Source organism: Streptosporangium sp. NPDC006930, from assembly GCF_040635605.1.
In the GTDB taxonomy this organism is placed as follows: Bacteria; Actinomycetota; Actinomycetes; order Streptosporangiales; family Streptosporangiaceae; genus Streptosporangium.
Genome location: NZ_JBEYID010000038.1, coordinates 1 through 46239 on the forward strand (window position 1 = coordinate 1; position 46239 = coordinate 46239).

Below are 46239 nucleotides of genomic sequence, written 5' to 3' on the forward strand. Positions count from 1 at the left end.
CGGTGAGGTCTCCACGCGCCATGACCATGGCCTACCAGGGCGGCAAACCACCGCGCAGGCGAATCCCACTGATCTCAACCCCGTACAGGCCCTAGTGGACGGAGCAGATCGCGGATCCGATCACCGCCGTCACCGCGTCCGGATGCGACACCAGGGTCAGGTGAGAGCCGCCGGGAAACTCGGTGACCTTCGAGTGTGCCCGGTGGGCCATGAACCGTTCCGAGGACGGGGTGATGATCCGGTCGCCGGTGCTGATGAAGTACCAGGAGGGGATCGTCTTCCAGGCCGCGGCCTGCGACGGTGTCGTGAACGCGCTGGTCGAGGCGGGCCGCTGAGAGGCCCACAGGCGCAGGGCCGTGTCCCGGGGCAGGTCCGAGGCGAACGAGCGGACAAAGGTGTCCCGCCTGAGATACAGGTCCTTCGCTCCCTGGGGCGCCGCAGGGTAGGACACCGTCTCGTAGAGAGAGGCGGGATCTCCGGACAGGGCGGAGTCGTGGCCGCTGAGATCGCCGGTGCTCTCCCCGATGTCGGGCGCCGCCGCGTCGACGTACACCAGGGCCCTGACGTTCGGAACGTCCGCGGCGGCGTTCGTGATCACCGAGCCTCCGTAGGAGTGTCCGACGAGCACGATCGGGCCGGAAATCGTTCTCAGGAAGCCGGCGACGGACGCGGCGTCGCCGGTGAGGCCGCGCAGCGGGTTGGCGATGGCCCGCACGGTGTAGCCCACTCGTTGCAGGGAGCTCACCTCGCCGCTCCAACTGGAGGCGTCGGCCCAGGCGCCGTGCACCAGGACGACCGTGGGCTTGGCGTGGCCCGGCGATCGGCGGCAGGGGGGCAACGGCTCACCCATGAGCGCCGACGGCGCGCGTACCGTCGTGGCCGCCCGGTCGCCGGTCGCCGGTGACGTCGTGATGGCTGCCGCGATTACGGCGAACGCCACCACAGGGGCGATCCCACCGAGCCGTAGGCGGACGCGGGCGGGTCTCATTGCTCTCTCCCTGATGCGAGGAATGACCTCCGGGTTCCGGTGAACGGTGACTCCGCCATCGGGCGGCGAGTGCTCGCCGCCCGGCTCTGGGTGACCGCCTTCGTGAGCGTCGGCGCCGCCCTCGGTCAAGGTCCTTGGGTCTGATACCTCGCGAAACAGAAGAGTTAACTCGAGTTACGTTAAAAGATCAGGGGTCGGTGCCGGTTCGGTGGCCTCCGATCCAAGGGCGGGAGCTCGCGGCCGAACGGCCCGGCACGAGGCCGCGCGGCCGGAGCAGCGTCACTCAGCGCGGTGGGATCCTGCCGAGGCCGGCGACGACCTCGAAGGCGTGCTCGGGGTACGGATCGCCGTCGGCGGGGCGCCAGTCCGCGGCCAGGACGAGTCCGGGGTCGAGGAGTTCGAACCCCTCGAACAGTTCGCCGACCTCGTGCATGGTGCGAAGCTGTACCGGGTTGCGGGTCTGCCCGTACACCGCGAGCCCGGCGGACGCCTCGTCCTCCGGCATCGTGTCGGAGCAGGCATGGGTCAGCCCCAGGTAGCTGCCCGGCGCGAGGGCGTCACGCAGTTGTGCCATGAGGTCGTGCGCGGCGTCTCCGACGACGAAGTGCCACACCGCGACCGTGAACACGCCGATCGGCCTGGTGAAGTCGAGCGTGGCCCGCACCCGGGGGTGGTCGAGGATCTCCTGCGGCCGGCGCAGGTCGCCGTGGATCGTCACCACGCCGGAGTGGTCCACCGTCGACTGGTTGTGCGTGACGACGGTCAGGTCGTTGTCGACGTACACGACGCGGGCGTCCGGATGGATCCCGCGCACGACCTGGTGGAGATTCGGGGGAGTGGGCAGGCCGCAGCCGATGTCCAGGAACTGATCGACGCCGGCTTCCGCCATCGCCCTGGCGGATCGCAGCAGGAAGCCGCGGTTGGCCCGGCAGGCGTCGGGGACCGTCGGGAAATGAGCCACCAGCATCCTGACGGCCTCCCGGTCCGCCGCGAAGTTCTCCTCGCCGCCGAGCATGACATCGTACATACGGGCCGCGCTCGCCTGCGACGCGTCACTGGGATGGGTCACCTGATGCCTTTCCAAAGGGGGGACGGTCGTCCGTTACGTGAATGCGGTCACAGATCCTCATGAGGAGCGCCGTCGTGTCGCCACGGTCGCGGGCCGCGAGCGAGAGCCGGTCGAAGGTGACGGCGTGCTCCTCCCGGAGGGACCGTTCGGCGACCTCGTCCCGCTGGCCGTGCATGGCGATCATCTGGGGCCGGCCGTGACCACTGCGAAAGATGGTGAAAGGCCCGTACCCGGGTATGAACCGCGAGCCCATCGGATTCACCTGGATGCTGATGCCCTTCATCTGGGCGGAGGCGGTCAGCGCGATGAGCTGGCGGATGTGCGCGTCGATCCCCGCGATCGGCCGCCACAGCACGGGCTCTTCGATCACGGCCCACAGCACGGGCCGGTCGTCGCCCGCGAGCACCTTCTGGCGGCGCAGCAGCTGTTCCACGTTCCTCTCGACGTGCGGGGCCGGGGCCGGGTATCGGCTCATCCGGTAGACCGCCGCCGCGTATTCCGGGGTCTGCAGGAGCGGTGGGATGACGAACGGCTGGTAGGTGCGGATGAGGTCCGCGGTCTGTTCCAGGCGCATCACCACCGCCGTGTCCAGCGGGAGTTCCTTGCTGTCCCACCAGCCGGGTTGACGCTCGCCGAACGCCACCGACAGCAGCATCTCCTGCTGGTACGGGTCGACGACCCCGTACAGGGTGAACAGATCACGTAGGTCGGCGCGGCGGAAGCCTCGCTGCCCGGTCTCCATCCGGCTGATCTTCGACTCGCTGGCGCGGATGGCCTTGCCGGCTTCGGCGGCGGTCAGGTTGCACTGGAGCCGTAGCTGCCGGAGCCGGGCGCCGACGATCTGGCGGGCTATGTCGCCTGCGTCTGTGTGAGCGTTCACATCACCTCCGAGCGTCTCCGCCTGCCGGACCTGGACCGTCAGTGGAAACCGATGTCTTTTCCGTAACCTGCCATGTTTCTTGACTTGCCATGGCAAGATCGTCCAGAAGGCGAAATTGAGGCTATTGCTTATTTTCTCTCACTGCCTATGGATTTCAGGTAGTGTTCCATGAAATTTCAAGATCACAAAACTTGCGGAAGGCACGTCCGGTCAAGGACCACTCCGCCGGACGGTCCCCGTTCCTGAGCACGTCCGCGACTGCCAGGCCCGCCGACGGCGTCCCCGCCCCCGTCTGGGCCGTCCACCCGCCCGGAAGACGACGTTCGGCCGCGGGCGAGACCGGCGCGCGGGACGGAAGTCCCTGCCGGATGGGCCGTTCGGCCGCTGTGCGAACACCGCTGTGGCGATGGGATGGAGACACCCCCCGAGGAGGTCGACATGGTTGCGTATGTGGTGGCGGGTACGGACTCGGCCCTCACCGACAGGGCTCTCGCCGACAGAGCCGTTGGCGCAGACAGAGCCGTCGGCGAGGCGTGGCGCGGCCTGAGGATCGTCCGCGTGTGCGAGCCGCGGACCCGCGACATCCCGCCGCCCGGGTCTCGCCGGGGCGACTGAGGAGGGGGCCGTCGTGCCGTTCTCATCGTTCGCCTCTTTCGACGTCTCCGCCCGGGAGGCGCCGTCACACCCGGACGGGTGGTCGCCGGCGAGGAGGGAGATCGTCGTCGGGTTCGACGGATCGCCGCAGAGCCGCGCCGCCGTCGAGTGGGCGGCGCGCGAGTGCCGGACACGGTGGATGGAGCTGACCGTCTGCCACGTCTGGGACGGCCCTCACGCCGAACGCGAGGCCGCCATCACCGGACAGCGCCGCACGCTCGCGGGCAGCATCCTGACCGACGGCGTGGAGCTGGCCGAACGGCTGCTGCCAGGCCGAAGGGTGCGGTCGATCCTGGCGCGCGGCGCCGCCGGACCGGAACTGGTCTCACTCAGCCGGACGGCGCGGATGCTCGTGGTCGGACGCCGGGGACTCGGCGGGGTCTCCGGTGTGCTGCTCGGCTCGGTGAGCGCCCATGTCGCCGCGTACGCGCCCTGTCCCGTGCTCGCCGTCCAGCGGCCAGACGTGACACCGCGGCCGGGTTCGGGGCAGGGGCCCGTCGTGGTGGGGGTGGACGGATCCGCCTGCTCGCTCGCGGCCCTGGGGTTCGCCCTCTCCCACGGCCGGGCCCACAGGCTGCCGGTGCACGTGATCCACGCGTGCGCGGACACCCCCCACCGGATGGGGAGATTCGCGCGATCAGAGGCCGGAGAGGACGTTCGGCGATGGGTGGAGGAGGTGACGAACTCGTTGGAAGACGACCGCCGCGGCATGATCGTCACGGCCACCGTCTCCGGTGAACCGCCGCTCGCGGCACTGCTGTCGCACGGCCATCGGGCGTCACTGCTGGTCGTCGGCTCTCGCGGGCTGGGGCCCCTCAGAGCGCGGCTCCTCGGCTCGGTGAGCCGAGGACTGCTGCATCACGCGTCGTGGCCGGTGGCCGTGGTGAGATCCCGCGGCCCGCACGGCCGTAGCCGAGAACTCTCCTTCCGGGGAGTTTGAGCCTCTCCCGCCTCTCCTGGTCGGCGACCTCCGCCACGGGACCTGGAGCCCGGCCAGATCGCGCGGGCTTGCGCGTCACCGCCTCCTCGCCGCCCTGGCACGCGCACGCACGATGGAGCGCACCGTCAGCAGGGCGGCGACGAGGACGATCTGACCACCGAGGATGATGCGGTTGACGTCCACCGCGGGTTGCCAGCGGACCTCGGAGTCCTTGACGACGAACACCCCGGCGGCGGTGACGTCGAAGCCGAACCCGCCCCCCGACCCTTCCGCGGCCTGCTCGCCCCCCTCCTTCCCGCCGCCCCCACCACCGCCACCGATCACCCTGGCCACGGGAATGATCGTCACACCGTCCCGGACGATGGGCTCGCCGAAGACCCGCCTGATCGAGACGGTGTCCTTCGCCTGGTCGAGAATTTCCGTGATTTTCACGGTGCTTTTTCCTTTCGACGGCCGGTGTCCCCTCCATGATCGTGCGGAACACGGTGCCGAGGAAAGAGGCGAAGGTCCGTCCCCGAGGGGAAGCCGCTCCCTGGACAGGACAAAAGCCCTTGTCCTCGGAGAGGACAAAAGACCCTGTCCTCGCGCACCGGAGTCGGGACCTGTGGCCCTGGGACCGGGCCGCCCGGCGCGGCTCTGATGGGAGGGAAGGGAGAACAGCCATGTCCGCTCTGATCATCGCCGGAACCGACGGCTCCATCGGCGCGACCGCCGCGGTCGAATGGGCCGCCGACGACGCCGCCCGTACGGGCCTGCCGCTGCGCATCGTCACCGCCGTGCACCGCTGGCCGAACGACATCTCCAGATTCGCCGTCCTCGAAGGGGAGGAGGACGCGATGACCCGGGGCGCACGCAAGGTGCTGGACGAGGCCGAGGCGACGGCACGCACCCGGCAGCCCACCGCGCAGGTGAGCACCACGTTGGTCGAGGGCCCGCCCTCGCTGGTCCTGCGCGATCTGGCACGGGACGCGGCGGAGATCGTCGTCGGAAGCCGTGGTCTCGGCGGCTTCGCCGGAGCCGTCATCGGTTCGGTCAGCATGCACGTCGCCGGGCACGCGCACTGCCCGGTCGTCGTGGTCCAACCCGGTCAGGTGCCGGCGTACGGCGAGATCACGGTCGGTGTCGACGACTCCGACGCCTGCGAGCCCGCCCTCGCCTACGCCTTCGAACAGGCCAGGCATCGCGAATGCACGCTGCGCGCCCTGTACGCCTGGCAACTGCCCGTGCACGCCTTCGCCCCGGAGATCGCCTACGACATGGACGAGGTCCGCATCGCCCAGTACGCCGTGATGGCCGACCGGCTCGCCTCCTGGCGGCAGAAGTATCCCGAGGTGAGCCTCATCGAGGAGGTTCGGTGCGCGCATCCGGTCGAGGCGCTCGCCGAGGCTTCCAAAGAGGGGGACCTGCTCATTGTCGGCTCCCACGGTCGTGGCACCCTGGGCTCGTTGCTGCTGGGGTCGGTCGGCCGGGGTGTCCTGCACCACGCGCACTGTGCCGTCGCGGTTGTCCGCTCATGACGATGTTCACGGCCGCCGCCGGCGACCGCGGGTCCGTGCGAGCGCTCGAAGCATCCGCGGGAACGACCTGAGCCCTCCCCGCCGCGAGTGCGGCCAGGAGCCGATCGGGATCCACCTCTCCTGGGAGGTCTCACTTCGGGAGGGCGCGGAGGAGGTCAGGCCCGTGCCGGGCGCTCGCATGGCGCGGCCCTCCGTTTGCCTCGCACGGAGGGGGTAGGGGAGACATCGCCGCAGCTCAGGCGATCCGGGAGGGGAAATGACCAAGTTCGGATATTTCTTGTCGAGCGAGGAACACGGTCCGGCGGAACTCGTACGGCAGGCCAAACTCGCCGAGCGGGCGGGCTTCGAAGGGCTGTGGATTTCCGACCACTTTCATCCATGGCTGGACGTGCAGGGGGAGAGCCCGTTCGTCTGGTCGGTGATCGGGGCGGTGGCCGAGGCGACCTCGCTGCCCATCACCACCGCCGTCACCTGCCCGCTGATCCGCACCCACCCGGCGATCATCGCGCAGGCCGCCGCCACCAGCGCGGCGCTGTCCGGCGGCCGGTTCCAGCTCGGTGTCGGCACCGGTGAGGCGCTCAACGAGCACATCCTCGACTCGCGCTGGCCCCCGGCCTCCGAGCGGCTGGAGATGCTGGAGGAGGCGGTGGAGCTCATGAGGGAGTTGTGGAGCGGGAAGCTGGTGACCCATCGGGGCACCCACTACAGGGTCGACACCGCCCGCCTGTACACCCTTCCCGACGAGCCGCCGCCCGTCTACATGTCCGCCTTCGGGGACAAGGCCGTGCAGCTGGCCGGGCGCATCGCCGACGGCTACATCTGCACCTCCCCGAGTGCCGAGCTGGTGGAGAAGTTCCACAAGGCCGGTGGCGCGGGCAAGCCCTCCCAGGGCGGACTGAAGGTCTGTTACGCCGCCGACGAGGCCACGGGCCGCAGGACCGCGCACCAGATCTGGCCGACCCAGGGCATCAAGGGTGAGGCCTCGCAGCTGCTGCCGCTGCCCCGCCACTTCGAGGATCTCGCCGAGGCGGTCACCGAGGACGAGATCTCCGCCCCCTGCGGCCCCGATCCCGAGGTGCACGTCAAGGCGATCAAGGAGTACGTGGACGCGGGCTTCGACGAGATCTACATCAGCCAGATCGGCAAGGAGCAGGACGCCTTCTTCGACTTCTACGCCAAAGAGGTCCTGCCCCGGCTGCGCTGACATCCATCCGAGGAGGAGAACATGAAAGCTCTCACCTGGCACGGCAGACGCGACGTACGGGTCGAGGAGGTTGCCGACCCGATACTCAAGGAGCCGAACGACGCGATCATCAAGGTGACCACCAGTGCGATCTGCGGATCGGACCTGCACCTGTACGAGGTCCTGGGCCCCTTCATGGGGGAGGGCGACATCCTGGGCCACGAGCCGATGGGCATCGTGGAGGAGGTCGGCTCCGAGGTCACCTCCATCAAGCCGGGAGACAGGGTGGTCATCCCGTTCAACATCTCCTGCGGCCACTGCCACATGTGCGGCCTGAACCTCTTCGCCCAGTGTGAGACCACCCAGGTCCGTGACCAGGGCATGGGCGCGGCCCTGTTCGGCTACACCAGGCTGTACGGCGAGGTCCCCGGGGGGCAGGCCGAGTACCTGCGGGTCCCGCAGGCGCAGTTCGGCCCGATCAAGGTTCCCGAGGGGCCGCCGGACGAGCGGTTCGTCTACCTGTCCGACGTGCTGCCCACCTCCTGGCAGGCGGTGGAGTACGCCGACATCCCCGACGGCGGGAGCGTCACCGTCTTCGGGCTCGGCCCGATCGGGCAGATGACCTGCAGGATCGCCAAACACCTGGGTTATCGGGTCATCGGCGTCGACGGGGTGTCCGAGCGGCTCGCGATGGCGCGCCGGCACGGCGCCGAGGTGCTCGACGCCTCCGCGACCGCCGACATTCCCGGCGCGGTCAGGGAGCTCACCGGAGGGCGCGGCACCGACTCGGTGATCGACGCGGTCGGCATGGAGGCGCACGGCTCCCCGGTCGCCAAGTTCGCCCAGACCGTCACCGGCCTGCTGCCCGACGCGATCGCCGCCCCGCTGATGTCCAGCGCGGGCGTCGACCGGCTGCGCGCGCTCAACCAGGCCGTCGACACGGTACGGCGCGGCGGCACGATCTCCGTCGTCGGCGTCTACGGCGGCATGGCCGACCCGATGCCGATGCTGAGGATGTTCGACAAGGGCGTCACCCTGCGGATGGGCCAGGCCCACGTCAAACGCTGGATCGACGACCTGATGCCGCTGGTGACCGACGACTCCGACCCTCTCGGGGTGATGGACCTGGCCACCCACAGGCTCCCCCTCGACCAGGCGCCGCACGGCTACGAGATCTTCCAGAAGAAGCGGGACGGGGCGATCAAGGTTCTTCTCAATCCCTGACGCACCGGACAGGTCGCGAGAAGCACCACGAAGAACGTCACCGGAAGAACACGAAGGGGAAAAGGAGAAGAATGGACGCGATCGTTCTGCTGAAGGACGACCACAAGACCGTCGAGAAGCTGTTCAAGGAGTTCGAGAGCGCGGGGGAGCGGGCGTACAAGAAGAAGCGGGAGCTCGTCGACCAGATCATCGAGGAGCTCACCGTCCACGCTCACATCGAGGAGCAGATCTTCTATCCGGCCGCCCGTGAGGGTGCTCCCGAGACCTCCGACCACATCCTGGAGAGCGTCGAGGAGCACCACGTGGTGGTCTGGATGCTCTCCGAGCTGGCCGGGCTCGACCCCAAGGACGAGCGGTTCGACGCCAAGGTCACGGTGTTGATCGAGAACGTCCGCCATCACGTCAAGGAAGAGGAAGAGGAGTGGTTCCCGGAGGTGCGGGAGGCGATGGGACGCAAGAGGCTCCAGGAGATCGGTGAGGAGATGGAGAAGGCCAAGGCCGGAGCCCCCAGAGACCCGCTCGCCCTGAGCAGCGCCCGCGCCTGACCCTCTTCACGCGCCCGTACGGCTCCCGTGGAGGCGTGCCCCCTCCGAACTTCGCAGGGGGCACGCCTCCACAAAGACGGGTCCCCAGGAGATACGGCGTCTCGGCGGGCAGGGGTCTTCTCACCGGCTCGGAAACGGCCTTCGGGAGACCGGTCCGGGCGGGAACCCCATGCCACGCACGGGCCCCGACCCCCCGATGGGGGGCCGGGGCCCGCGTGCGCCGGGGTCCGTTCCGGCTCAGGGAAGCTGTTCGGTGACGAGAAACGCGACGCCGCCCCCCTCGTCGACGTCGGCGTCCAGCGACTTGTCGTCGAGCATGTCCACGACCTGCGGGTCGAGGAAGATCCGTGCTCCTTCCGACTCCACCACCCTGTCGGCGGACTCGGGGTGTTCCGCGATCGAGAGCACGAGCGATCCGGTGCCGTCGCTCTGGGATGAGATGCGAACCCCGGTATCGGGGGAGTCTGTCATCTGCGAGCTGAGATCCCGGATTACCTGGGCTGCCGTGTCCGTCAATGTGAGCATTGCTACTCCTTGTCGGTATCGGGACTTGGATTCTTCGCCCTTGCCCGCTCTCATCCGCCCCAACCATCCCCCCGGATTTTCTCGCGACGGCCGCGATCGGCCGATCATGAGGAATGCCGGTCGAGGCGCTCGGCCGTCTTGCGCGCGGCGATCAGGACCGGGTCCCACACCGGGGCGAACGGGGGAGCGTACGACAGGTCGAGCCCCGTCATCTCCTCCACCGTCATCTCGTGCCACAGGGCGACGGCCAGGGCGTCGATGCGCTTGGCCGCGCCCTCCTGGCCGACGATCTGGGCTCCCAGCAGGCGGCCCGTGCCCCGGTCGGCGATTATCTTGATCTTCATCATGCGGGCGCCGGGAAAATATCCGGCGCGCGTGGTGGACTCCACGATCTCGCCGACCGGTTCGAACCCGGCCTCCAGGGCCTCCGCGGTCGTCAGGCCGGTGCGCGCCACCTCGTACTGGCAGATCTTGGAGACCGCGGTGCCCACGACACCGGGGAAGGAGGCGTACCCGCCACCGATGTTGATGCCCGCGACGCGCCCCTGCTTGTTGGCGTGGGTGCCCAGCGCGATCGCGACCGGCTGCCGGGAGACCCGGTGGAAGGTCTCGACGCAGTCACCGGCGGCCCAGACGCCCTCCACCGGGGTCCGCATCCGCCGGTTCGTCCTGATCCCCGAGGTCTCGCCGACCGGGATGCCCGCGGCCTCGGCCAGCGCGCTGTTCGGCCGGGTGCCCAGACCCAGGACGATCAGGTCCGCGGGCAGGGCCCGGCTGCCGGTGCGTGCCGCGCGGACCCGCCCCCCTGACTCCTCGAAGCACTCGATGCGCTCGCCGAGGTGCACCTGAACCCCCAGGTCGCGCAGGGCGTCGGTGATGAGGGCGCCCATGTCCGGGTCGAGCGTGCTCATCGGCTGCTCGCCGCCGTCGACGAGCGAGACCTCCAGCCCGCGCCGTACCATCGCCTCGGCCATCTCCAGGCCGATGTAGCCCGCGCCGACCACCACGGCCCTGCGCGGCCCGCGCTCCAGGGCCTCCAGCAGCGCGATGCCGTCGTCCAGGGTCTGCACCCCGTGCACCCCCCTGGCGCCGGCGCCGGGCAGGTCGGGCCTGGCCGGTACGGCACCGGGTGCGATCACGAGCTGGTCGAAGGGCTCCAGGCCGCGGCCGCCCTCCTCGTCGCGCACGGTCACCACGCGCCGGTCCAGGTCGATCTCGACGACCTCGCTGCGCAGCCGCAGGTCGATGGCGAACTCGTCGCGGAACACCTCGGGACGACGGCTGATCAGCGACTCCACGTCGGCGACCTCCCCGCCCACCAGGTAGGGGATGCCGCAGGCCGAGTAGGAGGCGTGCGAGCCCTTCTCGAAGGCGACGATCCGCAGGTCCTCGGGCCCGCGCCGACGCCTGGCCTGGGAGGCCGCGCTCATCCCCGCGGCGTCGCCGCCGATCACCACCAGTCGTTCCGTCATCGCCTCATCCCTCGTGTGGACCGCCGATGCTACGGCTTCCTCCCCGGAACACGCCCAAACGCGCACGCCGCCACGCCGTGTGCCCCCGGCGAGCCCGCAGACCACCTCGAAGTCGGCCGTCATCGCCATGTCCTCGTGTTCGAGATTGTGGCAGTGCAGCATTTTGACGCGCTCCCCGGCCTGAGGGCCGAGGATTCACTCCGTGCCGCCGTTCAGCGGCAGGGCGGCGGCGACGCTCCCGCACTGTGAGCACAGTTTGGAGGACATGCCGCGGACCTCCGCCGTCCCCGCCAGGTCCAGGCGGTCATCCACCCAGGCGGGTCCGGCTGGGCGGGCGGGGAAATCATGGACACCTCCGTCGGATTGATGGTGTCCAGGCTGTCGGCCACGGGCTCGGGCGTCGTCACCCCGAGGGCGGGGCCTGGCCGTACTCCCGGTGACGTAGGAGGGCGCGACCGCGCCCCGGGGTGTACGGCCAAGGGAGTATGCGGGGCCGCCGCGCCGGAGGCGGGAAGGGTGCGCCGGCCGGGAGGCGTCGGATCCGTTCACGGCGCGTCATCCCTGCGAACGGATGCCGCCTTTCTGGTAAGTGATGCAAATATTTGCGAAGAATGTCATGCAGTTTCATGTGTGGCGCGGATCGACGCCGAGGCTTTGTCGAGGGCGAGCCGTCGGTCGGTCCCGAATCGGCGGTCCGGTGCCTCCGTCGCTCTCCGGCGGAGGTCTGGGCCCATATCGGCCTGACCGTTCCGTGTCACCGATTCCTTCGCGCCGCCGTCGATCCCGCGGATGGGGAGGGGGTCTCTCTAGGGGGTGAAGAAGTTACGGGGGGATGACGGGCCGATCACTGTCACTTTTTTGCATCTGAATAGGCGGACTCTTGCTGCACCCTGCACGCCTCTATATGTTTCTCGTAACCGACCCGCCAAGGAGTGCCTCGGATGAAATCCCCCAAGCTCGCGATGCTGCTCGCCGCGGCCATCGCGCTCACCGCCGCCGGGTGCGGCAACGACGACAGCGGATCCCCGGCCGCGGACACCACGCCGGGTGCCGCCGGGGCCGAGGCTCCGGTCACGATTTCCGTCGGCTGTCAGCCGCCGAAGAGCAACCCGCTGGAGCGGACCGCCTGGGACGAGGACGTGGCGGCGTTCAAGAAGTTGCACCCGAACATCACCATCGAGAGCAAGGACGCCTTCCCCTGCATCAATCCTGACACCTTCCAGGCGAAGCTGGCAGGTGGGTCGATGGAGGACGTCTTCTACGTCTACTACACCGATGTCAAGAAGATCATCAGTGCGGGCCAGGCCGCCGACATCACCCCGTACGCCGGCGGCGTCACCAAGTTGAACGACCTGCGCCCCGACGTCCTCGGCATCTTCAAGGAGGGCGAGAAGCTCTACGGCCTGCCCAGGAACAACTACTCGATGGGCCTGGTCTACAACCGCAAACTCTTCACCCAGGCCGGCCTCGACCCCGACGCGCCGCCCAAGACCTGGGCCGAGGTGCGCGACGCCGCCAAGAAGATCAGCGACCTCGGCCCCGGATACGTCGGTTTCGGTGAGTACAGCGCCGGCAACACCGGCGGCTGGCACTTCGCGGCCTCCCTCTACGGGCGCGGTGGCGAGATGGTCACCCCCGACGGCAGGGCCGCGGCCTTCAACAGCCCCGAGGGCAAGGCCGTCCTGGAGAACCTCAAGACCATGCGCTGGACCGACAACAGCATGGGCGCCAAGCAGCTCCTGCAGTGGGAGGACCTGATGCGGATGATGGGCGGCGGCAAGCTCGGCATGATGATCGGCGCCCCCGACGTCGTCCAGGCGGTCAACAACGACTTCAAGGGCAAGTTCGAGGACTACGGGGTCACCGCGCTGCCCGAGGCCAAGGCCTCGCTCAACGGCGGCGACGGCTACATGATCCACCCCAAGGCCACCCCCGAGAAGATCAAGGCAGCCCTGCTGTGGCTGGAGTTCCACGAGCTCACCCCCGGCCAGGGCCAGTTCGACTACGCGCGCAGCAAGCAGCAGGGCCGCCCCGTCGGCCTGCCGATCCCCGACCTGTACGGCGACACCGCGCCAGGCAAGGAGATCACCGAGCTGCGCAAGGCGAACGCCACCGTGCCCGTGGAGAACTTCACCCCCTTCGTGGACGGTTCCGCGGCCATCCAGAACAAGCTTGAGCCGCCGAAGTCCCAGGAGCTCTACGCGATCCTCGACGTGCCCATGTCGGCGGTGCTGACCAGGCAGGACGCCGACATCGACAAGCTGTTGGCCGACGCCGAGGCCAAGGCGAACAAGGTGCTGGCGAAGTCGAGCTGACCCGCTGATGCCCGGGGTGCCGGCCCGTGGGCCGGCACCCCGGCACTCATGTCGATATCGGGAGTCAACCGATGACCACAATGACCGTGAAAGGTCCACGAAGGCGAAAGCCGGGAGCGTTCCGGCAAGGACTGCGGCGCAATCTGACCGCCTACGGGTTCCTGTGCGCGGCGCTGATCTGTTTCGCCTTCTTCTCCTGGTACCCCATGGTGAGGGAGGTCCTGCTCAGCTTCCAGCAGACGAACTTCGTCGACGAGCCCACCTGGGTCGGCCTGGAGAACTTCCGTACCGTGACGGAGGACTCGGCGTTCGCCCAGGCGTGGCTCAACACCCTTGCCTTCACCGGCCTGGCGCTCGTGTTCGGCTACCTCGTCCCGTTCGTGGCGGCGATCGTGTTGAACGAGCTGCGTCACGCGCAGGCCTACCTGAGGTTCGTCGTCTACCTGCCGGTGATGCTGCCGCCCGCCGTCGGGGTGCTGCTGTTCAAGTGGTTCTACGACCCGGGAGCGGGCCTGTTCAACCAGATCCTGGACCTGGCACGCCTGCCGGCCCTGAGCTGGCTCGACTCCACCGACACCGCGCTCATCTCCCTCGTCATCGTCTCCACCTGGATGAACCTGGGAACCGGCACGCTGATCTACCTCGCCGCGCTGCAGAGCATCCCCGGCGAGCTGTACGAGGCCGCGGAGCTGGACGGCGCGGGGCTCATTCGGCGGGTCTGGCACGTGACGATCCCGCAGACCAGGCTCATCCTGCTGGTGATGCTGCTGCTGCAGATCGTGGCGACCATGCAGGTCTTCATCGAGCCGTACCTGCTCACCGGCGGCGGCCCGGAGAACGCGACGCTCACCGTCGCCTACCTCATGTACCAGTACGCCTTCAACTTCGGTGACTTCGGCGCCGGAGGCGCGCTCGGGCTGATGCTCATGGTCGTGCTGATGGTGTTCTCCGCCTTCTACCTGCGCCTGTCGCGGGACAACCAGAGCTAAGGAGGCAGCGCCGATGTCGAACCTCACCGTTCAACCCAGTCGCCCGGCTCCGGTCCGGTCACCGGACCCTCACGGGGGAAAGAGGGCCGGGCGGCGCAGGCCCAGGGCAGCGGCGAGGGAGGTGCGCAGCCTGGTCTCCCCGCACACCCTCACCACCCCGCACGGGCGGCTGATCTACCGCCTCGTGCTGACCGCGGTGGTGCTCGTGTTCACCGCCGTGTTCGTCTTCCCGCTCTACTGGATGGTCACCGGCGCGCTCAAGACCCCGGAGGAGCTCGCCCAGATCCCGCCGAGCTTCTTCCCGACCTCCTTCGACTTCGGGGTGTACGCCGAGGCGTGGGACCAGCTGGACCTGGGAGTGTTCCTCACCAACACCGTCGTCTACGCCGGCGGCGCCTGGCTGTTCACGCTCGCCGTCGACGTCTCGGCCGCCTACGCGCTGTCGAAGCTGCGGCCGGTGCTGGGCAACGTGGTCCTGGGCATGATGCTCGCCACGCTCATGATCCCGCCGATGGTCATCCTGCTGCCCGCCTATCTGACGGTGAAGGACATGCCGATCTTCGGCTGGGACCTGCTGAACACCCCCTGGGTGATCTGGCTTCCCGCCGCGGCCAACGGGTTCTTCATCTTCCTGCTCAAGCGCTTCTTCGACTCGATTCCCAGGGAACTGCTGGAGGCCGCCCAGATCGACGGCGCCTCTCCGGTGCGCATCCTGTGGTCGATCGTGCTCCCCGTCTCCCGGCCGATCCTCGGGGTGGTGTCCATCCTCTCGGTGGTCAACGTCTGGAAGGACTTCGTCTGGCCTCTGCTGGTGCTGCCGGACGGGGAGAAGATGACGATCAGCGTGGGCATCGCCTCACTCTCGGCGCAGATGCCGCAGAACGTGCTGATCGCCTCGCTGGTGATCGCGAGCATCCCGACGATGATCGTCTTTTTCGTCTTCCAGCGCAGCATCATGGCCGGCCTCACCGCCGGCAGCCTCAAGGGCTGACCTCGTCACCCACCTACGACTTACTAAGGAGTTGTTCCAGCATGTCCGAAACGTGGTGGCGGGGAGCCGCGATCTACCAGGTCTATCTCCGGAGCTTCGCCGACGGCAACGGCGACGGCATCGGCGACCTCGCGGGACTGCGCGCGCGCCTGCCGTACCTCTCCGACCTGGGCGTCGGCGCGATCTGGCTCAACCCCTGGTACCCGTCGCCGATGGCCGACGGTGGGTACGACGTGGCCGACTACCGTGACATCGAGCCGTCGTTCGGCACGCTCGCCGAGGCGGAGGAGTTCATCGCCGAAGCGCATGCCCTGGGGATCAAGACGATCACCGACATCGTCCCCAACCACGGATCCGACCGGCAGCGGTGGTTCCTGCGGGCGCTGCAGGCCGGGCCGGGCTCACCCGAGCGCGAACGCTTCCACTTCCGCCGGGGACGGGGCGAGAGCGGCGAGTCACCGCCCAACGACTGGCAGTCGATCTTCGGTGGCCCCGCGTGGACCCGGATCGCCGACGGCGAGTGGTACCTGCACCTGTTCGCGCCGGAACAACCCGACTTCAACTGGGACAACCCAGAAGTCGTCGAGGAGTTCCACGACGTGCTGCGGTTCTGGTTCGACCGGGGCGTGGACGGCATCAGGATCGACTCGGCCGCCCTGCTGGTCAAGGACATGGACAGCCTGGGCGGAGAGGAGGCCTACACCGACCTCGACGGCGTCCACGAGATCTACCGCGGCTGGCGCCGGGTGGCCGAGGAGTACGACGACCGGATCCTGATCGGCGAGGTGTGGCTGCCCGACCAGGAGCGGTTCGCCCAGTATCTGCGCCCGGACGAGATGCACACCGCGTTCAACTTCGACTTCCTGGCGTGCGCCTGGGACGCGGCCGCGCTGCGCGGGTCGATCGACCTCACCCTGGCCACGCACGTCCCGCTGGGAGCACCCCCCACCTGGGTGCTGTCCAACCACGACGTGACCCGCCCGGTGACCAGGTACGGCAGGGCCGACACCTCCTTCAGCCACGCCGACCGCAAGCACGGCATGCCCGCCGACCCGGTGCTGGGTGAGCGCAGGGCCCGGGCGGCGGCGCTGCTGGCGATGGCGCTCCCCGGCGGGCTCTACGTCTACCAGGGTGAGGAGCTGGGACTGCCGGAGGTCGAGGACATCCCCGACGGGCTGCGCCAGGACCCGATCTGGGTGCGTTCGGGCCGCAGCGACCCGGGTCGCGACGGCTGCCGGGTGCCGCTGCCGTGGTCGGGTGACGAGCCGCCGTTCGGGTTCGGTGCCGGGCCTGCGTGGCTGCCGCAGCCGCTGGAGTGGAAGGCGCTGACGGCCGAGGCCCAGGCCGCCAACCCCACCTCCATGTTCACCCTCTACCGCGCCGGGCTGCACCTGCGCCGCGAGTTGCTCGGCGACGGCACGCTGACGTGGCTGGAGGCGCAGGAGGGGGTGCTGGCCTTCCGCCGGGAGTCGGGATTGGTCTGCGTGGTCAACCTCGGCGCGGAGCCGGTGGCCCTGCCCGCCCACGAGTCGGTCCTGCTCGCCAGCGGCCCGCTGGAGGAGAACCTCCTTCCTTCCGACACCGCCGTCTGGCTCCGAACGGCCTGACCTTTCGCTCCGGTCGGTCGCCGCCGGGATCCCCGTCTTCCGCTCAGAGGGGGATCTCGGCGAGGTCGAACGCCTTGGTGCCGTGTTCACCGTCCCAGATCATCAGATTGCCGTACGTGCGCGCCGTGGACACCGGCACCTCGGTGAGCTCCTCCACCTCCTGGAGAAGGCGCCGGAAGCGGAAGACGGCGGTGGGACCGAGCCTGTTCACGACGCCGGTCATCAGCCTCGTGAGGTTGAACCTGAACAGCGCCGAACAGGGCAGCACCCGATGGTTGTCGCGTAGGCGGGAGAAAACCTCCCTGTGCGCCGGATAGCGCTCCGAGTAGGTGTCGCACACCTGCTGGGAGAAATAACCGCGGTAGTGAACCCCTCGACGGTCGAAGCCGAGCCTTTCGTCGGAGACGGTGAACTCCCCGGTGCCGTAGGTGCTCGCCAGGAGCAGGTCCGCGCGGGGTTCGAGGAAGACGCTCTCGTGGTAGGCGGCCTTCTCCTCCAGGCGACGCAGGAGAGCCCCGCCGGGGCCGAAGGTGCCCCGATCCCCGCGCATGTCGAAGATCCACGGGGGAGGGGCGAGCACGTCCGCCTTGGTGAGGACGAAGGTGAGCTTGCTCATGATGAGCCGTCGCGTCTCGATCGCGACGGTGTCGAGCAGCCTGCGCAGGCACTGCTCGTCATAGGCGGTGGATGGGCTGTCGGCGTGGCAGGCCCAGATGGCGATATCGCAGTGGATCAGTCTCTCCAGATACATGGCCAGGTGAGTCTCGTCGGCGGCGTCGGACTCCCCGATGCCTGGCATGTCCCAGAAGGTGAGCATGTGACCTGAGGTGCCGGGCACCGAGACCGGTTCCGGTCTTCGGGTGACCGGCCGGACGTGGCCGACGGCGAGATCGGTGCCGAAAAGGCTGTTCAGGAGGGATGACTTACCTACTCCTGTTTGCCCCATTATCGCCACACTTAGTGGTTTATCTAATCCTGCGCTTCTCTCGCGCCGGATATTCTCTCTGGCCTTTTTCATCTGGTCGTCGCCCAGCGGGCCGATGGAAAAGTCCTCGATCTTGGCCATGAGGGCGTCTCCTGTGACATCGTTGTCGAGCGCTTCGAGCTGTTTTCCGCGCTCATCTCCACGATGCGGCGAACAACCTTGCGATGACCTTGCAGCCGGAGCCGTCGCCGGAAAAACACGAATCGATCCTTTTGGGCGGTGGATGTGGCGAGCTTCGAGATCAGGCTGTTCGGCACCGTGGACATCGTGATCGACGGAGTACCACAGGAGATCAACCCGCAGCTGGCGAAGACGCTGGCCATGCTCGTCTCCGCCCGCGGCCCGATCTCCCCGGCAGCCCTGGCCTCCGGGCTGTCCGAACCGGCCTCGGACAGGCACGTGGAGGTGGCGCCGCCGGTCTCGCGGCTGCGCGCACTGCTGCGCGGCAGTGGGCTGGACATCCCCGGGGCCAGACGCTCACACGTCTACGAGCTGGTCGAGGACGCGCCCGGCCGCCTCGCCGCCACCGTCGACACGCGGCGCTTCGAGGCGTACCTGCGCGACGGACGGACGCTGCTGGAACAGGGCGACCTCGCCGCGTCCCTGCGAACGCTGAGAGAGGCGCTCGGACAGTGGTCCGGCGACCCGTTCGCGTCGCTGGCGGGCGCGTGGATCCCGCCCAGGGCCTGCGAAAGCTACCACGCCAGGCTGCGGGAGCGCCGCCGTGAGCTGATCAGGCTCGTCGCCCGCGTCGCCATCCGGCTCGACCTGCTGGGCGACGCGGAATTCCTCACCGGCGAGGTCGTCGCCGACGGGCAGCAGGACAGCGGCCCGCTGTGGCTGTTGCGCTTCCTCATCGCGCTGCGCGACGAGGGGGCGGTCGTCGCGAGGCAGATGATCGAACGGCGCCGCGCGATCTCCCCCGGGGACGACGCGGTGAGCCGGGCGCAGGACCTGCTGGCCCTGCGCGGTCACGGTCTCGGCCGTCCGCCGTCGCCCCCCGCCGCCCGCGCCTACGGTCACGGCGCCCCGCGGGTCCTGATCGGCCGCAGGGACGAGATCCTGCGGCTGTCCACCCTGGCCGGGCGGCTCGGACGCGGCGAGCCGGTGGCCCTGGCCGTCTGCGGCGTGCCCGGAGTCGGCAAGACCAGGCTCGTGGAGGAGCTGACCGTGCTGCTGCCCCCTAAGGTGCGCATGGTGACCGTCCCGTGCCAGGAACTCGGCGACCTCCAGCCGTGGCGGGTACTGGTCGGGACCCTGTGGGAGGATCTGCGGCGCGACCTGGCCGGCCCGGCCGTCCCGATCGGCCCCGAGGAGCGCGAGACGCTGGAGGGACTGATGTCGGCGGGCCTGTTCGTCTCGCTCGGCGGACCCGGCCACGAACGCGACCCGCGACGACTGGTCGACCTGCTGGTCGCCCTGTTGCGCCTGACCTGCGGCGCGGGCCTGCTCGTCGTCTTCGACGACGCCCACCTGCTCCGTTCCGACGCCGAGGACCTGCTGCACAAGGTGCGAGAGGCCCTCGGAAAGCTCGGAGAGGCTCCCGTCGGCTTCGTGCTCACCGACCGTTCAGAGCCCTCGCGCTGGCGAGGGCGGATGGACGTGCTGACGCTGTCACGGCTGGGGATCGAGGAGGTGGCGGAGTGGCTGGGCGCCACCCGGGGCCGCGAGCCGACACGCGCGGAGACCGGCAGGGCGATGGACGGCACCGGAGGGCTGCCACTGGACCTGTGCCGGATCACCGAGGCCGGTGACCTGCCCCGCGACCTCCCCGGGCACGACACCGCCTCCAGCCCGATGTTCCGCTGGTTCGCCGCGGCGGCCGTCACCGCCCTGGGCAGGGAGATCGACCCCGATCTCGTCGCGGACATGCTGGAGATCGACACCGATGAGGCGAACCGCAGGCGCGCGGTGGCCGTGACGGCCGGAACGCTCATCGACCGCCAAGGGCTGCGCTTCGGCCACGACACGATCAGGGAGAGCCTGCTGCGGGAGCTGAAGCACCACCCGGCACTCGCGATGGAACTGCACCGGCGGGCGTTCGAGATCCTGGACGAGCGACTGGCGCGGATGAGCGGCGACGGCTGGATCGACCCGGCGCTGCCGGTACGCGTCGCAGAACACGCCCGCTCCTCGGGGAGCGGGCTGTCTGAGGAACGCGTCGCCGCGGCCTGCCTCGGCGCCGCGCGGGCACAGCAACGCGGCTTCGCCACCGAGGGTGCGATCACCTGGGCACTGGCCGGGCTGGGAATGCGGTGCGACGCCGAGACCCGGGTCGGCCTGCTGATCACGCTGGGGGACGCGCGCACCGACGCCGGTGACCTGGAGGAGGCCGAACGCCTGTACCTGCGGGCCCATCGCGACGGCGAGAAACTGCCGAGGCTCGCCGCGGTGGCTGCCATCAGGCTGGCGCGCCGCTGGTCGGCCCCAGGACAGGCCGACCGGCAACTGCTGCACGTGCTGGGCAACAGCCTGGAGGCGCTTCGCGACGACACCGGTGAGGAGGCGGTCGCGCTGCGACTGCAGCTGCAGGCGCACCTCGCCCACAAGCTGACGATGGCGGTCAGCGACAGCCTCGACCCCACGTACGCGGGCCTGCGGCCCGGGGTGGAGTTGGCCCGCGCGACGTTGGGCGAGCTGGAGAGGTCGGGGGCCGGGCCGCTCATCCGCTGCGAGGTGCTCAACGAGTGCAGATGGGGCCTGTACGACTTCGCGCCGCCGAAAGAGCTGCTGGGCATCGCCGAACGGCTCGGGGAGGCGAGCATCGAGGCGGCGTCCGCGCACTTTCGCAGCGAGGCCATGGTCGCCCTCACGATCGACCGGCTCCGGCTGGGCCGTCTGAGGGAGGCCGCCGCCACCGTGGCCGGTCACCGCAGGCACGTCGCACGCAACCACCGGGTCTTCGGGGCTTGGCTGCAGAACACTCTGGACACGCTGATGGACGTCTGGCACGGGGAGTTCGGCCGGGCCGAGGAGCGGGTCCTGGCCGAGTGGCGTCGACTGGACGAGGAGAGCGAGGGCGAGACGGCCTTCGCCGACACCCTGCGGCAGACCCTGCTCGCGCAGCACTACTGGCTGCTGCGCGAGCAGGGACGGCTCGGGGAGATCTTCGACTCCGGGCTCGCCAGGCAGGCGGTCGAGTACGAGTACTTCCCGATCTGGCGCGCGGCACTCATCCTGGCGCTCTGCGAGCTCGGCGGGCACGAGGACGCGAAGGACCGGCTGAGGGCGTTCTTCCGCGAGACCTCCGATCTCGGCGCGCTGCCGCCCGAGGGGTGGTCGGTCCCGACGCTCGCCCTGCTGGCCGAGTCGTGCGCGCTTCTCATCGAGGCGGGGCGGGGCGACCCCGAACTGTCGCGGTACGCCGCTCTGGTGCGAAGGCGTTTGTCGGCCCACCGAGGGCAGATCGCGCTCGCCGGGTGGCCCGCGATCCTGCTGGGGCCGGCGGAGCGCTATCTCGGGTTGCTCGCGCTGGCCGAGGGGGACACAGAGGAGGCGCTGCGGTGCTTCGGCGAGGCGTTGCTGCTCGCCGACGCCGCCTCCCCGCTGATCGCACACCTCCACCTCGACCGTGCCAGGGCTCTGCTTGTGCGAGACGGCGAGAATTCCCCGCGGAACGTCTGCGAGAGCGCCTCCGGCTACGCTGCGGGAGGCTCCGTACCAGGCTCATCGGGGGCCTCGGCAGGGGAGGGGGAGAGGGATTCCGGCGGGGAGGCCGCCCATCTGCTCCGCCGCGCGCTGCGCCTGGCCGAACGCCTCGGCATGGCCGGGGTCGCCGCCCGGGCCCTGTCACTTCTTTGAGTGTCTGGCGGGGTGCGCTCTCTTCCCCGCGCTGTGATCAAGGCCGCTGCGATCAGGCTCACCGGTGTCGAGGAGTGCCGGATGGATCAGAATGGATCAGAATGGATCAGATCACGACTCTCCGGCGTCGCGTCGGCCGATGCCGCGCGTCCTGGGCATCCGCCCTCTCGGAGGGCACTTCCCGACTCTTGGAAGGCACCTCCCTCGGGTCATTCTGAATTTTTGATCTACTTTGTAAAGGGCGGGGTTCTGAGCGCTCTCGCGGCCAGTGCGACGAAAAGAGCGAGCAGGGCGGGGATGGCGAGCGCACGAGGCAGGCCGACCAGCTCGGCGGCGCCGCCGATCAGCACGGGTCCGCTGAGAAATCCCACATACCCCAGGCTCGCCACCCTGGCCAGCGCCTTTCCGGCACGGGCCGGGTCGCGCCTGCCGGCCGCGGAGAAGACCTGCGGGACGATGCAGGACAGGCCGGCCCCGAAACAGCCGAAACCGATCACCGCGGCGATCTGGTTCCCGGCGAGCAGGCCGAAGCCGAGCCCGGAGGCAGCCAACGCCCCGCACGCGCGTACCAGGTTCACCGGCCCCAGCAGGGCTGCCAGCCTGTCACCGGCGAGACGGCCCGCGGTCATCATGATCGAGAAGGCGGCGTAGGCGACCGCGGCGAACCCGTCGGAACTGTTGAGACTCTCGCGTAGATAGACCGAGCTCCAGTCGGCCGCCGCCCCTTCGCCGATCATGCAGCAGAAGGCGAGGACACCCAGCAGCAACACCCCACCGCCTCCGCTTCCGCCGCCGGCCGCTGGTCCCGTCCCCGCGGGGGCGGTAGGCACGGTCAGGGACAGCGCCCAGCGGGTGGCCCAGAGCGCGAGCGCGACGATCACGACGGCGGCCGCGGTGAACGTCTGCCCAGGACTGAACGCGGCCTGGGCGAGCAGCCCTCCCGCGGCGGCGCCGAGGAAGCCGCCGATGCTGAACACGGCGTGGAAGGACGACATGATCGGACGGCCCGTGGCCTGCTCGACCTCGACGGCGTTGGCGTTCATCGCCACATCCAGCGTGCCGTGCACCGCGCCGAAGGCGAACAGCGCGAGGGCGAGGCCGGCGAGGTTCGGCATGAAGGCGGGCAGGATCAGCACGAGGGCCTGCGCGAAGGCCATCGGCAGCATCACCTTGACGCTGCCGTAGCGGTCGACCAGGCGGCCGACCACCTGCATGCCGGCGATCGCCCCGGCGGCGATGCCGAGCAGCCCGAGACTGAGCTCGCCCTCGCTCAGCCCCAGCCCCTGTTTGATCGACGGGATGCGCGCCGTCCAGGTGCCGATGGACATGCCCGAGAGCAGGAAGAGCAGGTAGACCGCGACCCGGCCGCGTAGCAGCGCGCTCCGGTCGAAGGTGGTGACGTGCATGGGGGAGAGCTCCAGTCGGACGGTGCGGATCGGAGGAGGACGGGTGGGCCGTTGCGTCTCCGGCAGGTTCGCCGAGTGAGGATTCCGGTTCCGGCCGGTCGCCGGGGTCGGGCGACGTGGGGCGGATGGCATGGCTCGGACAGCGCGGACCAGGAGCGGCGGATCGAGTGGGACAGGTGGGGCGGCGCAGGTGATGCGGATCAGGTCGTGTGGCTCAGACCGTGCGGACGGCGACGCCTGCGGCGATCATGGCGTCGTGCTCGGCGGGGGGCAGCGCGGTGTCGGTGATGACCATGTCGAGGCGGTCCAGCGGGCAGACGGCTCCGAACGCGGTGCGGGTGAACTTGCCGGAGTCGGCTGCCGCGATCACGCGCCGGGCCGAGGCGATCGCGGCCTGCTTGACGGCGACATCGGACAGGTCGTGGGCGGTGAGGCCGTGCTCGGCGGACAGGCCGCAGCAGCCGATGACCGCGGTGTCGAAGCGCAGGGACCGGATGGCACTCTCCGTCAGCGGGCCGGTGAAGCTCAGCTCGCCCGGGCGGACCTCACCCCCGGGGAGCACCAGGCGGATCCGGGAGGCCGAACTGAGCTCGGTGGCCGACTGCAGGCAGAGTGGCAGCACCGTGAGGCGGCGGTCGCGGATCACGCGCGCGATCTCCAGAGAGGTGGTGCCGCTGTCGAGCAGCACGGCCTCCCCGTCGGCGAGCAGGGCCGCGACCTCGGCGGCGATCCGTTTCTTGGCCTCCACCGCCTCGCGCTCGCGCACCCCGAAGGGCGGCTCCTCCCCGCGCAGCAGCAGGCTCACCGCGCCACCCCTCACCCGCCTGACCACGCCTTGCTGGGCGAGCTCGTCGAGGTCGCGGCGGATGGTCATCTCGGAGACGGCGTGCTCGACCGCCAGCTCCGCGACCGAGACGACGTCGCTGGCGCGCAGCGCCGACATGATCGCACGAATGCGATTGTTACTCTCCACGTGTTCATTTGAACATAGGCTGTGTGCGATTGGCAAACGTGCGGGACAATGGCCACCATGCGCGCGAGTCGTCTGCTCTCACTTCTGCTGCTCCTGCAGAGCCGCGGTCGGATGACGGCCACCGAGCTGGCCGAGAAGCTGGAGGTCTCCGTCCGCACGGTCTACCGAGACGTGGAGGCGCTGTCGGCGGCCGGGGTGCCGGTCTACGCCGACCGCGGCCCCGTCGGCGGATACCGCCTGCTGGACGGCTACCGCACCCGCCTCAACGGGCTGACCGCCGCTGAGGCCTCCTCCCTGTTTTTGGCCGGACTGCCGGGCCCCGCCGCCGACCTGGGGTTGGCCGAGGTCGCGGCCAACGCCGAGCTGAAGATGCTCGCCGCGCTTCCTCCCGAGCCGCGCTCGCACGCCTCCCGGATGCGCCGGCGCTTCCACCTGGACGTTCCCGGCTGGTACGGCGACGCCGACTCGGCCCCCTTCCTGGGTGAGGTCGCCGAAGCGGTGTGGGAGCAGCGGCCGCTGCGGATGACCTACCGCCGCTGGGGCCCTCGCGACGTCGAGCGCCTGGCCCACCCGTACGGCCTGGTCCTCAAGGGCGGGGCGTGGTACATGGTGGCGAGCGTCGGTGAGGGAGGACCGCGCACCTACCGGGTGTCGCGGATCCTGAGCGCCGAGTTCGCCCAGGGGCACTTCGAGCGTCCCGCCGACTTCGACCTGCCCGCCTTCTGGCGCGACTACACCGCCGGCTTCCGTGAGCGGATGCACACCGGCGAGGCCGTGGTGCGGATGGCGCCGGGCAGTGAGAGGATGCTGCGCCACACGGTGGGCGCGGAGGTCGCCGAGGCCGCGCTGGCCAAGGCGGGCCCGCCCGACGAGCACGGCTGGGTCGTGCTGCGCCTGCAGACCCAGTCCATCTTGCAAGCCCACTGGCAGCTGCTGAGCATGGGCGCCGACATCGAGGTCCTGGAGCCACCCGAGTTGCGCGAGCGGATGGCCGCCACCGTGGCCGACCTCGCCGCGCTGTACGGCACGGGGCCCGGCTGAGGTCGGCCCCGCCCGCTACAGGGCCGTCCCCCCGCGGTTAACCGATTGCGGAGACCGGGGACAGCCGCGACGATGGCCGAATGCTCTTGCTCACCCTGGACGATCCTCGTTCCCCTGCGGCCCGATGACACTCGCCTACGACGAAGCGGGAGTGGGCGAGGCCGTGGTGCTGCTGCACTCCAGCGCCGCCGACTCGCGGATGTGGGACCCGCAGTGGGAGGCGCTGACCGCCCGCTTCCGAGTGATCCGGCCGGATCTGCGGGGTTACGGCCGCACACCGTACGCCTGCGAGACCCCCTACTCCGATCCCGGCGACGTGGCGGATCTCCTCGCCGCCCTCGCGGTGGAGAGGGCCGCGCTGGTCGGGGCCTCCTATGGAGGCCAGGTCGCGCTGGAGGTGGCCACCGCACACCCCGCTCTGGTCTCCCGGCTGGTGCTGCTCAACCCGGGCTGCGGGCTGCGACCCACCCCCGACCTCGTCGCGTTCGGCGAGGAGGAGGACCGGCTGCTGGAGGCGGGGAAGGTCGAGGCCGCGGTGGAGCTCAACGCCCGCACCTGGCTCGGCCCCGAGGCGGACGGGCAGGCCCGCGCCAGGCAGATGGCCATGCAGCGCCACGCCTTCGAGGTCCAGCTCGCCGCCGACCCCGAGCCTTCGCAGCTGGAGGGGGAGATCGACCTGGGCCGGGTGACCATGCCCACCCTGGTGGTCAGCGGCGCCCACGACCTGCCCTGCTTCCAGATGACGGCCCGCCACCTGGCCGACAGGCTGGCCTCGGTGACGGCGGTGCACCTGGAGTGGGCCGGGCACCTGCCGAGTATGGAGCGGCCCGGGGAGATCACCTCCCTGATCCTCCAGCACCTCACCCGGCCCGCGGCCTGAGAGCGCCGGAGCGGACCGTGCCCGGCAAGGCGGCCCGGGACCGTACGGAGGAGATCCACGCCGGAGGTGTTCGATGGGCAGGATGCGGATCGGAATCTTCCTGGTCGCGGCGGGTTTCCCCGGCAGGCCGCAGGGACAGGTGCTCCGCGACTGCGTGGAGGCGATCGCGGTCGCGGAGGAGGCGGGGTTCGACGACGCCTGGATCGCCGAGCACCACTTCATGTCGTACGGGGTGTGCCCGTCGGCGGCCACGCTGGCGGCGGTGGCGCTCGGAGGCACGCGGACGATCGGGGTGGGGACGGCCGTGAGCGTGCTGTCCACGCAGCACCCGGTGGCGCTGGCCGAGCAGGCGGCGATGTTGCACCACCTGTCGGACGGGCGTTTCGCGCTGGGGGTCGGCAGAGGCGGGCCGTGGGTGGACCTTGAGGTCTTCGGCACCGGCCTGGCGAGATTCGAACGCGGTTTCGCCGAGTCGCTCGACCTGCTGTGCCGGGCACTGGGGGAGCGTACGGTGTCGGCCGCGGGGGAGTTCTTCCGTTTCCGCGAGGTCGCGATGGTACCGGTGGCGTCGCTGCGGCCGGTCGTGGCGTGCACCTCGCCGGAGACGGCGCTCCTCGCGGCCGCGCGGGGACTGCCGATGCTGCTCGGCATGCACATGGACGACGCGGGCAAGGCCGCGATGCTCGCCGGCTACGACGCGGCGCCTCCACTGGCGCCGGGAGCCCTCGCGTCGCTTTCACCGGGCGCGGACGCGGTCCGGCACGTGGCCGCCGTCGTCGGATACGTCGCCGACTCGACGGCGGCGGCCGTACGCGAGCTGAGGAGCGCCATGCCCCGCTGGCTGGAGCCGGGCCTGAAGGGGTACGTGCCGGTGGACGGCCGCAGGCGGCCCGGGCGAGACGTGGGGGAGTACGTCGACTTCCTCACCGATGTCCATCCGGTGGGTGACGCAGACCACTGCGTGGAGACGATCAGGCGCACCCGCGAGGCGACCGGGCTCGAACACCTGATCCTCATGGTCGAGGGTGCGGGTGAGCACGCCCGCACCCTGGAGAACATCCGCCGGTTGGGCGCCGAAGTACTGCCGCGGCTCCACGGCTGACGACCCGCGGGTCGCTTGTTCAATTTGATCTACATTGTAAAGCTGTTCGGCTGGTCATACATCACGCCCCCTCAAAGACAACCCACCACCCAGAAGCGCGGCGGCGGCCCATGCCGCCGGTACGCTCAGGCCGCTCCATGGGCCGAGGGGGAGGGTGGCGAGGCCGGTGGTGGCCTGTACGGCGAGCCCGGCGTTCATCGGGGAGATCCGCCAGAGAAGCCGCTGCCAGTCGGCGTCGGCGACCATGAGGATGAGGGCGGGGAAGAGGTAGAGCAGGCCGAGTACGACCCCGACGGCGGTGGCGGAGTCTCGGACGACGGTGGCGACCCCCAGGCCGAACAGGGCGATCAGCGCCAGATAGAGGACCGAGCCGACGGCGGCACGCAGCATGGGAGCGCTGGTGAGGACGAGCGTTTCGGCGGGAAAGCCGTTGCCGAGCAGGATGTGCGGTGCGGACAGCGCGGAGGCGAGCACGGCGACGCTCCCGGCGACCAGGGTCAAGGCGGCCAGAATGATCGCCTTGGCGGCCAGGACACCGGTCCGGCGCGGCATGGCGGCCAGGGTGAGGTGGATCATGCCGGTGTCGTATTCGCCGGTGATCGCCAGGACGGCCAGGATGGCGACGACCGCCTGGCTCACCTGGACCCCGAAAAAGATGATCTTGGCAGGGTCGTGGTCGCAGGCAGCCGGGGAACACGACACGACGGCGGAGGCCGCGACGCCGACGGCGACGGTCAGCACCACGATCGCGAGCAGCAGCCAGCCGGTATCGGCCAGGCTGCGAAGTTTCGTCCACTCCGCATGCAGGTTTCTGCTCATGCGCTCCTCCCGCGTCGCCGGGAAGGGCGCCGGTGGGGGTGTCTCATGCGTCCCTCCGGCTGAGCCGGAGGGCGGCCAGGCAGAAAGCGAGCGCTGTATAACCGGCCAGCACGGTCAGACCGGCCCACGGCGGCAGCGGGTAGAACCCGGCGATGGGCGCGTAGTGGCCGAGCACGTGCGCGTACTGCGGGATGCTCTGCTGCGCGGCGAAGCCGGCCGCCGGTGTGACGCGCAGTAGCCACTGTGCGGCGCTGTCGGGCAGGATCGAGGTGACTGCGAGGACGTGCGGGACCACGATCACCGTGACGGCGGTGACGACCGCCGCGACGCCGCGCCGCAGCAGCGCGCCGAGGGCGAGGGAGAGCACGGCGGCCAGCGCGAACAACGCCGCCACGCCGACGATGATGCGCACCTGGGTGAGCGGGGACACCGGGAGGACGGCATTGCCGTTGTCACGCAGAATTCGCCCGCCGACCGTGAACGTGATCGTGGTGGCGGGCAGGGCGGCGGCGAAGGTGATCGAGCCGAGCACCAGTGCCTTGGCAGCCAGCATCCGGTCGCGGGGCGGGCAGGCCAGCAGGGTCGTCCGGATGAGGCCGTGCCGGTATTCGGCGGTGATGAACATGACCGCCACCACGATCACGAGGATCAGGCCGATCAGCGCGCCGCTGAGGGGGTGTTCGGGGGTCGGGCCCTCGATGGCCGGCGCGACGTCACCGACGCCGGTTATGGAGAAGGTGCCGTCGGACCGGCCGGCGCGGCCCGGGTGGTGCTTCGTCCCGTCGGGTGCGATGGTGACGCCGATGTCGTCGTCTCGCCACGGGCCGGAGACGTTGCCCTCGAGCTTGACCTGGTCGAACTCGCCGGTGGCTTCGGTGAAGCGGGCCGCCGCGACGGACCCGCCGAGATCCCCCTGTGTGATGGTCAGATCTCCAGGCGATGTGGCGAACATGCCGATCTGGACGGTCTGTGGCAGCCCGGCCAGGGGTGCGATGCCGGTCTGGGTCCAGTTCGTACCGTCGGCGGATTCGTACCCGGTGAGGGTGTCGCCGGAGCGGGTCAGCCGGAGCCAGCGCGGCGATTGCCGGGAGACGCCACCCGGTCGGCCGGCCACGTCGTGAGTGAAGTTGTGCTGCATCCGCACCCCGTGCTCGCCGGTCATCATCACCGCCGCGTAGGCGGAGCCCTGCCTGACGCTCTCCTTGATCATGACTCCGGCCTTCGCCCACGGCACGAGGCCGGGAACCACGTTACGCCGCCCCGGCGTGACATCGGGTTTACGGATCTGCCCGGTCATGGAGGTGAGGCGGACGGTGATGCCGCCGTCTCCGGACAGCGGCCGGTGCACGAAATAGAACTTGTCGTCCACCGCTTCGCCGCCCGGACCTGTCAGTGGCGGCGGGCAGGCGACCTCGACCGGGCCGGAGCTGCAGGAGGTGTGGCTGCCGGAGGCCGACAGCAGCCCGATCAGCACGGTGACCAGCGTGGCCAGGCTCATGGTGACCCCCCAGCCGCGTACCGTCCTGAACTTGGTCCACTCGGCGCGCAGCAGCCGCCGAAAGCCCTCGCGCCCGGCGGAGCGTGAGGGGTGGGTGCTCATCGTGCCGCTCCCCGGTATTCGACCGCATCGGCGGTGAGGTCCATGTAGGCCTGTTCCAGCGTCACTCGGTGCGCCGCCACCTCGGAGAACGGCACCCCGTTGGCGTTGAGCACCGCGACGATGTGCTCCGACGGCAGCCCTGAGACGACGATCGTGTCGCGGTCGGTCACGGCCGTCGTGGCGCCGGCGTGACCCAGTGCGGACAGGGCCTCCGAGCGCGCGGCGGTACGCAGGGTGACCCGGCCGCGGGAGGCGGTCGTGATGAGATCGGCCACACTGGTGTCGGCGATGACGCGGCCCTTGCCCACCGCCACGAGATGGTCGGCGGTGTCCTCCAGTTCGCTCATCAGATGGCTGGACACCAGCACGGTGCGCCCTTCACGGGCCAGCGACCGCAGGAAACCGCGCATCCACACGATGCCCTCGGGATCCAGGCCGTTGACCGGCTCGTCCAGCATGAGCACCGGCGGGTCTCCAAGCAGCGCGGCCGCGATACCGAGCCGCTGGCGCATGCCCAGCGAGAAGCCGCCCGCCTTGCGCCGGGCGACGGTCTGCATCCCGACCTGGTGGAGCACCTCGTCGACCCGCCTGCCGTCCAGGCCCTGGGAGTGGGCCAGCCACAGCAGGTGGTTGCGTGCCGTGCGGCTCGGTTGAAGCGCGCCGGCGTCGAGCAACGCGCCGACGTGGGTGAGCGGGTCGGGCAGGCCGGTGTAGGGCCGTCCGCCGATCAGCGCGTGACCCTCGTCGGCCGCGTCCAGGCCGAGGATCACCCGCATCGTGGTGGACTTGCCCGCCCCGTTGGGGCCGACGAACCCGGTGACCTGACCGGGCGCGACGGTGAACGACATGCCGTCCAGCGCCAGGGTCGGGCCGAATCGTTTACGCAGCCCGCTGACTTCGATGTTCGCTCGCATGCGATCGGTTGTACGGACTCGGCCCTAACACGGGTCGAACAGGCGCTGTCACATCGTTGTTAGGTCAGGCACGGCATCCTGGATGCCATGCGAAAGTGGCGACGACCTGCACGCACCGTACGATTGCGCTTCACCGTTCTGTACGGTGCCATGTTCCTGCTGTCCGCCGTCGGGCTGCTGGCCATCAACAACCTGGTGGGGCTCGGAGGGACGAAGGCCAGCCAGGTCGCACCCCCTGGGACCTCGCCGGTCGAGCCGGCCACGCTCGCCGACGCCATGGATCGCATCGCCTGGCTCCAGGCCCGGCTTTCCGACATCCATGCGGATCAGTCACGCCGGCTCCTGGTCGGCTCGGCGCTGGCACTCGCGGTCATGGCCGTGGTGTCGGTCGTCCTGGGCCGGATCGTCGCGGGCAGGGTGCTGCGCCCGCTGCGGATCATCACCGCGTCCACCCGGCGGATCTCGGCCGACAACCTGCACGAGCGGCTGGCCCTGCGAGGCCCGGCCGACGAGGTCAAAGATCTCGCCGACACCATCGACGAGCTGCTGGAACGGCTGGAGAGCTCGTTCGCCGCGCAACGCCGGTTCGTCGCCAACGCCTCCCACGAGCTCCGCACTCCGCTGGCCACCATGCGCGCGTCCCTGGACGTGGCCTTGGCCAAGCCGGAGCCCGTGCCGGTGCAGACGGTGGCGCTGGCCGACCGGCTGCGCACCGAACTCGATCAGGTCGATCGGCTGCTGGAAGGTTTCCTCACGCTCGCCCGCACCCAGCGCGGTGCCCTGGCCGACCGCACGACGCTCTCGCTGGGCGAACTGGCGAGCACCGCCCTGCACGCCCGGGCCGCCGACATCACCGCCCATCGCCTCGTCGTCGACTCGGCGGGCTGTGTCGACGACGGCGCGTGGACGCGGGGGAACAGCACGCTCCTCACCCGGATGATCGACAACGTCATCGACAACGCCATCACCCACAACCGTGAAGAGGGCTGGATCCGTCTCGTCACCACCGACGACACCATGGCCCGGCTCGTCGTCGAGACCGGCGGACGCGTCTTCGAGCAGGAGCAGGTCGACCGACTGGTGGAGCCCTTCCAGCGTCTTGGCGCCGACCGTACGCACTCCGGCAACGGCTCAGGGCTCGGCCTTTCGATCGTCGCGGCCATCGTCGCCGCGCACGGCGGTACCCTCGACCTGCGGGCCCGGCCAGAAGGTGGTCTCCGCGTCGCCATCTCGCTGCCTCTGGTGGCCGTGCCGGCGGAGGTTCCGGCGTGAGAGTGCTCGTGGTCGAAGACGCCCGCTCTCTCGCCGCCGTACTCGTCGAAGGCCTGAGCGATCAGGGTATGGCCGTGGACGTGGCCCACGACGGCCTGGAGGCCGCCGCCAAGCTCGATCTCAACGCCTACGACGTGGTCGTCCTCGACCGCGACCTGCCGGGCATCCACGGCGACACCCTCTGCCAGATGATCGCCGAACGCGACGAGCGCGTCATGGTCTTGATGCTGACCGCCGCCGACTCGCCCGCCGACCGGGTCACCGGCCTGACCTTGGGGGCCGACGACTACCTGGCCAAGCCCTTCCACTTCCCCGAGCTGGTGTTGCGCATCCGCTCCCTGGCCCGTCGCCGGCCCACGGCCCGGCCTCGCACGCTGCGCGCGGCCGGCATCGAGCTCGACCCGCTGCGCCGCACCGCCACTCGCGACGGCCGCCACCTGGACCTGTCGGTCAAGGAGTTCGCCCTGCTCGAAGCTCTTCTCCACGCCGCTCCCGCGTTTCTCGGTGCCGAGGACCTGCTCGAACAGGTGTGGGACGAGCACGCCAACCCCCTGACCAACACCGTCACGGTCACCATCGGCCGCCTGCGCCGTAAGCTCGGCGAGCCCTCGGCCATCACCACCACTCCCGGAGTGGGGTACCGGATCACGGCCCACGATCTCGGTCAGGGGCCGACGCGGTGAACGCGGAGACGGGGGCGCGCCGGTGCGCTCCGGCCATGTGGAGAAACGCGGTCGCCGCATCCGCTGCCAAGGGGCGCGTCCGTCTACGGTGACCACAGGGACACCGCAGGGAGACGGTTGGGCGTCGGTGCTCTCGCGCCTGGCGGTCAGGAGGCCTGGACCTCGTCGAAGAGGGCGAGGGCTTCGGCGGGGTCCGGGCTCACGAGGCGTTCCAGACCGGCCGTCGTGAATTTCGCCCACCTGCCGGCCCGTGCCCACATCCGTTCCTCGAAGGCGCGCACGGCCTCGTCCAGTTCTTCTGGGCCGGGGGCGGCGGCGACGGCCTCGGCGAGTTCTGCGCCTTCCAGCATCGCGAGGTTCGCGCCCACCCCCAACGGGGGCATCAGGTGGGCGGCGTCGCCCAGTAGCGTCACACCGGGGACGTGGGTCCAGGTGTGGGACACGGGCAGGACATGGAGGGGGCGGTGGAAGAAGGCGGTGCCGTGGCGGAGGAGGTCGAGGACGGGGGCGGCCCAGCCGTCGAACAGGGCCAGCAGGCTTGATCGCACGGCCTCGACGTCGGCCGGGTTCAAACCTGCGTCCGGGTCCGTGCGCCGGTCCAGGTTCGTGTGCCGGTCCAGCGGCGCGCGGAACTGGGCGTACACCTTGACGTGGCCTCCGCTGTTGCGCTGGGCGACGAGGGCGCGGTTCACGCCGTAGACGGCGACGGAACCGTCGCCGATCAGCCGGGCGAGGTCGGGGTGGCGGGTGTCGACGTCGTCCAGGGAGGTCTCGACCAGGGAGACGCCGGTGTAGTGCGGTGTCGCGGACGAGACCGCCGGGCGGACCCGGGACCAGGCGCCGTCCGCGCCGATCACGAGATCGAACGTCTCCTGTCGTCCGTCCGCGAAACGGATCAGCACGCCATCCTCGGTTTTCGGCACCACCTGCGTCACGCCCCGCCCCCATTGGGCGTCGAGCGGGCCGAGCAGCAGGTCACGAAGTTGCCCCCGGTCGATCTCGGGATTGGCGCGGTCACCCGGGCGCGGTCGCCAGTCGCGCAGGACGGTCCCGTCCGTGTCCAGGATGCGCATGGCCTGTCCCTCGGGGCGAGACAGCGTCTGGAAACGCGCCAGCAGTCCTGCCTTGTCCAGCGCGAGCTGGCCCATCTTCTCGTGCAGGTCCAGTGTGCCGCCCGGGGGACGGGCGTCGGGTGCGGGATCGCGTTCGAGAACGGTGGCGTGGTGACCGTGGCGGTGCAGGACGCGGGCGAAGGTGAGGCCGGCGGGGCCGCCGCCGATCACGGCGATACGATGTCTCATGTCGATACACTGTATTTAATCGCTACGATGTATCGCAACAGTACGATGCAACCCATGACTGTGTGGGATCGACCGGAGCCGCCGGCTCGCCCCGTGCCGCTCGACAGGGAGCGAATCGTCGCCGCCGCCATCGCGCTGGCCGACGAGGGCGGACTGGAGGCGGTGTCGTTGCGCAAGGTCGCCGCCCGGCTGGACGTCGGTCCGATGCGGTTGTACGGATACATCTCCACCAAGGAGGAGTTGTTCGACCTCATGGTGGACGAGGTTCACGCCGAGATCCTCCCCGGGGAGCGGTCCGGTGACTGGCGGGAGGTGCTGCGTGTCCGCGCCCACCGCACCAGGCGGGCCGCCCTCCGTCACGAATGGCTGGCCGACCTGCTCGGCGGCAGGCCGGCCCTGGGGCCGAACGCCCTCGCCGTGAATGAGACCACGCTGGCCGCCCTCGACGGTCTCGCCGACCTCGACACCGTCCTGCGCGCCGTGGAGACCGTCGGCGCCTACTTCACCGGCGCGATCAGGCGCGAGATCGCGGACCTGCGGGCCGAGCGCGCCACGGGCCTGTCCAAGCGCGACTGGCAGCGCGCCTCCGGCCCGTACGTGAGCAGGATGCTGGCCACGGGCCGCTTCCCGGCGCTCGCCAAGGCCGTACACGACGGCACGGAGGTGGACGCCGAGACGTCCTTCACGACCGGCCTGGAGTGGGTCCTCGACGCCGTGGCCGCCAAACTCGCCCGCCCGTCGGCATGACGCTCGGGATCTCCGGCTCACATCCTCGACAGGATGCATATTTAATTCCCAATCTCAGGATTATTGGGCATTTCCCCTAAATCGCCGCCAAAATAATTAAGAGTCAAATTTCGGGATGTATGCGAAATTGTAAATCATATGGCGGCGAAGCATCGCTTAGCGATTTTAATTTTCTTGACACAATAGAACGCCAATGACACGTTTGTTTTTGCCGTGCGCCGATCCAGGTCGGCGCCGCGCGTGCTTTCAACCGCCGGACGGGGGTGCGCGACAGCCCTCGATCCTGCTCGACTCAGCTCGGAGGTGCGGTCATGCGTCACTCTTTTCGTACGATCTCCACGATGGTCGGCATCATGGGCGCGTTGCTGCTCGGGATGTCGCCGACCTCGGCGAGCGCGGTCCCGGCGCGACCCGCGCCCGCCCCGCCGCCCGCGCCCGCTCCCGTTCCGGCACCCGCCCCCGCGGGTGGCGAGGCGACCTCGAGAAACACGAGTTCCCCGGAGAACGGCCGATCGCTTTCCGCGGTGTGTTTCTTCGAGACCAGGGGCGACTACGTCCACGTCTCCAGCTCCGCCTTCGAGGCGTCCGGGCACGGCTGGTGGATCAACGGCAACTGCAACGCCACGCTCGCGATCGTCACGGTGCAGCTGCAGCAGTATTACGCTGACGGCAGCTGGAGAAACGCCGGCACGGTGGGCAGCGCGACGGTGAGGTCCGGCGGCGGGGCCGGCAACCGCGCGACCGGGCGCGCGGGCTGCAACAGCAGCAGCCTGACCGGGTGGCGTAGCGTCATCGACGTGGACCTGGTCGGCCTGGCCGACGACCCGGGCAAGCTCGTCACCCCGGGCCAGAACATCTACTGCAGGCGGTGACCCGAGGGGGCGACGTGAGTATCAGACCCGGCAGCACCATGCTCGCGGCTTTGCACGGCGAGCTGACGCCGCACCCGTGGCGAGATCCTCTCGTCGCCTCCTCCGACGCCTACAGCCTGTTCGTCGCGAGAGCCTCCGCGATGGGATGGCTCACCGAGGCCACACGGAACGCGTCCGGCGGCCTGTGGGGTATGAACGACGCCGGGCAGGATCCGCTTCCGGAGTCATCGCGACCGGCGCGCGTCGCGTGGTTTCAGGTGTCGTTGACCACGCCGGTCCCGGCCGGTCGGCCGTTGCCGGTGCAGGCGTTCCTGTCGTGCGCGGACGACGTCGTGGCCCGTATCGGCGCTTTACGTCTGGCGGCGGTTCAGGTCCTGCTGCCCGTGCAGGGTCTTGACGCGCCGACGGACACCTCGTCGCAGGGGAGCGCGGTGATGACCCTGCTCCAGGACGCGGGCTGGTTCGCCGACGTTGACCCGCACCTGCGAACACGGGTGCGGGTGACGCTGGACGGCGGGCAGGATCCGTCCATCCGCTCGGCGGCGCCCGAGATGCTCAGGTGGATACAGGAACTCGACCAGGACGTCTTCTCGTGCGACTCGCTCACCGTGACGGACGACGTGATCCTGGAGCCCGCCGTCATCGACGAGCTGTGGCGCGGTCCCGCCCGTCACCGAGTCGCCCTGCGCGGCACCCTGGCCGAGTGGTCGTTGGACGCTCTGGGATGGCTGGCCGCCCTCCTCGCCGACGCCGGTGCCCGGTACGGGGTCGGCACCCCGCTGATGTTCACGGCCGCCCGCTCGCAGGAGCCGGACACGCGCACCGGCTGAGCCCGGCGGCCTGCCGTGCGTGCGGAACGCGGTCTCGTCGCAGGCCGCGGGCCGGCGTGTGGCGACCGCAACCGCAGCCCGGCCCTCTTACGGCGCCGGCCGTGATGTCGCCTCTCGCGGCGGTTCTCCTGCGACACCGGTCACGTCACGACGTCGACCCGGCCAAAAGAGTCCGGCGGGTTATCCGGCGGCGCCGGAGACGGCGTTCAGGTGCATCCGCAGCCGGACGAGGGATCGGCCATCGCTCTGGCGGATGCTGAACTCATCACAAAGCCGGCCCATCAGCCACAGCCCGAACCCGCGCACCGAGCCCGGGGCGGGCCGGGGGCGGTCGGCCTGCTCGGGGGTGAGGCGTCCGGCGTCGTCGACGACGTCGATGACGAGGTCCGCCTCGTCGTGCCAGACGCTCACGCTTCCGGCCGCGTCGCCGTGCTCCAGCACGTTGATGACCGCCTCGTTGGCCGCCAGCAGCAGGTCGTCGCGCCGGGTTCCGGCCAGGCCGACCTGACTCATGTAGCGGTGCAGATGCCGGCGCAGGCCGATCAGGTCAGTGCTGATCGGCCAGTGGCCACGCTGGTCGGTGTGCATGCCCGTCCCCTTTACGTGAGTGCCGTCTGTGGCTTTCACCGGGGGCGCTACCGACGTATCCGCCAGAACCAGAACGGTCGCTGTGAAAGTTGTGCAAGGTCACTACCCATCCTGACCTGCTCAATCATCCATTTTTGGTGGGAACGCTCCCTCCCCAGGTGAGACCGCCGAAGCTGTGTTCGGCGGGGGAGGGGGACGAGTCGGCGGTCTTTCTCGCATCGCGGCGCGTGCCGGACACGTGGCTGTCCGTGCTGTCCGTGCTGTCCGTGCTGTCCGTGGCCCCTCGCGGAGATGGTTTCCAGGCCGGAGCCTGGTTCGAGTCCGGATTTTTTCAGGTGGTGTGTGGGCTGGGAGCCGTTTTTCAGATCGCGGCCAGGTCGGCGGTGACCTCCGCCGCGGGCGCCTCGCGTGCCTGCCTCCAGGAGGTCCCGGCCCACAGGTGCAGCGTCTGCGCGTCCCCGGCGGCCGCCGCGGCGCGGCGCAGCGGCGCCGTCAGATGGTGGATCTGCGGGTAGGCCGCCGGGGCCCGGCCGGAGTACTCCGTCATGAACCGGTTGACCAGGCCGCGTGCCGGACGCCCGGTGAAGGCTCTGGTAACGGCGGTGCGGGTGAAGTGAGGATCGGTCAGCGCCGCGCGGTGGGTCACGCCGGTGCCGCTCTCGGGACAGAGCAGGAAGGCGGTACCCGCCGCGGCCGCGGTCGCTCCCGCGGACAGGACCCAGGAGACGTCGGCGGCCGTGGCGATGGCGCCGCCCGCGACGAGGGGGAGCCGTGAGACCTCCCGTACCTGAGACAGCAGGCGCTCCAGGGGTATCGCCCCGGCGTCCGCGTTGGTGAACGACCCGCGGTGGCCGCCGGCCTCCTCACCTTGGACGCACAGCATGTCGGCGGCCGAGGCCAGCCGCGCCTCGGCCGCCGACGTCACAGTGACCACCACGGTGGTACCCCTGTGGCGGAACGCCTGGATCAGCTCGTCTCGCGGGCATCCGAAGGTGAACCCCACCATCGCCGGAGGATCCGCCAGCAGGTCGGCGACCTTGGCGGGGAAGTCGTCGTCGCCCCCGAGCGGGACTCCCAAAGTGGTGCTCAGCCGCCGTGCCTCTTTCTCGATGGCCCGCGCGTAGTCGTCGATCTCGGCCTGGTCGACGTCGTCGGCCGTGGGCATGAACACGTTCACCCCGAACGGGCGGGAGGTGAGCTCACGTGTCCGCTCGATCTCCTGACGCATCTGCGCGGCCGTCTTGTAGCCGGCCGCGAGAAACCCCAGGCCGCCGGCTTCGGACACGGCCGCGGCCAGTTCGGGGGTGGACGCCCCACCGGCCATGGGGGCCTGCATGACCGGCAGCCTGGACGGCCACGACACCGGGTCGGACATCGACACCGCCTTCTTCTCGTCTCCTTCGGCAGCCGATGCTCTCATCACCGGCGTCACGACGGTGAACGGGCCGAACGGCCAGGACTCACCGGCCGAGCACGTCGAGGAGTCATCGGGTTCTGCGAGCCTATGCGACCGAGCGTCACATCAGCCGGATCGCGGTGCTGACCCGCCTATCTCCAGGCGCGGCCAGTCGGCGAGGTCGCGCAGCAGTTGCCGGTCGTGTGTGGCCACGACGACGGCGGCGCTCGTGTCGCGGATCGCGTCGGTCAACTCCTCGACCAGCGTCGACGACAGGTGATTGGTCGGTTCGTCGAGCAGGATCAGACCGGGCCGCCCGGCCAGCGCCAGCGCCAGGCCGAGGCGCCGCTGTTGTCCCTGCGACATCCGCTCGACCGGGACGCGCATCGCGGCGGAGTCCAAAAGCCCGAGCGCTCCGAGCGGGACGGCGTCGGCGTCGCGCAGCGCCCCGCAGGCCACCAGTCGTCCCACCTGGCGGGCGTGCGCCTCGAGGGCGGTGAGTCCGGGGACCTGCTCGGCGGTCTCCTGGGTGACCCAGGCGATTCGCGCACCCTTCGCCGTCCAGAGATGCCCGTCGGTGGGTTGGAGCGAGCCGGCCAGCACCGCGAGCAATGTGGACTTCCCGGCGCCGTTCGGCCCGGTGACGAGCAGCCGGTCGCCCCCGTCGAGAGTGAGGTCGACCGGGCCGGCCAGCCGCCCGTCGACGGCGACGCCGTGCGCGCGCAACTGCGGCGCACCCTGCCGGACGCCCAGGTCCGGCCACCGCAGTGCCGACGGCGGCTGCGGCACGTCGATACGGTGCGCCCGCAGGGCGTCCTGCTGCCGGTTCAGGGCCTGTACCACGCCCGGCGCGCGGGACTGGCGCTGGTGCTTGCCGGTTCCCTTGTCCGGCCGCCAGCCGGTGGAGAGCCGGTCGCGGGCCTTCGAGACCGCCTCCTGCAGTCGCCGGCGCTCGGCCTGCTGCTGCTCGTGGTCCTGCTCCCAGCGCTCACGTTCGCGACGCCGGGCGTCCTGCCAGGCGTCATAACCGCCGGCGTACAGATGCGGTTTGCCGTCGCGGGCCGGGTCGAGGTCGAGGAAGCGGTCCGCGACGTCGCGCAGCAGTGCCCGGTCGTGGCTGACGACGGCGAGGGCACCGTCGTGCTCGCGCAGTCTGCCGGTCAGGAAGTCCAGCCCGCCGGCGTCAAGGTGGTTGGTCGGCTCGTCGAGCAGTAGAACGTCGTACCGTGCGCCGAGCAGGCACGCCAGCCGCACCCGGTAGCGCTGCCCGACCGACAGCCTCGCCAGGGGACGGTCTCGGTCGGTGCAGGCGCCGAGGGATTCGAGGGCGACGTCGAGGCGGCGTTCGGCGTCCCATGCGTCGAGCCGGGTGGCGGCGTCGAGCGCGGCGGCGTAGCGGTCGTCGGCGCTGGGATCGCCCTCGGCCATGGCGAGGGTCGCCTCTTGCAGCGCGCCGAGAGCCGCGAGGGAGGCGGCCAGTGCCTGGGAGATCAAGGTGGCGACGGTCTCACCGTCTCGTGCGAACAGTTCCTGACGGGCCAGGCCGATCGTGCCGGCCCGGTGCACGGTGCCCTCGTCCGGCGTGATCAGTCCGGCGAGGACGTGCAGCAGTGTCGTCTTGCCGCGGCCGTTCTCGCCGACGACGGCGACTTTCGATCGGGCGGAGACGGTGACCGAGACGTCGTTCAGGACACGCCGGGATCCAAGGGTGACGGTGACGTTCGTGGCGCGGACGTGTGCGCTGTCGCCTGCCTCGATGGGCAGGGAGATGGTTTCGGGGGTCGGGGTGAGGTTCAACGGTGCTCCGCAGCTCGCAGTGGAGCCGGGCAGCGGTAAGAGGCCGCCCGGCGGGAACCGGGACGGCGAGCGCGGATTCAGCAGGAAGAAGGCGCCGCCGTCAGCGGGCGGAGCGGATCTTCTGCGACCAGATACCTCGTGCCATGACGGTCACTCTAACAACCCGGGCGCCCTGGGCTCATCCGGATTTCGCCTGCCTGTGGTGTGCGGCATCAACATCTATTAATCTACATTGTAAAGGCGTCCGGTGAGGCTCAAGATCATTTACAGCGGACTAAAGACCATCCCACCAAAAGCAGGGCCGCGCCGTTGGCCGGTCATGATGTCGTACGGGGGCGCAGTGCTCCGGCGGAGGCGGCCATGAAGGCGGCGAGCAGGGCGGGGATGCCCAGGGCCGCGGGCAGGCCGATGAGCTCTGCGGCGCCGCCGATGATGGCGGGGCCCGCGAGAAGGCCGGCGTAGCCGACGGTGGCGACCTGGGCGATGGCTCGGCCGGCGCGGGCGGGGTCGTGGTTGCCCGCGGCGGAGAAGATTTGGGGAACGATGGTGGACAGGCCAAAGCCGAACAGGGCGAATCCGATGAAGGCGATGGGGATCTGGCCGGCGAGCAGTGCTGTACCGAGGCCGAGGGCGGCGATGAGGCCGCAGTAGCGCACCAGGCGTACCGGTCCGAAGCGTTGGGCGAGGTGGTCTCCGGCGAAGCGGCCGATGGTCATGGTGGTGGAGAAGACGGCGAATCCGGCGGCGGCGAGGGCCTGGGGGGCGCCGAGGTTCTGGAAGAGGTAGACGGCGGTCCAGTCGTTGGCGGCGCCTTCTCCGACGAGGCCTGCGAAGGCGACGATTCCCATGAGGATGATCCAGCCGGTCCATGGGGCGCGGGCGGGGGCGCGGTGGTGGGTGGGGGTTGTGGGAGGCGGCGGGGTGGGCAGGAGGTGGCGGCGGGCGTACAGGGAGATGAGGGCGAGGGGGATGCCGACGGCGGTGAGGGTGGCGGCGGCGCTGAGGTGGAGGTAGGCGAAGGTGGCGCCGATGCCGGCGCCGATGAGGCCGCCGATGCTGAACATGCCGTGGAAGGAGGACAGGAGGGGGCGGTGGTAGGCGCGTTCGACTTCGACGCCGTGGGCGTTCATGGAGACGTCGAGGAAGGCGTTGGTGAGGCCGAAGAGGAATAGGGCGGCGATGAGGGTAGGCAGGGTGGTGGCGTAGCCGGGTGGGATGACGGATAGTGCGGTGGCGATGGCGGCGGGGGTGATGAGGCGGGCGCTGCCGAGGCGGTCGGTGAGGTGTCCGGCGAAGCGCATGCCGGTGACGAGTCCGAGGGCGGTGGCGAGGAGGCCGTAGCTGAGTTGGCCGTCGCTGAGGTCGAGGGTGTGTTTGACGGCGGGGATGCGGGCGGCCCAGGCTCCGGAGGTGATGCCGAGGAGGATGAAGAAGTAGGAGAGGGCTTTGCGGGCGTTGGTGGGGCGCTGGGTGGTGGTCATGGGTGTTTCCCGGCCGGTGTGTTGGATCCGGGGCGTATTCAATCATGTGGGTTTTGTGGTGGCGGGGTGCTGGGTGGTCAGTGGACGGAGAAGCCGCCGTCGACGCAGATGGTTTGGCCGGTGATGTAGGCGCTGGCGTCGCCGGCGAGGAGGACGGCGATGCCGGCGTAGTCGGAGGGGTGGCCGTTGCGGCGGGTGAGGGTGCGGGCGGCGAGTGCTTCGAGGCGGCCGGGGGTGTCTTGGACGGATTGGGTGAGGGGGGTGAGGACGAAGCCGGGGATGATGGTGTTGGCGCAGACGCCGTGGGGGGACCAGGCTTCTGCTTGGGAGCGGGTGAGGCCGGTGATGGCGGCTTTGGAGATGCCGTAGGCGCCGCTGTTGCCGAAGGCTCTGATGGATTGCTGGGAGCCGATGTTGATGATGCGGCCCCAGCGGCGTTGGGCCATGAGGGGGCCGAAGTGTTGGCCGAGGAGGTAGGGGGCGGTGATGTTGACGGCCATTGTCTGTTGGTAGTCGTCGGTGGTGAGTTCTGTCATGGGGGGGCGGATGTTGTTGGCGGCGTTGTTGACGAGGATGTCGATGTCGCCGAAGAAGGTGGGGGCTTGGTGGCAGAGGTGGGTGATGTCGTCGGGGTTGGCGAGGTCGGTGGTGATGGCGGCGGCGTTGATGTTGTGGTGGTGGAGTTCGGTGAGGGTTTGGGTGAGGTGGGTGGTGCGGCGGGCGGCGATGACGATGTTGGCGCCGGCGTGGCCGAGGGCGTGGGCGATGGTGTGTCCGATGCCGGAGCTGCCGCCGGTGATGAGGGCGGTGCGGCCGGTGAGGGAGAAGAGGGTGTTTGTGGGTTCTGTCACAGCGACAGAACCTATCATCCTACCTTTTGGTGCGGGAGTGATTTTTGGCTGGTGAGTGGTGCTTTCAGCGGGTGAGCGCGGCGTGTTGGATCTTGTTCATGATCACGGCGAGGTCGCGCAGGGTGGGGGTGTCGAGGTGTTGCAGGAGGCGGCGGAACTCGTTGAGGCCGGCGTCGGTGATCTCCTCGGTGAGGGCGCGCCCGGCGGGGGTGAGTTCGACGCGGCGGATGCGGCGGTCGTGGGGGTCTTCGCGGCGGGCGACGAGGCCGCGGGCGACGAGGCGGTCGACGATGCCGGTGACGGTGCCGAGGCCGACGCCCAGGTGGGTGGCGAGGTCCTGGCCGGAGGCGAGGTCCTGGCCGGAGAGGATCAGGACGACTTTGAGCTGGCGCATGGTGAGGTTGGAGTCGAACAGCGGCGTTGGGGGGCCTTGCTGGGCGAGGAGCCGGCCCAGGGCGCGCTGGACGGCGCCGATGTGGTCGATCAGTTGTTCGCGGTCGTCGTTGTTCACGCTCACCTCTCGCTTCCTGAGAAGGTTATCAGGATTGGTAAGCATCGTTAAATATTCGCCTGAGGCGAAGTGTTAGTCTGGGGCGAATCTTGTTGTGATGTCCCTCCCTGAGGAGCCTGCCTCCATGACGTCCCTGGCCAGGTTGAGCCTCGCCAACCGCAGCCTCGTGATAATGATCACGCTGGTGTTGAGCGCGTTCGGCCTTTTCGCGATCCCCTCATTGAAACAACAGCTGCTGCCCTCGCTGTCGTTCCCGGGAGCGTTCGTGGCGGCCCCGTATCCGGGCGCCTCCCCTGAGATCGTCGAGGAGCAGGTGACCAAGCCGATCGAGAACAGTTTCCAGGGTCTGGAGGGGGTCTCGGAGGTGACCTCGACCTCCCGGGAGGGGATGGCGCAGGTCCAGGTGGCGTTCGAGTACGGCACCGACATCGACGCGGCGGTCGCGCAGATGCAGCAGGCGATCTCGCGGATCAGGACGCAGCTGCCGGAGGCGGTCGATCCGCAGGTCCTGTCGGGCGGGACCGACGACATCCCGGTGATGCAGCTGGCGGTGGGCGACGGCGGTGATCAGCGGGCCATGGCCGAGCGGCTTGAGCGGCTGGTGGTGCCGGAGTTGCGGGCTGTGGAGGGGGTGCGCGAGGCGACGGTGACGGGCGCCCGTGACGAGGTCGTGACGATCACTCCGGATGTCGGGAAGCTGGCGGCGCTGGGGTTGTCGCCGGCCGCGGTGGGAGACGTGCTGCGGGCCAACGGGCAGCCGGTTCCGGCGGGCAGCGTGACCGAGGACAAGGTGTCGCTCACGGTTCAGGTGGGGGCGCGGGTCGAGACGCTGGAGGAGCTGAAGGAGCTGTATCTGATGCCCGCGGCGGCGCCGCAGGCACCGCAGGCACCGCCGCAGGCCCGGCAGGCGCCGGGGGGCGGAGCGGCCGCGCAGGCACCGCAGGGGCAGACGCGTGTGCAGGCGGCTCCCAGGCCGGTGCGGCTGGGTGAGGTGGCGACGGTGGAGCGGACGCCGGCCGAGGCGACGTCGCTGACGCGGACCAACGGGCAGCCGAGCCTGGGCCTGTCGGTGACGATGGCGGCGGACGGCAACGCGGTGGCGATCTCGCACGCGGTGCGCGAGAAGCTCCCGGAGATGGTGCGGGCGATCGGGGACTCCTCGGAGATCACGGTGATCTTCGATCAGGCGCCGTATGTGGAGCGGTCGATCGAGGACCTGACGACCGAGGGGTTGCTGGGACTGGCGTTCGCGGTTTTGGTCATCTTGGTCTTCTTGTTGTCGGTGCGCTCGACGCTGGTGACGGCGGCGTCGATCCCGCTGTCGGTGATCATCGCGTTGATCGCGTTGTGGGTGGGCGACTACTCGCTGAACCTGCTGACGCTGGGGGCGCTGACGATCGCGGTGGGCCGGGTGGTCGACGACTCCATCGTGGTCTTGGAGAACATCAAGCGTCATCTGAGCTATGGGGAGGCCAAGCGCAAGGCGGTGCTGGCGGGGGTGCGCGAGGTCAGTGGCGCGGTGACGGCCTCGACGCTGACGACGGTGGCGGTGTTCTTGCCGATCGCGGTGGTGGGCGGCATGGTGGGGCAGCTGTTCGCGCCGTTCGCGATCACGGTGACGGTGGCGTTGCTGGCGTCGTTGCTGGTGTCGTTGACGGTGGTGCCGGTGCTGGCGTACTGGTTCTTGAAGGCGCCGGTGTTGTCGCCGGAGCAGGCGCGGGTGGTGCGTGAGAAGGCAGAGGCCAAGGAGTTGCGCAGCCCGCTGCAGCGGGCGTATCTGCCGGTGCTGCGGTTCGCGACGCGGCGGCGGCTGGTGACGGTGATCGTGGGGGTGGTGGTGTTCGCCGCGACGATGGGGCTGGCGGGCCGGTTGGAGACCAACTTCATCGACTCCTCCGGGCAGGACACGGTCTCGATCAGCCAGCGGATGCCGGCGGGCACCGACCTGGCGGCGACGGACGCGGCGGCCAAGAAGGTCGAGGAGGTTTTGTCGTCGCTGGAGGGGGTGCGCGACTACCAGGTGAACGTGGGCGGTGGCGGCGGTTTCCTGGGCGGTGGCGGCGGCGGGGGTGATCGGGCGTCGTACTCGGTGACGGTCGCCGAGCAGGCCGACAGCTCGGTGCTGGAGGAGGAGCTGCGCGAGCGGTTGGCGCGGCTGGACTCCTCGGAGATCGGCACGGTCACGGTGGGTGGCGGCCAGGGTGGCCCCGGCGGCGGGTCGACCGACCAGTTGCAGGTGATCGTCCAGGCGCCGGATGTGGAGACGCTGCGCACCGCGACCGAGACGGTTCGCACGGCGATGGCGGATCTGGGCGGGTTGCGGGATGTGACCTCCAACCTGGAGGACGGTGCCGAGCGGGTCGAGGTGCGGGTCGACCGGGAGAAGGCGGCGGCCAGGGGGCTGACCGAGACGCAGATCGGCCAGTTGGTGGCGCAGCAGTTCCGGGGGGCGCCGCTGGGTGAGCTGACGCTGGACGGCCGCGTGGGTGCGGTGGTGTTGCGGACCGCGGACGCGCCCGAGGATGTCAAGGCGGTGGAGGCGCTGAGGTTGCCGACGGCCACGGGGGTGGTGAGGTTGTCGCAGGTGGCGCAGGTGGCAGTAGTGGACGGTCCCACGCAGGTGACGCGGATCGACGGTGAGCGCAGCGCGACGGTGTCGGGTACGGCGACGGCCAGTGACCTGGGCAGCGTGACGACGGAGCTGACGTCGAAGCTGGACGCTCTGGCGTTGCCGGCGGGGGCGAGCTTCACCATGGGAGGGGTCAGCGCGGACCAGGACGAGGCGTTCGGGCAGCTGGGGCTGGCGATGCTGGCGGCGATCGCGATCGTCTTCATGATCATGGTGGCGACGTTCCGGAGTTTCGTACAGCCGCTGATCTTGCTGGTGTCGGTGCCGTTCGCGGCGACCGGCGCGGTCGGTCTGCTGCTGGCGACGGGCACGCCGATGGGGGTTCCCGCCCTGATCGGCATGCTGATGCTGATCGGCGTCGTGGTGACCAACGCGATCGTGCTGATCGACCTGATCAACCAGTACCGCGAGCAGGGCATGGGCATCGTGGAGGCGGTGATCGAGGGCGGCCGGCGCAGGCTGCGGCCGATCCTGATGACCGCGGTGGCGACGATCTGCGCGTTGATCCCGATGGCGCTGGGGCTGACCGGTTCCGGCGGGTTCATCTCCCAGCCGCTGGCGATCGTGGTGATCGGCGGGCTGCTGTCGTCGACGCTGCTGACGCTGGTGCTGGTGCCGACCCTGTATGTGACGGTGGAACGGCTCAAGGAGCGGCTGCGGCGTAAGCCCAGGGGTGAGCACTCGCGGCTGAAGGTCTACGACAAGGACGAGCTGGCGCCGACGGCCCGGCAGTAGCCCGTTTCGAAGGGGGGCAGGCCGGTGGGTCCCGCGCGGGACCCACCCGCGGGTCCTGGAGCGCTGCCCTCACGCCGAACCCGACCGCCCGGCCCGGGGTGGTGTGCGTCGCCCGGGCAGCGGAGA

General features: G+C 69.9%; 39 protein-coding genes. 20 read left to right on the forward strand and 19 right to left on the reverse strand.

Annotated elements, in window-relative coordinates:
* Positions 1–91: 91 nt before the first annotated feature.
* From ABZ664_RS37765 to ABZ664_RS37775, 3 genes are all read right to left on the reverse strand, one after another.
* Positions 92–988, reverse strand: a complete 897-nt coding sequence (locus ABZ664_RS37765; RefSeq protein ID WP_362521748.1) for an alpha/beta hydrolase — start codon at positions 986–988, stop codon at positions 92–94.
* Positions 989–1271: 283 nt separating this feature from the next.
* Positions 1272–2057: an SAM-dependent methyltransferase gene (locus tag ABZ664_RS37770; RefSeq protein ID WP_362521750.1), complete on the reverse strand. Its 786-nt coding sequence runs from the start codon at positions 2055–2057 to the stop codon at positions 1272–1274.
* Positions 2041–2937 carry a helix-turn-helix transcriptional regulator gene (locus tag ABZ664_RS37775; protein WP_362521752.1) on the reverse strand — a complete coding sequence of 299 codons (897 nt, stop codon included), beginning with the start codon at positions 2935–2937 and terminating at the stop codon, positions 2041–2043. The genes ABZ664_RS37770 and ABZ664_RS37775 overlap by 17 nt, the downstream gene beginning before the upstream one ends.
* Positions 2938–3375: 438 nt before the next feature.
* Between ABZ664_RS37775 and ABZ664_RS37780 the strand changes: the two genes are divergently transcribed.
* Entirely contained in the window at positions 3376–3552 is a 177-nt protein-coding gene (locus tag ABZ664_RS37780; protein ID WP_362521754.1) for a hypothetical protein, read from the forward strand.
* Between the two features lie 13 nt (positions 3553–3565).
* Positions 3566–4531, forward strand: a complete 966-nt coding sequence (locus ABZ664_RS37785) for a universal stress protein (RefSeq protein ID WP_362521757.1) — start codon at positions 3566–3568, stop codon at positions 4529–4531.
* Between the two features lie 75 nt (positions 4532–4606).
* On the opposite strand, the gene ABZ664_RS37790 is transcribed toward ABZ664_RS37785, so the two are convergent.
* Positions 4607–4963: a spore germination protein GerW family protein gene (locus tag ABZ664_RS37790; protein ID WP_362521759.1), complete on the reverse strand. Its 357-nt coding sequence runs from the start codon at positions 4961–4963 to the stop codon at positions 4607–4609.
* A gap of 230 nt (positions 4964–5193) precedes the next feature.
* On the opposite strand from ABZ664_RS37790, the gene ABZ664_RS37795 reads away from it, so the two are divergent.
* The 4 genes from ABZ664_RS37795 to ABZ664_RS37810 all read left to right on the forward strand — a co-directional run bounded on the left by ABZ664_RS37795 (position 5194) and on the right by ABZ664_RS37810 (position 9000).
* Positions 5194–6048, forward strand: a complete 855-nt coding sequence (locus ABZ664_RS37795; protein WP_362521761.1) for a universal stress protein — start codon at positions 5194–5196, stop codon at positions 6046–6048.
* Positions 6049–6304: 256 nt separating this feature from the next.
* Positions 6305–7252, forward strand: a complete 948-nt coding sequence (locus tag ABZ664_RS37800; RefSeq protein WP_362521763.1) for a TIGR03557 family F420-dependent LLM class oxidoreductase — start codon at positions 6305–6307, stop codon at positions 7250–7252.
* A gap of 21 nt (positions 7253–7273) precedes the next feature.
* A complete protein-coding gene (locus ABZ664_RS37805; protein ID WP_362521765.1) occupies positions 7274–8455 on the forward strand; it encodes a zinc-dependent alcohol dehydrogenase in 1182 nt (393 codons plus the stop codon).
* 71 nt (positions 8456–8526) lie between these two features.
* A complete protein-coding gene (locus ABZ664_RS37810; RefSeq protein ID WP_362521768.1) occupies positions 8527–9000 on the forward strand; it encodes a hemerythrin domain-containing protein in 474 nt (157 codons plus the stop codon).
* A gap of 237 nt (positions 9001–9237) precedes the next feature.
* Here the strand turns inward: ABZ664_RS37810 and ABZ664_RS37815 are convergent, their stop codons facing one another.
* Positions 9238–9525 carry a Fe-S cluster assembly protein HesB gene (locus ABZ664_RS37815; RefSeq protein WP_350949887.1) on the reverse strand — a complete coding sequence of 96 codons (288 nt, stop codon included), beginning with the start codon at positions 9523–9525 and terminating at the stop codon, positions 9238–9240.
* Positions 9526–9629: 104 nt separating this feature from the next.
* Positions 9630–10997 carry an FAD-dependent oxidoreductase gene (locus ABZ664_RS37820; protein ID WP_362521771.1) on the reverse strand — a complete coding sequence of 456 codons (1368 nt, stop codon included), beginning with the start codon at positions 10995–10997 and terminating at the stop codon, positions 9630–9632.
* Between the two features lie 941 nt (positions 10998–11938).
* Here ABZ664_RS37820 and ABZ664_RS37825 point away from each other — a divergent pair.
* The 4 genes from ABZ664_RS37825 to ABZ664_RS37840 all read left to right on the forward strand — a co-directional run bounded on the left by ABZ664_RS37825 (position 11939) and on the right by ABZ664_RS37840 (position 16899).
* A complete protein-coding gene (locus tag ABZ664_RS37825; protein WP_362521773.1) occupies positions 11939–13312 on the forward strand; it encodes an extracellular solute-binding protein in 1374 nt (457 codons plus the stop codon).
* Between the two features lie 71 nt (positions 13313–13383).
* A complete protein-coding gene (locus tag ABZ664_RS37830) occupies positions 13384–14301 on the forward strand; it encodes a sugar ABC transporter permease (RefSeq protein ID WP_362521775.1) in 918 nt (305 codons plus the stop codon).
* A gap of 121 nt (positions 14302–14422) precedes the next feature.
* Positions 14423–15292, forward strand: coding sequence for a carbohydrate ABC transporter permease (locus ABZ664_RS37835; protein WP_362521777.1), 870 nt, complete (start codon positions 14423–14425; stop codon positions 15290–15292).
* A 41-nt stretch (positions 15293–15333) separates the two neighbouring features.
* Positions 15334–16899 (forward strand): glycoside hydrolase family 13 protein, encoded by a 1566-nt coding sequence (locus ABZ664_RS37840; RefSeq protein ID WP_362521779.1) that lies wholly within the window; start codon positions 15334–15336, stop codon positions 16897–16899.
* A gap of 43 nt (positions 16900–16942) precedes the next feature.
* Here the strand turns inward: ABZ664_RS37840 and ABZ664_RS37845 are convergent, their stop codons facing one another.
* A complete protein-coding gene (locus ABZ664_RS37845) occupies positions 16943–17965 on the reverse strand; it encodes a GTPase (RefSeq protein WP_362521781.1) in 1023 nt (340 codons plus the stop codon).
* A gap of 138 nt (positions 17966–18103) precedes the next feature.
* Here ABZ664_RS37845 and ABZ664_RS37850 point away from each other — a divergent pair, with 138 nt between their 5' ends.
* The gene (locus ABZ664_RS37850; RefSeq protein WP_362521783.1) at positions 18104–21685 is read left to right on the forward strand and encodes an AAA family ATPase; all 3582 of its coding nucleotides are present in this window, start codon (positions 18104–18106) and stop codon (positions 21683–21685) included.
* 227 nt (positions 21686–21912) lie between these two features.
* On the opposite strand, the gene ABZ664_RS37855 is transcribed toward ABZ664_RS37850, so the two are convergent.
* Together ABZ664_RS37855 and ABZ664_RS37860 are read right to left on the reverse strand one after the other, a co-directional pair.
* Positions 21913–23091 (reverse strand): MFS transporter, encoded by a 1179-nt coding sequence (locus ABZ664_RS37855; protein ID WP_362521785.1) that lies wholly within the window; start codon positions 23089–23091, stop codon positions 21913–21915.
* 214 nt (positions 23092–23305) lie between these two features.
* On the reverse strand, positions 23306–24064 hold the full coding sequence (locus tag ABZ664_RS37860) for a DeoR/GlpR family DNA-binding transcription regulator (RefSeq protein WP_362521787.1): 759 nt from the start codon (positions 24062–24064) through the stop codon (positions 23306–23308).
* Between the two features lie 57 nt (positions 24065–24121).
* Between ABZ664_RS37860 and ABZ664_RS37865 the strand changes: the two genes are divergently transcribed.
* The 3 genes from ABZ664_RS37865 (at position 24122) to ABZ664_RS37875 (ending at position 27087) form a co-directional block, all read left to right on the forward strand.
* On the forward strand, positions 24122–25105 hold the full coding sequence (locus ABZ664_RS37865) for a YafY family protein (protein ID WP_362521789.1): 984 nt from the start codon (positions 24122–24124) through the stop codon (positions 25103–25105).
* 124 nt (positions 25106–25229) lie between these two features.
* Positions 25230–25985, forward strand: coding sequence for an alpha/beta hydrolase (locus tag ABZ664_RS37870; RefSeq protein ID WP_362521791.1), 756 nt, complete (start codon positions 25230–25232; stop codon positions 25983–25985).
* An 82-nt stretch (positions 25986–26067) separates the two neighbouring features.
* Complete coding sequence (locus ABZ664_RS37875; RefSeq protein ID WP_362521793.1) at positions 26068–27087, forward strand: LLM class flavin-dependent oxidoreductase; 1020 nt, start codon at positions 26068–26070, stop codon at positions 27085–27087.
* Positions 27088–27141: 54 nt separating this feature from the next.
* On the opposite strand, the gene ABZ664_RS37880 is transcribed toward ABZ664_RS37875, so the two are convergent.
* The 3 genes from ABZ664_RS37880 to ABZ664_RS37890 are packed head-to-tail and all read right to left on the reverse strand — an operon-like array spanning position 27142 to position 30420.
* Positions 27142–27906 carry an ABC transporter permease gene (locus ABZ664_RS37880; RefSeq protein ID WP_362521795.1) on the reverse strand — a complete coding sequence of 255 codons (765 nt, stop codon included), beginning with the start codon at positions 27904–27906 and terminating at the stop codon, positions 27142–27144.
* Positions 27907–27949: 43 nt separating this feature from the next.
* The gene (locus ABZ664_RS37885) at positions 27950–29506 is read right to left on the reverse strand and encodes a hypothetical protein (RefSeq protein WP_362521796.1); all 1557 of its coding nucleotides are present in this window, start codon (positions 29504–29506) and stop codon (positions 27950–27952) included.
* Positions 29503–30420 carry an ATP-binding cassette domain-containing protein gene (locus tag ABZ664_RS37890; protein WP_362521798.1) on the reverse strand — a complete coding sequence of 306 codons (918 nt, stop codon included), beginning with the start codon at positions 30418–30420 and terminating at the stop codon, positions 29503–29505. The genes ABZ664_RS37885 and ABZ664_RS37890 overlap by 4 nt, the downstream gene beginning before the upstream one ends.
* A gap of 87 nt (positions 30421–30507) precedes the next feature.
* Between ABZ664_RS37890 and ABZ664_RS37895 the strand changes: the two genes are divergently transcribed.
* Positions 30508–31692: a HAMP domain-containing sensor histidine kinase gene (locus ABZ664_RS37895; protein ID WP_362521800.1), complete on the forward strand. Its 1185-nt coding sequence runs from the start codon at positions 30508–30510 to the stop codon at positions 31690–31692.
* On the forward strand, positions 31689–32375 hold the full coding sequence (locus ABZ664_RS37900) for a response regulator transcription factor (RefSeq protein WP_362521802.1): 687 nt from the start codon (positions 31689–31691) through the stop codon (positions 32373–32375). Before ABZ664_RS37895 ends, ABZ664_RS37900 begins: the two co-directional genes overlap by 4 nt.
* 146 nt (positions 32376–32521) lie before the next feature.
* On the opposite strand, the gene ABZ664_RS37905 is transcribed toward ABZ664_RS37900, so the two are convergent.
* On the reverse strand, positions 32522–33676 hold the full coding sequence (locus ABZ664_RS37905) for an NAD(P)/FAD-dependent oxidoreductase (RefSeq protein WP_362521804.1): 1155 nt from the start codon (positions 33674–33676) through the stop codon (positions 32522–32524).
* A gap of 54 nt (positions 33677–33730) precedes the next feature.
* Here ABZ664_RS37905 and ABZ664_RS37910 point away from each other — a divergent pair, with 54 nt between their 5' ends.
* From ABZ664_RS37910 to ABZ664_RS37920, 3 genes are all read left to right on the forward strand, one after another.
* Entirely contained in the window at positions 33731–34423 is a 693-nt protein-coding gene (locus tag ABZ664_RS37910) for a TetR/AcrR family transcriptional regulator (protein ID WP_362521805.1), read from the forward strand.
* 311 nt (positions 34424–34734) lie between these two features.
* Entirely contained in the window at positions 34735–35295 is a 561-nt protein-coding gene (locus ABZ664_RS37915) for a hypothetical protein (protein WP_362521807.1), read from the forward strand.
* A gap of 14 nt (positions 35296–35309) precedes the next feature.
* A complete protein-coding gene (locus ABZ664_RS37920; RefSeq protein ID WP_362521809.1) occupies positions 35310–36125 on the forward strand; it encodes a hypothetical protein in 816 nt (271 codons plus the stop codon).
* Between the two features lie 180 nt (positions 36126–36305).
* On the opposite strand, the gene ABZ664_RS37925 is transcribed toward ABZ664_RS37920, so the two are convergent.
* The 6 genes from ABZ664_RS37925 to ABZ664_RS37950 form a co-directional block, all read right to left on the reverse strand.
* Complete coding sequence (locus ABZ664_RS37925; RefSeq protein ID WP_350949909.1) at positions 36306–36713, reverse strand: ATP-binding protein; 408 nt, start codon at positions 36711–36713, stop codon at positions 36306–36308.
* 361 nt (positions 36714–37074) lie between these two features.
* Complete coding sequence (locus ABZ664_RS37930) at positions 37075–38088, reverse strand: nitronate monooxygenase (protein WP_362521811.1); 1014 nt, start codon at positions 38086–38088, stop codon at positions 37075–37077.
* A gap of 147 nt (positions 38089–38235) precedes the next feature.
* Entirely contained in the window at positions 38236–39906 is a 1671-nt protein-coding gene (locus tag ABZ664_RS37935; RefSeq protein WP_362521813.1) for an ABC-F family ATP-binding cassette domain-containing protein, read from the reverse strand.
* Between the two features lie 317 nt (positions 39907–40223).
* Positions 40224–41387 carry an MFS transporter gene (locus tag ABZ664_RS37940; RefSeq protein ID WP_362521815.1) on the reverse strand — a complete coding sequence of 388 codons (1164 nt, stop codon included), beginning with the start codon at positions 41385–41387 and terminating at the stop codon, positions 40224–40226.
* Positions 41388–41464: 77 nt separating this feature from the next.
* Complete coding sequence (locus tag ABZ664_RS37945; protein ID WP_362521817.1) at positions 41465–42238, reverse strand: SDR family oxidoreductase; 774 nt, start codon at positions 42236–42238, stop codon at positions 41465–41467.
* 64 nt (positions 42239–42302) lie between these two features.
* Complete coding sequence (locus ABZ664_RS37950; protein ID WP_362521819.1) at positions 42303–42755, reverse strand: MarR family transcriptional regulator; 453 nt, start codon at positions 42753–42755, stop codon at positions 42303–42305.
* A gap of 118 nt (positions 42756–42873) precedes the next feature.
* Between ABZ664_RS37950 and ABZ664_RS37955 the strand changes: the two genes are divergently transcribed.
* Positions 42874–46113: an efflux RND transporter permease subunit gene (locus tag ABZ664_RS37955; RefSeq protein ID WP_362521821.1), complete on the forward strand. Its 3240-nt coding sequence runs from the start codon at positions 42874–42876 to the stop codon at positions 46111–46113.
* Positions 46114–46239: the final 126 nt, after the last annotated feature.

Coding starts and splice junctions, on each gene's coding strand:
- ABZ664_RS37895 (WP_362521800.1), top strand. CDS start 30,508: ATGCGAAAGTGGCGACGACCTGCACGCACCGTACGATTGCGCTTCACC.
- ABZ664_RS37820 (WP_362521771.1), bottom strand. CDS start 10,997: ATGACGGAACGACTGGTGGTGATCGGCGGCGACGCCGCGGGGATGAGC.
- ABZ664_RS37955 (WP_362521821.1), top strand. CDS start 42,874: ATGACGTCCCTGGCCAGGTTGAGCCTCGCCAACCGCAGCCTCGTGATA.
- ABZ664_RS37940 (WP_362521815.1), bottom strand. CDS start 41,387: ATGACCACCACCCAGCGCCCCACCAACGCCCGCAAAGCCCTCTCCTAC.
- ABZ664_RS37865 (WP_362521789.1), top strand. CDS start 24,122: ATGCGCGCGAGTCGTCTGCTCTCACTTCTGCTGCTCCTGCAGAGCCGC.
- ABZ664_RS37855 (WP_362521785.1), bottom strand. CDS start 23,091: ATGCACGTCACCACCTTCGACCGGAGCGCGCTGCTACGCGGCCGGGTC.
- ABZ664_RS37890 (WP_362521798.1), bottom strand. CDS start 30,420: ATGCGAGCGAACATCGAAGTCAGCGGGCTGCGTAAACGATTCGGCCCG.
- ABZ664_RS37800 (WP_362521763.1), top strand. CDS start 6,305: ATGACCAAGTTCGGATATTTCTTGTCGAGCGAGGAACACGGTCCGGCG.
- ABZ664_RS37845 (WP_362521781.1), bottom strand. CDS start 17,965: ATGGCCAAGATCGAGGACTTTTCCATCGGCCCGCTGGGCGACGACCAG.
- ABZ664_RS37905 (WP_362521804.1), bottom strand. CDS start 33,676: ATGAGACATCGTATCGCCGTGATCGGCGGCGGCCCCGCCGGCCTCACC.
- ABZ664_RS37880 (WP_362521795.1), bottom strand. CDS start 27,906: ATGAGCAGAAACCTGCATGCGGAGTGGACGAAACTTCGCAGCCTGGCC.
- ABZ664_RS37830 (WP_362521775.1), top strand. CDS start 13,384: ATGACCACAATGACCGTGAAAGGTCCACGAAGGCGAAAGCCGGGAGCG.
- ABZ664_RS37795 (WP_362521761.1), top strand. CDS start 5,194: ATGTCCGCTCTGATCATCGCCGGAACCGACGGCTCCATCGGCGCGACC.
- ABZ664_RS37805 (WP_362521765.1), top strand. CDS start 7,274: ATGAAAGCTCTCACCTGGCACGGCAGACGCGACGTACGGGTCGAGGAG.
- ABZ664_RS37910 (WP_362521805.1), top strand. CDS start 33,731: ATGACTGTGTGGGATCGACCGGAGCCGCCGGCTCGCCCCGTGCCGCTC.
- ABZ664_RS37810 (WP_362521768.1), top strand. CDS start 8,527: ATGGACGCGATCGTTCTGCTGAAGGACGACCACAAGACCGTCGAGAAG.
- ABZ664_RS37925 (WP_350949909.1), bottom strand. CDS start 36,713: ATGCACACCGACCAGCGTGGCCACTGGCCGATCAGCACTGACCTGATC.
- ABZ664_RS37765 (WP_362521748.1), bottom strand. CDS start 988: ATGAGACCCGCCCGCGTCCGCCTACGGCTCGGTGGGATCGCCCCTGTG.
- ABZ664_RS37840 (WP_362521779.1), top strand. CDS start 15,334: ATGTCCGAAACGTGGTGGCGGGGAGCCGCGATCTACCAGGTCTATCTC.
- ABZ664_RS37815 (WP_350949887.1), bottom strand. CDS start 9,525: ATGCTCACATTGACGGACACGGCAGCCCAGGTAATCCGGGATCTCAGC.
- ABZ664_RS37915 (WP_362521807.1), top strand. CDS start 34,735: ATGCGTCACTCTTTTCGTACGATCTCCACGATGGTCGGCATCATGGGC.
- ABZ664_RS37780 (WP_362521754.1), top strand. CDS start 3,376: ATGGTTGCGTATGTGGTGGCGGGTACGGACTCGGCCCTCACCGACAGG.
- ABZ664_RS37870 (WP_362521791.1), top strand. CDS start 25,230: ATGACACTCGCCTACGACGAAGCGGGAGTGGGCGAGGCCGTGGTGCTG.
- ABZ664_RS37930 (WP_362521811.1), bottom strand. CDS start 38,088: ATGTCCGACCCGGTGTCGTGGCCGTCCAGGCTGCCGGTCATGCAGGCC.
- ABZ664_RS37875 (WP_362521793.1), top strand. CDS start 26,068: ATGCGGATCGGAATCTTCCTGGTCGCGGCGGGTTTCCCCGGCAGGCCG.
- ABZ664_RS37885 (WP_362521796.1), bottom strand. CDS start 29,506: ATGAGCACCCACCCCTCACGCTCCGCCGGGCGCGAGGGCTTTCGGCGG.
- ABZ664_RS37825 (WP_362521773.1), top strand. CDS start 11,939: ATGAAATCCCCCAAGCTCGCGATGCTGCTCGCCGCGGCCATCGCGCTC.